At 45.6% G+C, this 57671-nt stretch carries 51 protein-coding genes (1 of these 51 running past the window's edge); 18 read left to right on the forward strand and 33 right to left on the reverse strand.

What is annotated here, in order from left to right; translation table 11 throughout:
- Positions 1 to 56: 56 nt before the first annotated feature.
- Entirely contained in the window at positions 57 to 710 is a 654-nt protein-coding gene (locus tag BCT11_RS18485) for a CatB-related O-acetyltransferase (RefSeq protein ID WP_102388933.1), read from the reverse strand.
- A gap of 92 nt (positions 711 to 802) precedes the next feature.
- Here BCT11_RS18485 and BCT11_RS18490 point away from each other — a divergent pair, with 92 nt between their 5' ends.
- On the forward strand, positions 803 to 1705 hold the full coding sequence (locus tag BCT11_RS18490) for a LysR family transcriptional regulator (protein ID WP_102388934.1): 903 nt from the start codon (positions 803 to 805) through the stop codon (positions 1703 to 1705).
- Here BCT11_RS18490 and BCT11_RS18495 read toward each other — a convergent pair.
- From BCT11_RS18495 to murQ, 4 genes are all read right to left on the reverse strand, one after another.
- On the reverse strand, positions 1702 to 1950 hold the full coding sequence (locus tag BCT11_RS18495) for a hypothetical protein (protein ID WP_020197822.1): 249 nt from the start codon (positions 1948 to 1950) through the stop codon (positions 1702 to 1704). The genes BCT11_RS18490 and BCT11_RS18495 overlap by 4 nt on opposite strands.
- Positions 1951 to 2174: 224 nt before the next feature.
- Entirely contained in the window at positions 2175 to 3233 is a 1059-nt protein-coding gene (locus BCT11_RS18500; protein ID WP_039973893.1) for a porin, read from the reverse strand.
- A gap of 152 nt (positions 3234 to 3385) precedes the next feature.
- Positions 3386 to 4840 carry a PTS N-acetylmuramic acid transporter subunit IIBC gene (gene murP, locus BCT11_RS18505; RefSeq protein ID WP_042605086.1) on the reverse strand — a complete coding sequence of 485 codons (1455 nt, stop codon included), beginning with the start codon at positions 4838 to 4840 and terminating at the stop codon, positions 3386 to 3388.
- Between the two features lie 28 nt (positions 4841 to 4868).
- Complete coding sequence (gene murQ, locus BCT11_RS18510; RefSeq protein WP_102388935.1) at positions 4869 to 5771, reverse strand: N-acetylmuramic acid 6-phosphate etherase; 903 nt, start codon at positions 5769 to 5771, stop codon at positions 4869 to 4871.
- Positions 5772 to 6014: 243 nt separating this feature from the next.
- Here murQ and BCT11_RS18515 point away from each other — a divergent pair, with 243 nt between their 5' ends.
- Entirely contained in the window at positions 6015 to 6866 is an 852-nt protein-coding gene (locus tag BCT11_RS18515) for an SIS domain-containing protein (protein ID WP_102388936.1), read from the forward strand.
- A 24-nt stretch (positions 6867 to 6890) separates the two neighbouring features.
- Here BCT11_RS18515 and mpaA read toward each other — a convergent pair whose 3' ends face one another.
- Positions 6891 to 7601 carry a murein tripeptide amidase MpaA gene (gene mpaA, locus BCT11_RS18520; RefSeq protein ID WP_102388937.1) on the reverse strand — a complete coding sequence of 237 codons (711 nt, stop codon included), beginning with the start codon at positions 7599 to 7601 and terminating at the stop codon, positions 6891 to 6893.
- Between the two features lie 187 nt (positions 7602 to 7788).
- On the opposite strand from mpaA, the gene BCT11_RS18525 reads away from it, so the two are divergent.
- A complete protein-coding gene (locus BCT11_RS18525; RefSeq protein WP_102388938.1) occupies positions 7789 to 9414 on the forward strand; it encodes an ABC transporter substrate-binding protein in 1626 nt (541 codons plus the stop codon).
- Positions 9415 to 9477: 63 nt separating this feature from the next.
- On the opposite strand, the gene BCT11_RS18530 is transcribed toward BCT11_RS18525, so the two are convergent.
- Positions 9478 to 10062, reverse strand: a complete 585-nt coding sequence (locus BCT11_RS18530; RefSeq protein WP_102388939.1) for a flavodoxin family protein — start codon at positions 10060 to 10062, stop codon at positions 9478 to 9480.
- A 316-nt stretch (positions 10063 to 10378) separates the two neighbouring features.
- Between BCT11_RS18530 and BCT11_RS18535 the strand changes: the two genes are divergently transcribed.
- Both BCT11_RS18535 and BCT11_RS18540 read left to right on the forward strand, forming a co-directional pair.
- A complete protein-coding gene (locus tag BCT11_RS18535; protein ID WP_102388940.1) occupies positions 10379 to 10708 on the forward strand; it encodes a hypothetical protein in 330 nt (109 codons plus the stop codon).
- A complete protein-coding gene (locus BCT11_RS18540; protein ID WP_102388941.1) occupies positions 10695 to 11324 on the forward strand; it encodes a hypothetical protein in 630 nt (209 codons plus the stop codon). The genes BCT11_RS18535 and BCT11_RS18540 overlap by 14 nt, the downstream gene beginning before the upstream one ends.
- Positions 11325 to 11545: 221 nt before the next feature.
- Here the strand turns inward: BCT11_RS18540 and BCT11_RS18545 are convergent, their stop codons facing one another.
- The gene (locus tag BCT11_RS18545; protein ID WP_038871578.1) at positions 11546 to 12133 is read right to left on the reverse strand and encodes a mechanosensitive ion channel family protein; all 588 of its coding nucleotides are present in this window, start codon (positions 12131 to 12133) and stop codon (positions 11546 to 11548) included.
- Between the two features lie 208 nt (positions 12134 to 12341).
- Here BCT11_RS18545 and BCT11_RS28530 point away from each other — a divergent pair, with 208 nt between their 5' ends.
- The gene (locus tag BCT11_RS28530; protein ID WP_009706678.1) at positions 12342 to 12476 is read left to right on the forward strand and encodes a hypothetical protein; all 135 of its coding nucleotides are present in this window, start codon (positions 12342 to 12344) and stop codon (positions 12474 to 12476) included.
- A gap of 57 nt (positions 12477 to 12533) precedes the next feature.
- On the opposite strand, the gene BCT11_RS18550 is transcribed toward BCT11_RS28530, so the two are convergent.
- The 6 genes from BCT11_RS18550 to BCT11_RS18575 form a co-directional block, all read right to left on the reverse strand.
- Positions 12534 to 14648, reverse strand: a complete 2115-nt coding sequence (locus tag BCT11_RS18550) for a type I secretion system permease/ATPase (protein WP_102388942.1) — start codon at positions 14646 to 14648, stop codon at positions 12534 to 12536.
- Positions 14649 to 14666: 18 nt separating this feature from the next.
- Complete coding sequence (locus BCT11_RS18555) at positions 14667 to 16580, reverse strand: LapD/MoxY N-terminal periplasmic domain-containing protein (RefSeq protein WP_038871616.1); 1914 nt, start codon at positions 16578 to 16580, stop codon at positions 14667 to 14669.
- 5 nt (positions 16581 to 16585) lie between these two features.
- A complete protein-coding gene (locus BCT11_RS18560) occupies positions 16586 to 17269 on the reverse strand; it encodes a transglutaminase-like cysteine peptidase (RefSeq protein WP_038871574.1) in 684 nt (227 codons plus the stop codon).
- Positions 17270 to 17382: 113 nt separating this feature from the next.
- Positions 17383 to 18774 (reverse strand): HlyD family type I secretion periplasmic adaptor subunit, encoded by a 1392-nt coding sequence (locus BCT11_RS18565; RefSeq protein ID WP_038871570.1) that lies wholly within the window; start codon positions 18772 to 18774, stop codon positions 17383 to 17385.
- A 113-nt stretch (positions 18775 to 18887) separates the two neighbouring features.
- Positions 18888 to 20114 carry a response regulator gene (locus BCT11_RS18570; RefSeq protein WP_102388943.1) on the reverse strand — a complete coding sequence of 409 codons (1227 nt, stop codon included), beginning with the start codon at positions 20112 to 20114 and terminating at the stop codon, positions 18888 to 18890.
- Positions 20107 to 21990, reverse strand: a complete 1884-nt coding sequence (locus tag BCT11_RS18575; RefSeq protein WP_181136661.1) for an ATP-binding protein — start codon at positions 21988 to 21990, stop codon at positions 20107 to 20109. Before BCT11_RS18575 ends, BCT11_RS18570 begins: the two co-directional genes overlap by 8 nt.
- A gap of 127 nt (positions 21991 to 22117) precedes the next feature.
- Between BCT11_RS18575 and pdxH the strand changes: the two genes are divergently transcribed.
- Entirely contained in the window at positions 22118 to 22753 is a 636-nt protein-coding gene (pdxH, locus tag BCT11_RS18580; RefSeq protein WP_038871564.1) for a pyridoxamine 5'-phosphate oxidase, read from the forward strand.
- 63 nt (positions 22754 to 22816) lie between these two features.
- Here pdxH and BCT11_RS18585 read toward each other — a convergent pair whose 3' ends face one another.
- Positions 22817 to 23536 (reverse strand): helix-turn-helix transcriptional regulator, encoded by a 720-nt coding sequence (locus BCT11_RS18585; RefSeq protein ID WP_080774286.1) that lies wholly within the window; start codon positions 23534 to 23536, stop codon positions 22817 to 22819.
- Between the two features lie 779 nt (positions 23537 to 24315).
- Here BCT11_RS18585 and BCT11_RS18590 point away from each other — a divergent pair.
- From BCT11_RS18590 to BCT11_RS18610, 5 genes are all read left to right on the forward strand, one after another.
- A complete protein-coding gene (locus BCT11_RS18590) occupies positions 24316 to 25125 on the forward strand; it encodes an AraC family transcriptional regulator (protein ID WP_038879960.1) in 810 nt (269 codons plus the stop codon).
- 415 nt (positions 25126 to 25540) lie between these two features.
- On the forward strand, positions 25541 to 28672 hold the full coding sequence (gene putA / locus BCT11_RS18595) for a bifunctional proline dehydrogenase/L-glutamate gamma-semialdehyde dehydrogenase PutA (RefSeq protein ID WP_102388944.1): 3132 nt from the start codon (positions 25541 to 25543) through the stop codon (positions 28670 to 28672).
- Positions 28673 to 28683: 11 nt separating this feature from the next.
- Positions 28684 to 29391 carry a 1-pyrroline-5-carboxylate dehydrogenase gene (locus BCT11_RS18600; protein ID WP_038871556.1) on the forward strand — a complete coding sequence of 236 codons (708 nt, stop codon included), beginning with the start codon at positions 28684 to 28686 and terminating at the stop codon, positions 29389 to 29391.
- A gap of 137 nt (positions 29392 to 29528) precedes the next feature.
- Positions 29529 to 31022 carry a sodium/proline symporter PutP gene (putP, locus tag BCT11_RS18605; protein ID WP_038871553.1) on the forward strand — a complete coding sequence of 498 codons (1494 nt, stop codon included), beginning with the start codon at positions 29529 to 29531 and terminating at the stop codon, positions 31020 to 31022.
- A 180-nt stretch (positions 31023 to 31202) separates the two neighbouring features.
- Positions 31203 to 31712, forward strand: coding sequence for a MerR family transcriptional regulator (locus tag BCT11_RS18610; protein WP_102388945.1), 510 nt, complete (start codon positions 31203 to 31205; stop codon positions 31710 to 31712).
- 124 nt (positions 31713 to 31836) lie between these two features.
- Here BCT11_RS18610 and BCT11_RS18615 read toward each other — a convergent pair whose 3' ends face one another.
- The gene (locus BCT11_RS18615) at positions 31837 to 32367 is read right to left on the reverse strand and encodes a GNAT family N-acetyltransferase (protein ID WP_198593968.1); all 531 of its coding nucleotides are present in this window, start codon (positions 32365 to 32367) and stop codon (positions 31837 to 31839) included.
- Positions 32368 to 32515: 148 nt separating this feature from the next.
- On the opposite strand from BCT11_RS18615, the gene BCT11_RS18620 reads away from it, so the two are divergent.
- Positions 32516 to 32755, forward strand: coding sequence for an RNA recognition motif containing protein (locus BCT11_RS18620; protein WP_038871547.1), 240 nt, complete (start codon positions 32516 to 32518; stop codon positions 32753 to 32755).
- Positions 32756 to 32796: 41 nt separating this feature from the next.
- Here BCT11_RS18620 and BCT11_RS18625 read toward each other — a convergent pair whose 3' ends face one another.
- Entirely contained in the window at positions 32797 to 33321 is a 525-nt protein-coding gene (locus BCT11_RS18625) for a GNAT family N-acetyltransferase (protein WP_102388947.1), read from the reverse strand.
- Between the two features lie 7 nt (positions 33322 to 33328).
- Complete coding sequence (locus BCT11_RS18630) at positions 33329 to 33934, reverse strand: histidine phosphatase family protein (RefSeq protein ID WP_102388948.1); 606 nt, start codon at positions 33932 to 33934, stop codon at positions 33329 to 33331.
- Positions 33935 to 34381: 447 nt separating this feature from the next.
- On the opposite strand from BCT11_RS18630, the gene BCT11_RS18635 reads away from it, so the two are divergent.
- Entirely contained in the window at positions 34382 to 34630 is a 249-nt protein-coding gene (locus BCT11_RS18635) for a hypothetical protein (protein ID WP_038871541.1), read from the forward strand.
- 7 nt (positions 34631 to 34637) lie between these two features.
- Here BCT11_RS18635 and BCT11_RS18640 read toward each other — a convergent pair whose 3' ends face one another.
- On the reverse strand, positions 34638 to 34805 hold the full coding sequence (locus BCT11_RS18640; RefSeq protein WP_005428989.1) for a hypothetical protein: 168 nt from the start codon (positions 34803 to 34805) through the stop codon (positions 34638 to 34640).
- A 322-nt stretch (positions 34806 to 35127) separates the two neighbouring features.
- Here BCT11_RS18640 and BCT11_RS18645 point away from each other — a divergent pair, with 322 nt between their 5' ends.
- Positions 35128 to 35604 (forward strand): Lrp/AsnC ligand binding domain-containing protein, encoded by a 477-nt coding sequence (locus BCT11_RS18645; RefSeq protein WP_038871538.1) that lies wholly within the window; start codon positions 35128 to 35130, stop codon positions 35602 to 35604.
- 68 nt (positions 35605 to 35672) lie between these two features.
- On the opposite strand, the gene BCT11_RS18650 is transcribed toward BCT11_RS18645, so the two are convergent.
- Positions 35673 to 36380 carry a DUF445 family protein gene (locus tag BCT11_RS18650; protein WP_102388949.1) on the reverse strand — a complete coding sequence of 236 codons (708 nt, stop codon included), beginning with the start codon at positions 36378 to 36380 and terminating at the stop codon, positions 35673 to 35675.
- Positions 36381 to 37017: 637 nt separating this feature from the next.
- Positions 37018 to 38856: an ABC transporter ATP-binding protein gene (locus BCT11_RS18655; RefSeq protein WP_042605099.1), complete on the reverse strand. Its 1839-nt coding sequence runs from the start codon at positions 38854 to 38856 to the stop codon at positions 37018 to 37020.
- A 405-nt stretch (positions 38857 to 39261) separates the two neighbouring features.
- Here BCT11_RS18655 and BCT11_RS18660 point away from each other — a divergent pair, with 405 nt between their 5' ends.
- The gene (locus tag BCT11_RS18660; protein ID WP_102388950.1) at positions 39262 to 40263 is read left to right on the forward strand and encodes an arginine deiminase-related protein; all 1002 of its coding nucleotides are present in this window, start codon (positions 39262 to 39264) and stop codon (positions 40261 to 40263) included.
- A 763-nt stretch (positions 40264 to 41026) separates the two neighbouring features.
- On the opposite strand, the gene BCT11_RS18665 is transcribed toward BCT11_RS18660, so the two are convergent.
- The 4 genes from BCT11_RS18665 to BCT11_RS18680 form a co-directional block, all read right to left on the reverse strand.
- Positions 41027 to 42304, reverse strand: coding sequence for a RidA family protein (locus BCT11_RS18665; RefSeq protein WP_042605102.1), 1278 nt, complete (start codon positions 42302 to 42304; stop codon positions 41027 to 41029).
- A gap of 142 nt (positions 42305 to 42446) precedes the next feature.
- Positions 42447 to 43493, reverse strand: coding sequence for an ornithine carbamoyltransferase (gene argF / locus BCT11_RS18670; RefSeq protein WP_009706650.1), 1047 nt, complete (start codon positions 43491 to 43493; stop codon positions 42447 to 42449).
- Between the two features lie 75 nt (positions 43494 to 43568).
- The gene (aguA, locus tag BCT11_RS18675) at positions 43569 to 44660 is read right to left on the reverse strand and encodes an agmatine deiminase (protein ID WP_102388951.1); all 1092 of its coding nucleotides are present in this window, start codon (positions 44658 to 44660) and stop codon (positions 43569 to 43571) included.
- A 14-nt stretch (positions 44661 to 44674) separates the two neighbouring features.
- Complete coding sequence (locus BCT11_RS18680) at positions 44675 to 46078, reverse strand: APC family permease (protein WP_038871529.1); 1404 nt, start codon at positions 46076 to 46078, stop codon at positions 44675 to 44677.
- Positions 46079 to 46484: 406 nt separating this feature from the next.
- Here BCT11_RS18680 and arcC point away from each other — a divergent pair, with 406 nt between their 5' ends.
- Together arcC and BCT11_RS18690 are read left to right on the forward strand one after the other, a co-directional pair.
- Positions 46485 to 47393, forward strand: a complete 909-nt coding sequence (gene arcC, locus BCT11_RS18685; RefSeq protein WP_038871527.1) for a carbamate kinase — start codon at positions 46485 to 46487, stop codon at positions 47391 to 47393.
- Positions 47394 to 47519: 126 nt separating this feature from the next.
- Positions 47520 to 48137 (forward strand): TetR/AcrR family transcriptional regulator, encoded by a 618-nt coding sequence (locus tag BCT11_RS18690; protein ID WP_038871524.1) that lies wholly within the window; start codon positions 47520 to 47522, stop codon positions 48135 to 48137.
- Between the two features lie 50 nt (positions 48138 to 48187).
- Here the strand turns inward: BCT11_RS18690 and BCT11_RS18695 are convergent, their stop codons facing one another.
- The 8 genes from BCT11_RS18695 to BCT11_RS18730 all read right to left on the reverse strand — a co-directional run.
- Positions 48188 to 48583, reverse strand: coding sequence for a hypothetical protein (locus tag BCT11_RS18695; protein WP_005429015.1), 396 nt, complete (start codon positions 48581 to 48583; stop codon positions 48188 to 48190).
- 67 nt (positions 48584 to 48650) lie between these two features.
- Positions 48651 to 50702 carry a glycoside hydrolase family 3 N-terminal domain-containing protein gene (locus BCT11_RS18700; RefSeq protein ID WP_042605105.1) on the reverse strand — a complete coding sequence of 684 codons (2052 nt, stop codon included), beginning with the start codon at positions 50700 to 50702 and terminating at the stop codon, positions 48651 to 48653.
- A 319-nt stretch (positions 50703 to 51021) separates the two neighbouring features.
- Complete coding sequence (locus tag BCT11_RS18705; protein WP_042605106.1) at positions 51022 to 51546, reverse strand: YgjV family protein; 525 nt, start codon at positions 51544 to 51546, stop codon at positions 51022 to 51024.
- A 332-nt stretch (positions 51547 to 51878) separates the two neighbouring features.
- Entirely contained in the window at positions 51879 to 52508 is a 630-nt protein-coding gene (locus tag BCT11_RS18710; RefSeq protein WP_042605107.1) for a bifunctional 4-hydroxy-2-oxoglutarate aldolase/2-dehydro-3-deoxy-phosphogluconate aldolase, read from the reverse strand.
- Positions 52509 to 52517: 9 nt separating this feature from the next.
- On the reverse strand, positions 52518 to 53495 hold the full coding sequence (locus BCT11_RS18715) for a sugar kinase (RefSeq protein ID WP_102388952.1): 978 nt from the start codon (positions 53493 to 53495) through the stop codon (positions 52518 to 52520).
- A gap of 3 nt (positions 53496 to 53498) precedes the next feature.
- On the reverse strand, positions 53499 to 54911 hold the full coding sequence (gene uxaC / locus BCT11_RS18720) for a glucuronate isomerase (RefSeq protein ID WP_102388953.1): 1413 nt from the start codon (positions 54909 to 54911) through the stop codon (positions 53499 to 53501).
- A 12-nt stretch (positions 54912 to 54923) separates the two neighbouring features.
- Complete coding sequence (locus BCT11_RS18725; RefSeq protein WP_102388954.1) at positions 54924 to 56387, reverse strand: fructuronate reductase; 1464 nt, start codon at positions 56385 to 56387, stop codon at positions 54924 to 54926.
- 90 nt (positions 56388 to 56477) lie between these two features.
- Positions 56478 to 57671, reverse strand: the 3' portion of a protein-coding gene (locus tag BCT11_RS18730) for a TRAP transporter large permease (RefSeq protein ID WP_038871505.1). It continues 108 nt past the right edge of the window; the window shows 1194 of its 1302 coding nt (coding positions 109-1302); its start codon lies off the right edge, out of view — the gene reads right to left on this strand; the stop codon is at positions 56478 to 56480.

The following is a 57671-nucleotide window of genomic DNA, read 5'->3' on the forward strand; positions in this document are numbered from 1 at the left end:
AACTTTACGGGGTCACTTCAGTCTTGAGAGGTACACGGGCTTTTGTTTTTTGAACGTCACGCAATGTGTTCTTGGTAGTAAGCTCCAAGGGCACGTACATCACTGCTGCACATGATCTTTATTGCTTGTTTAATATGGTTAATGGGCCAATCCCACCATTTGATTTCTGACAACATAGCGACACATTCGTCGTCAAAGCGTTGGCGAACAATATGATTGTGACCAACAACAATCGAGTAGGGCGGGACATCTTTAGTGACGACTGATCGCGCACCAATCACGGCACCATCTCCAATCTTCACGCCCGGCATGATCATCGCTTCGCTACCAATCCACACGTCATTACCTACTACGGTATCACCTGCGCGTTCAAAGCCGCTTTGTACATCTTCTCCAAACACTTCAGGAGAAAATGGAAAGGTAGAAACCCAATCTACCCGATGGCCTTGATTGCCAGCCATCATAAAGGTCGCGCCAGAAGCGATTGAACAGAACTTGCCAATGATCAGTTTGTCCACTTCACCATAAGCGCCATCTTGCCACTCTTGTTGAGTAACGCTGTCGCCCATCAAATAACGAACCGATTGATCTTCAAATGTTTTACCGTGATAAAACCCCGAGTAATAACTGTAATCCCCCACCTCGATATTCGGGTTAGTGACATGGTCTTTGATCACTTGCCCTTTTAACCAAGTAACGAATGCGTTCATTCGTGATTCTCCGTTCCAATTTTAAGTTGTAAGTAGTGTAGAGCCTTTCTATTATTTCCAGTAGATTGTTTTTAGAGATTCATAATTACCATATGGAAATAAAGTGGTTAAGCTACGTGCCGATGTACATTGCTCTATGTGAAGAGAAGAGTATTGCTGGTGCGGCGAAAAAACTGCGTTGTTCAAACGCGCACGCGAGCCGTCAATTAAGGCAGTTGGAAGAGATTCTGTCAGTACAGTTGATTCAACGTACAACAAGGCAGTTTAATCTTACTTACGATGGGTTGCGTTTCTATCAACAAGTAAAGGGCTTGATGGAAGGGGCGGAGCAGATTAATGAACAAGTGATGGGAAGTGACCGAGTCGCTGGGCATTTGCGCATCGCGGCGTCGGCATCATTTGGCGCGGCGTTATTGAGCCGAGCATTGATCGAGTTTCGCCAACTATATCCGGAAGTGACGTTCGAAGTGATCTTTTCAGAAACGCCTTTGGATCTTATTGAGTCTGGCTTTGATGTGGCGTTTTTCTTCACGAACAATCCACCCGAGGGTTATATCGGTCACCATTTGCGCTCTTTACACTGTAAACCGTTCGCACATAAAGCGTACTTGTCCAACAAACCAAAAATAGCAATGCCGGAAGATCTTCATCTGCTTGACCATATTGTGTATCGCAATGAAGTGCTAAACCTCGATACGTGGCACTTTCATCATATCGAAACCAAGCAAAAAGTTTCGGTGGCTTTGCAAAGTGTACTCAGTTTTAATTTGGTTCAATCCATGCTTGAAGCCACTCTTGCGGGATGCGGCGTTGCAATGTTGGATGAATTCGCATTGGAGAAACTCAACGGTGAAGAGCGATCGCAACTCGTGCCGTTACTCCCTGAATGGCAAACCGAAGCGATCTTGCCGCTCTATATTCTTTATCCTAAACGTGAGCATTTACCAAAGCGAACGCAGGCGTTTATTGAGCATTTCAAACAGCAATCATTTTAAACTGATAGGTTGTCTTGAGCGTGTAGGTCTTTAATCTCTGCTGTGCCTTGAAAGTGTTGATTACAAGTGCGGCAGTAGAATTGAGGAGTTAACTCGTGATAGTGGTTACCGGTAAAACAGCGTGATACCAACACCATCAAACGGGCTGTTTTGCCGTTGATGTTTTCTGGTTGAGTATTGATGCGTTTCATCACGCGTTTGTGTTCAGTAGGTTTGTTGCAGTGTGAGCAGAATTTTACAGGCATAAGGCTCTCATATTGATTAAGCGTTTATTAATTGACGAGAGAGTACTTTGCTTAATGATGAAAAAGTAAACATGCATGTAATGATAATTGACAGCAATGCCTACTGGGGAATTCATAAAATGGCTAGTCATTGAAAAGAAGGAAGATTTCACTCCTCGACATTTTAAAGGCAGGAAAAATATCGAGGAGGAAATCTTAGCTAACTAAAACGAGTGTATGGACATTTACAGCTCGTAACGTAGCCCGAAGTGGTAGTAGCTTTCATCTGCATGTGCACCACCAAACGAGACTTCTTGTGCGTTGTCGTAACCACGCGAGCCATTACGGTCAACGTAACTGGTGTAGATAGAAGAGCGAGGGGTCAGTTTGTATTGCACTTCAACGGTTGTGTCTTTCAGTTCAAGCTCGTCACCATCGCTGTTTTCCAGAGAGCGGTAACCTGCACGTAGCGCCCATTTGTCATTTACACTGTAAACTGCGGTCAGCTCCATGACTTTATCGGTACTGGTTTCAGAGAAGTAACCTTCTAGCTCATCTTCTGAGTAAAGCGCACCTAACATCAAATCACCCAAGTAGTAACGCGTACCTGCACCCCAGAAGGTGTAATCGGTATCGTTGTTTTCACGCGCATCGCCTTTACTTTTTTGCATTGCGACTACTGGGGCTAATGTACCCAAATCGCCCATTTCAAGGGTGTAACGTAATGCGGCGTTGTAGCCGTAATCGAGTTCAGACGTGTTGTTACCTAGGATGTAAGCCACAGATGCATCAAAGTTGCCAATACGGTTCTGGTATTGCAGCGTACCGTCTTGACGGAAAACTTGTGTCGCGGTTTTATCCACTTTATTTGCTTGGCGCGCCATAGAAACGTCTGATGACGCGAACACATCACCAATGTCGGTGAACATGATCAATCCTGATGCAACACGGCCACCTGTGATTCGACCGTAATCTTGCGCATCAATACCGGCCCAAACGTAACGCGCTGTCAGAGAAGGCTTGTCGTTCACTTGGTTGGCGTATTCTGCTGCGCCTACTTGGTATTGCGCTTGGCCAATCACAGAAGCATGTTCGTTGATGGTTTGTGAGCCATTTAAACCAATACGACCATCAAACTCGCCGTTTGTGTCGCCATGCTCGTCATTCTTATTGGTGACGTTAAAGCCAAGACGTGAGTAAAGGTTTAAAACTGAACCGTCTTCTGCTTGATAAAGTTGAGCGGCCATCGCTGCGTTCGATGCCATTAAAGTAGGGAGAAGTAGAGTTAAAATGTGCTTTTTCATGTGAACGACCTTTTCGTTTCTATTGTTTTTAAGCACGACAAAGCCCCTTCCGAATAACGGAATAAAATCAATGTCGTGAGAAGTAGAGAGAGGGTGCGCCCTTGAAAGCTCAAGGACGCGAGCTAGTCCATTCCTATAGGGGTTAGAATGATTTAGCTTAAATCAACGTCTTTGCAGCCAAAGAAATAGGTAGCTAGGAAGCCGACAATGTAAGAGATAAGCAGTCCAACGATGAACACCATCATGCCAGCAAAGATGCCACTGTCTGATGTCATCAGAGGAATCGCAACGATACCTGATGGACCGAATACGGTATTAAGGCCAACAGGTAAACCAAGGTAAGAGACTAAGCCGATAAAGAAACCACCTGCAGCACCACCAATACAAGCGGTTACGAACGGTTTAACACGCGGTAGCGTCACGCCGTAAATCAGTGGCTCACCGATGCCAAGTAGACCTGGAATGATGGCACCTTTTACTTGTGTGCGTAGCAGCGCGTCTTTTTTAGCTTTGAAGTACAGCGCCATAGATGCACCCACTTGACCGCCACCCGCCATTGCTAGGATAGGAAACAGCGAGTTAAAGCCTTGTGCTTCCATCAGGGCAAAGTACACTGGCACAAAGCCTTGGTGGATACCAAATACCACGGAAATCAAGAATAAACCTGCCAGAATCGCTGCGCCTAATGGGTTGTCATTCAAGTTTAGGAACAACCAAGACATGCCCTTGAATAGCTCACCGCCGATTGGCATGATGATCAAGAAGGTGACCGCGCCCATGATCAAAAGAGTAACAACAGAAGTTAAGATCATGTCCAGATCGTCAGGCATATACTGACGCACTTTTTTCTCGACCTGAGCACCAACGATCGCTGCCATCAACACGCCAATAATGTTGCCCCGAGGATCAATCGCAAAGCCGAAGAACTCGTTCATTCCGGCGTAAATACCTGAGGTTGCATCTGGGTTGTAACCCAAAACAAATAGGGAGGCGAGTATGGCACCATTGACGCCGGAGCCACCAAACGCTTGCTGTGCGTTATAGCCAATCAAAATACTTAAGAAAGCGAACAAACCTTTGCCGAACACTTTCATGTAGGCGATCAGGTCAACCATAAACTGGCTTGGCGTTTGGTCGAGCACGAAGATTTGTTCCAATAACGTGGCAAAGCCGAGCAGCAAACCCGCAGCAATAAAGCCGGGAATCAGTGGTGTAAATATGGTGGCAAACTTACTCAGAAAACGCTGAACCGCACTGGTTTGCTTACTCTTCATCTGTTTTTTCTGCTCTGCAGCGACAGCAGAAAGATCCTGTTGTGGTGCGTCAGGCTCTTCGCTGTCACCAGAGATTAAGCTGTCGATCAACTTATTCATCATATCGGCGGCTTGCTGAGCTTTACCGGGACCAAGAATGATCTGGAATTGCTCGTCGCTTTCTACCACACCCATTACGCCGGGAATTTGTTTAATGACGGATTGGTCCGCCAAGCTGTTATTCGCGAGAGATAAACGCAAACGCGTCATACAGTTACCGCATTTACTTACGTTGTTACTGCCACCCACTGCGGCGAGCAATTGCGATACTGTGTTAGAGGTAATTTTGGCCATAGGGACTATCCTTCAGGACTAGGGCTATTTAGTTATTATTTAGTGCTGCACGAATAAAACCGTTGTGCTCGGCGAGGCGAGACTTGGCTTGCTCTGCATCCAAATCAGCTAGAATCATTAAAATTGCGGTCTTACAGTGACGTTCACACGCTTCAAGGGCTTTTTCTACTTCTTCTTTTGGTGCACCGGTTGCTTCAACTACGATGTTGGTTTGACGCTGAATCAGCTTGGCGTTGGTGGCTTCTACATCCACCATTAAATTGCCAAACACTTTACCGCTGCGAATCATTGCGCCAGAAGTCAGCATGTTCAGCACCAATTTTTGTGCTGTGCCCGCTTTCATGCGTGAAGAGCCGGTGACGACTTCTGCGCCCACTACCGGAAGAATCGCGATGTCTGCGGCTTCTGCCATTGCGCATGCTGGGTTACAAGCGATTGATGCCGTTGTAGCACCGACAGATTTTGCGTACTCTAAACCACCTAAAACATAAGGCGTACGGCCGCTGGCGGCGATGCCAACCACAACATCATGTTGAGTCAGATTCAGCGTCTTTAAATCGTCTTGGCCCATTTGAGCGTTGTCTTCTGCGTTTTCTACCGCTTTCAAAATCGCTTGATGACCACCAGCAATTAAACCGATAACCATATCTGGGTGTGTGCCATAGGTTGGAGGACATTCACTCGCATCAAGAATACCAAGGCGGCCAGATGTACCTGCGCCCATGTAAATCAGACGGCCACCATTGGCGAACGCTGCAGTAATGACATCGACGGTTTGCGCGATTTGTGGCAATACTGCTTGTACTGCTATAGCGACTTTCTGATCTTCTTGGTTGATGACTTGCAGCATCTCGATGGTAGAAAGCGTATCGATCTCTGCGCTCGCTGGATTGCGGCTTTCTGTCACCAATCGGCTTAAATCAATTTTCATGTTCTGTGTACTCTTGTAAATGTTCAATCTGAGGGCGATTCTATGGAATAAAATATTCAATTTAGGTGATAAAAATCACACTTGAGGTTATTCTTTGTTCAGTGAAAGTTTGGAATAATGGCTGGAAATACTGACGCAATATCTTACGTAGATATAAGGGTTGTTAAGTTAATCAGTCAGTTAAAGAAAAGTGCGATTATTTCTGTTTTGGAATAATTTATTTAAAGTTTTTGGAATTTTGTCGTGTCCGTTATCAATAAAATCGTCGCAAGACGTACTCAGCTCTCTCACAGTGGTCGTCTGGTTGGCGATTGGATTGTCGAAAATGCAGAAAAAGCCGCGCAATTGACCAGTCAAGAGCTTGCTGAACAAGTGCAAGTGAGCCAGTCGAGCATTGTTAAATTCACCCAGAGGATTGGCTATAAAGGCTATAGCGAGTTCAAACTGGCGTTGAACGAAGATATTGGCCGCAAACAAGCGATGCAATCTACGCCACTCCACAGTGATATTTTGGCGGATGACCCGATTGCGGTTATTTCGCAAAAACTGGTTAAAGCGAAAGCCGACGCTATGTTTCAGACGACCAATGCACTCTCTTATGAGGCATGTCATCAAGCGGTGAAGTGGTTAAGTGAAGCGCGCCGTGTGCAAGTGGTGGGCATTGGCGGCTCTGCGCTAACGGCAAAAGATTTGAGTTTTAAGCTGCTTAAGCTTGGGATTACCGCGCTATCAGAACAAGACAGTCACGTACAAATTGCAGTTGCGCGTACGCTTTCTTCAGAGGATGTGCAGATCGCGATTTCTTTTTCAGGAGAACGAAAAGAGATTCTAGTGGCTGCGGAAGCAGCGAAAGAGCAGGGAGCAAAGGTGATTGCTTTGTCAGCTCCGGGGAGAAGCCGCTTGAGAGACATTGCCGATATCACGTTTGATACCATCGCCAATGAAACAGAGCATCGCAGCTCTTCCATTGCTTCGCGCACAGCACAAAACGTGATTACGGATCTGTTGTTTATTATTTTGGTACAACAAAGAGACGAAAGCGCACGTCAGTTGATCAGTGACATCAGCACCGATATCAAGCAGATCCTTACTTGATAGCCTCTAAAAAGATCCGGATGTTTAAATAGCAAGATCGTGTTGCAGCAGCGCAATAAACGCATCTAAGTGTTCTTCAATCGTCAGATCCGCCGAGATCGGGGGCAATTCGACAGTAATGCATGGCAATTGACGTTCATTACACCACGTTCCGAAAGACCCTGGCGTTTCGTAATCAACATCGTCAACGATGGGTAGATTGAATTGCTTGCCGAGCCATTTGGCCAAATCAGAATGAGCAGGGTCGTCGACAAACGCTAATGGTTCATGAAACGAGACCACAAATTTTGGTCTGCGCAGTTCAATCAAACTAATTAGTGCTTCAACTTCTGGCTCTAACTGTTCTTTGCTGCCTGTTTTTACTTTCACGTCTCGAACAGGTGTATGCGAGCTCCAGCGATAGACTGTGCCGTGCTCTGTCCAATTCTGCGTAGGAAACGCACGGTTTAGATCGACTTGATTGGCGTTGGCTCGCGTCCCCAGTTGGTTTGCGTCTGGGTTCATCGATAAAATTACATCGTGCTTCAGACACTCCGTTGGCAAGCTTCTTAACGCGCACGACAATCCGGCGATTGAGGCTGTCTCATCACCGTGTGTTCCAGCGAGAATAAGGCCTCGCGAGTCATTTTCTACTTGTGCTGGGAAGTACAACAACGGCGCACCTAGTACCGATCTTCCATATGATGTTGGCGTAATTAAAAATGCCGCTCTTTCCGTTCTTGGAATTAGACTCACCGTAATCTCCTGATTGTTCGAGTAGTATCTATTCATCACTCAAGCTATATATAACTCATGTTACAGCCGTTGAACTTAGCATCTTGAGATTACTCGGATATAAACTGAACACTTAAAGTTCGTCAATGCTTGTATGATGATTTGTGGTACTTGCTTCAAAAGACGTGTTAGGAGAACAAAAATCGATATGGAATTTAAAAAACACTCAACAGCCTTACTAATATCCTCTCTATTGACCCCATTTATATCCGCTTCTGCTTTAGCTGACTCTTTACCTGATGGTGTGCAACTCGCGCCGGAACAACATCTAGTGCGAGCAAACGACGCCGAAGCGGCAACGCTAGACCCTGCAAAAGCCGAAGGCTTACCAGAGATGCACGTGATTCGTGATTTGTTTGAGGGATTAGTCATTCAAGACCGAGATGGCAATATCGTTCCTGGTGTTGCGGAATCTTGGCAAACCGAAGACAACCAAACCTTTGTGTTCCAGCTGCGTAAAGACGCCAAATGGTCGAACGGCGATCCTGTAACAGCGAATGATTTTGTCTATTCACTGCGTCGTGCGGTGGATCCGAAAACTGCTTCTCCCAATGTTTGGTATCTCAAACTCACTAAGATCAAAAACATCGCCGACGTAGCAGAAGGCAAAAAGCCACTGGATGATCTTGGTATCACCGCCGTCGATAAACATACTCTGCGCTTCGAACTTGATAGTAAGGTGCCGTACTTTGTCGCAATGACAGGCCACACTTCGATGATGCCGGTACACAAAGCAACGGTTGAGAACAGCGAAAAGCCGTGGAGTGACCCACAGCAGTTTGTTGGCAACGGTGCATTTGTTCTGGATAAATGGGTGGTGAATGAACGCATTGAACTGAAAAAGAACCCAAACTACTGGGATAGTGCGGATACTCATCTCACAGAGGCGACATACATTCCGTTTGAGAACCAAAATGCATCGATCAATCGTTATGCGGTGGGCGAAGTGGACATCACCTCGGATGTACCAACCCACATGGCGCAAAAGCTGAAGAAGGATTACGAGCAAGCGTATACCGCGGTTCCGCTACTTTGTACTTACTACTACGCGTTTAATACTACGCGCCCTCCGTTCGATGATGAACGAGTTCGTAAAGCTGTGTCTTATTCGATGATGCGTGATGTGATCACGAATGGTGTCACACAAGTGGGTAATCTGCCTGCTTATACGTTTGCACACCAGTACACGGCTGGCTTTGATGCGACTCAGCCAGAATACAGCACATGGACGCAAAAACAGCGTGATGAAAAGGCGCGTGAATTGCTGAAAGAAGCGGGATACGGTGATGGTAAGTCTCTGGATTTCAAATTGCTGTACAACACCAGTGAATCGAACAAAGCGATTGCAGTGGCGATTGCTTCTATGTTGAAGAACAACTTGGGCGCGAAAGTCGAATTAGAAAACCAAGAGTGGAAGTCTTATCTCGTTGCTCGCAAGCAAGGCGATTTCGATGTGATGCGTGCCTCGTGGTGCGGAGATTACAACGAAGCTTCGACCTTCTTGAGTCTGTTACGTTCTGGTTCGTCAGGTAACTTTGCTCGTTACAGCAGTGAAGCCTACGACAATGCGATGAACGGTGCATTGGCGGCAACCGATGAGAAAGCGCGTCAAGGTTTCTATGACCAAGCCGAGCAATTGTTGGCGGCAGATATGCCAATCGCACCGATTTACTACTACATGCAAGCGCGTTTGGTTCGCCCTACGGTTGGCGGTTTTGCCAAGAACAACGTAGAGGGTCGTATCTACTCGAAAGACCTCTACATCAAGAAGTAGTGCTCAAAACAAGCGATAAATACGAAGCCCCGAAGATGTATCTTGCGGGGCTTATTTTTATTGCTAGCGAGTGGAGAGCTTATTCACGAGCATCGCCACTCGTTTGCCAAGATACTCTGCTGTTGCAACATCTGAGGCATGCAACTGACCATCTTCACCGCCTTGAGCAACAATGCCACCTTGTACGCCATATCGGTTCAGATTTTGCTCGCCAGAATTGCTGATCTTATCCAATCCGACCCACATCATGCCATGCTGACTAGCGAGCGTTTGTAGATACTGCAACGTCATTGACTGATCGCCATTCATTGCCCCACCACTAGTAAAGCCAGCCGCGATTTTGCCCGCCCATTTTTGGTAATACCAAGTTTCACTGCTTGCATCTGCAAATGCTTTAAACTGCGCTGCTACGCCGCCCATATAGGTCGGTGAGCCAAAGATAATCGCATCGCACTCAGCAAGTTCATCCATTAGGCTAGGGTTCACAAAACGTCCCTCAATAATCTCACTGCCTTCAATACGGTGAGAGAGAATTTCAAATCCACCTTGTTGCTCAATGCCTTGTTGTTCAACGCCAGCGGCAATCGCGCGAGCTAGCTGGCCTGTAACGTCGGTTTTAGAGAAATAAATAATCGCAATTTTGGACACAATGGTTCCTTTTTCATTGTTGATTTTGAATCGTGCGAATAAGGCTAAAACCTAAAGCGTAGTTGAGGTCAAGAGATGGTTTGAAATGAGTGAACTAAATGTTTGCTGATTGATTTAAGGAACAGTTTCAGTCCTTACTGGAGGAAAATTCCAAAACGATGCAGTAAGCGCTGCATTTTCTGGGATATTGAATGATGGCATTAAAGGATTTAGTGGTGATGGTTTAGGGAATCAAAAGGATATTCGTGGTTTGCCAAGAACAGCAAGTTCACAAGTAATTGGCCCTGAAGGTTATTAGCAAGAAAGAGGTGGTGCAATGTATGAGGCAGGACAACTTACGCAATATAGTGGAGTGAGGCAATGTAATTCGGGCTACATGGTTGTTTGTACTTTGGTTGGTTATCATAATCCTGACAAAATTGGTTCTGAAGCAGTTATTGATATTCCTGATTTAAGTGAATCGGCTGAAGTGTTAAGCTTCACATATGAAGTTACGAATAATAATAGAACTAGAGTGATCACAAAATTCGTAGTTGAAAGTAACAGAATCTCTGAGGCTATAAATAATATATCTAAGCTAGATGATGTAATTAATTACTGTAAATCAGAATGCAATAACAGGGAGTTTAATTTTGAACATAAATAGAAAGTTTTTTTGGATTCTTATTATTCTATTTAGTAGGTTTTCATATAGTAATGATCTTTATCTGGATATTTTTAGTGAAGTCCTCAACACTACAAGCTATGATGTATACGATAACCTTGAAAAAATAAAGTATAAAGATGAGTGTAGTTATCACTATATTAAAGGAATGTTTTATTATCGAGGTATCGTTTTTGAACAAAAACTCGATAAGGCCTTGTTAAACTTGGAAGTTGCTGGGGATTGCGGTAATAAATACGCCATAAGACAGCTTGTGGCACATTTCTCAGAGGAGAAGTTTTTTTCTGAAGATAGTTTGACGCATTGGTATAAGAAAGGAGATGAATATAACGATCCAATAACTTCAGCAAATTATGCTTACTTTCTATACTATAATAAAGAAAATTATGATCACGGTGAAGTTATTAGGTTATTGGAAAAAATTCTGGAGTACAAAAATGCTGCCCCAACTTTTCCTCTATATATAATGAGCCAGGTGTACTTAAAAGAAAATAATGAATGTAAGGCTATGAAATATTTGGAAAAGTCTATAGAGAATGGTGGAGTCGGGTATATAGATGAGTATATCTCCTTGAAAAAGAAGAACACATGTAAGTGATGTTTTTCATTGTCTAAATCAGTTGATTTACGTTCATTACTTTTTCAATGTTGAGTTATAGGAATTTTATTGCTGAAGTACTGGTATTCACGCATATGATAATAATTTTTTTGAAGGTTGGCCTGTTTTAAGACGAATCAAAATTAAACAGGCATCCTAAAGACAGATAACCTTTCATCACAAACAAAAAGCCGATGTAGATACATCGGCTTTTTAGTGGATTATTTCTTTCTGCGGGTATAAATGCGGGAGGTGGTTTTTGGCTCCTCTGGCTTGGCTTTTTCTTTTGCCAGTTTTAAGACCGCTTTTTGAAGCATCAAGTTGTTCGGGTAAGTGATTAGGTTGCCGTTGTCGTGCTTGATCAACACATGGAACATACGAATTTCCTGAATCTCACCACTGATGTCTTCGTCTTTATCTACCACTTTAATTCGGTCACCGACACGGTATGGGAAGACAAAGAAAATCAGAAAGCTTGCTGTAATGTTACTAAGAATCGACCATTGCGCGATGAAAGCCACACCTAATACTGCGAAAATCGATGATAGGAACAGCGACACATCGCCATAGCCAATACCAGTAACGATCGCGAAAATCGACACAAACACGAACAAAAAAGCGACGTTGAAGCAACGCTGTATAAAGCTCAGGCGTGCTTTTTTAACCCCTTTGGATTCTGCTAAATTCAGAATGGCACGGTTAGCGATTTTCTTCAGTACACGATAAGCAATCAGAATGATGACGCCCATCAACACTTTATAGCCAATAGAGCCAGCCGTGAAATACTGGCTGATTTGCTCTAGATGCATCCAATGATTCATTTCTTCAACTCGAGAATATTAAGAAGGCGCGTGTTATAGCCGATTTTGTCTCTCAAGTAATTATAAATTTCGTTTCCGCATGAGATTTGTTTTGAACAAATTTTGAGCTATATCTCAGTTCCGAATTGAGAAGAGACGAACTCTGATATCTGGTGTGTTGGCTGCTGCTAATCTAGAAACGGAGCTTACGATCGTTATGGAAAATGGTAGGGATGCGATGGAAGAAGATGAAAGGGCAATCATGGGATTAGTGGTTATTGTTGGCTTTGTGCTGCTTTGGATATTTCTCGAAGAGTTTGGATACTTTGGATTACTGACTATCAATAAATAAGCCCCGAGAAACACTGGGTTCAACGGGGCTTTGATTTTCATTTTGTGCGGTTTAGCATTAGCTGACGGCGCGAACTTTACCTTGCTTCAAGTCGTTCAGTACTTGTGCTTTCGGACCATCAGCAATCACGCTGCCTTTTTCCATCACTATTACGCGATCAACAATATCGAGCATTGAAGTTTTGTGAGTAATCAAAATCAGCGTTTCGCTCGGTTTTAGCTGTGCTAACTGATGTTTGATGTGCATTTCTGAACGGTTATCCATTGCACTGGTTGGTTCATCCATTAAGAGCACTGGAGGACGCCCCAAGAACGCTCGCGCAATTGTCACAGCTTGACGTTGACCACCAGATAACATGCCGCCACCTTCGCCCACTTGACGCTCTAGACCCGCTGGATCTGATTGAGTAAAGGCGGTGACACCCGCACGGTTTGCGGCGTCTAATACGTCGCGGTCATCGGTGAGCGGACGACCTAGGGTAATATTGTCGCGAATAGAACCGAAGAACAGATTCGAATCTTGCGGTACACAGCCAATATTGCGTCGTACGTCCACATGGTGAAGCTGTTCGATGTCTGTGTCATCAATACGCACGTGACCCTCTGTCGGTTTGTACAGGCCCATTATCAGGCGTTCTAACGTGGTTTTACCTGAACCAATACGACCGATGATTGCGACTTTTTCACCTGGATCAATCGTTAGGCTTAAATCACGAATCGATGCCACTGGCGCATCTGGGTAATGGAAGGTCACTCGGTCAATCTCAATCTTACCTTGAACGATAGGACGATGAATGTAGCGTTTACCTTCTTCTTGCTCGTCTGGCAATTCCATCACTTGATTAATGATGGTCATTGAGGACTTAGCTTGGTTGTAGCGTGTAGACAACAATGAAAGCTGAACCATTGGACCAATTGCACGACCACTTAGCATGGTTGCTGCAATCAAGCCACCCATCGTCAAATCGCCGTTTGAGATGAGATAAACACCCAGAATGATCATGCCGACGTTACTACTTTGTTGAACAAAGCCCGCTGCGTTTTGAATGCTGTCGGTAATACGACGGCTCTTGATGTTCCAGTTTGCCATGTGTGCAACGGCTTCTTCCCAACGGTATTGGAATTGGCTTTGTGCACTCAGCATTTTCACGGTTTCTAGGCCGGAAAGGCTTTCAATCAGGTTGGCGTATTTCTGCGAAGCAAGGCGAGAACCTTCTTCAATTGAGCGGCGCAGTGGACCTTGAATCAACGCCGAGTGAATCATCAGAATCACCACACCAATCATTGGCACGTAAACCAGATCGCCCGCCATCAGCCAGATGATGACTAGGAACAAAATCGCGAAAGGTAAGTCGATCAGAGCACTCACGGTTGCAGAGGTGAAGAATTCACGAATCGATTCGAACTCTTGTAAGTGGCGAGCAAACGCACCCACTGAAGGTGGTTTGGACTCCATTCGGATGCCCATCACTTTGCTGAAAAGCTTTGAAGAAATCAGGATGTCGGATTTCTTACCCGCAACATCAATAAAGTAGTTACGCAGTGATTTGAGCAAGAAATCAAATAAGAACACTACGAAGATACCGCTTGCTAGTACCCACAGGGTTTCAAACGCGAGGTTAGGGACTACTTTGTCGTACACCAAGCGAGTGAACATTGGTGCAGCAATGGCGAAGATATTGATGAGGATAGAAGCGATAAGTACATCGCGGTAGATGCGTTTAGACTGCCATAAGGTTGACCAGAACCAGTGGCCTTCTTTGGTTTTGAGCACTTCGGGAGAGCGCTCATCATATCGAAATTGTTTTTTAACTAAAAAGTAGCGACCAGTGTACTGCGCAAGTAGTTCTTCTAGAGGGATGGAGATGGGCACCAAACCGCTTTCTAGGGTGGTGATCTCTGCTTCTTGTGTCTCCAAATTAATACTATTGAGAACGCAAGAGTCGCCACCTTTAAGAAGTAAGATAGCCGGCAGAATTAGGCTTGAGATTTTGTCTAATTCTGCACGGTTTTCCTTGGCAACCAATCCGGCCCTTTCCGCCGCTCTCGGTAGCAGAAACGGTGTGAGCTTACCCTCAGAGAGTGGAAGCCCATTAATTAGCGCTTCCGGAGAGTTGGCTAAACCGTAATAACGGCTAACGTAAATCAGCGAGTTCAGTAAAGGGTCTTTCATCCTTGGTATACCTTTTCTTTATTCCTTGTCGACGATGAAACCTTGGAAGACCTCGACGAAGTGCTCGGTGAGGAAGTCCAACTGAATCTGCGTTTCTACACGTGATGCAATCGTCGTGATGCCCAAGTTGTGAGCGGTTCGCGAGATCGAAGTCAGCGTGAATTTCTGTTTTTCGTCATGCAAGTTGTGCGTGAACAGGTAATCCAGTTTTACGTAATTCGGGCGGAACTCCTGAATGTACTCAAGTGACTGGAAGTTACGACCATAGTTATCAACACCGAATTCTGCACCTGACTGACGAATGGCATTACACAGTAGTGCTGTATGGTGTGGATGGTCGATGAAACACGCTTCTGGAACCTCAAAGTGCAGCATTGGCGCAACTTTCGAGTGCTTCTCTAGCATGCTGGTGGTCCAGCGAATGAACGAAGGTTGCGACAGACTGCTTTGTGCAATGTTGATGGCAACAGGTTCGTTCAACTCACCGCTTTCTAGCATTTTAATCATCGACTCAATGACGTATTGGTCGAAGATGTTGGTGGCATCAAGCTGCTCTAAAGCAAACAGGTATTGGTTGGCACGGAAGGTCTCGCCATCTTTTTCGATACTAGAGAACACCTCGTTGTGGAATACCTTGCCCCATGTGTTTTTCGCAGATTGAAAACGGAATTTAATCCAATCACCGTGAATCGCTTCTTCAACCAGCGCTTTCCATTGCTGCTTACCCATTAGGTTAGAAGAGTTTTCACCACCCACGAAGCCGTAAGCTCTGTCTGGTTGTGCTTTTGCTTTCGATAGTGCGTTATCCACCATAGAAAGCACTTCTGAGCGTGTTTTCTGATCTTTACTGTGTGCCACGCCGAGCGAAGCTTTTGGTTTAGCAAGACCGGTTGGGTCTGTGTTCAGACCATTCACACAGTTGACGATGCTATCCGCTAGGATGCGCAGTTCGCTTTCATCCATGTGTGGGAATAACAGACCGAATTCGTCGCTTGATAGACGAGCAATGGTTGCTCCTGGTACATCGATGGTGTTTTTAAGACGTTGAGACAACTCTTTCACGTGGGCATCAGCGCGTTGGTAGTCTTTCGTTTCGTAGATGTCACCAATGTACTCTGCATGGAGTAGCGCGATACCCCCTTGCGTTTGTTCTGCCAACCATTGGTCAACTTGGTTGATGTAGAACGAGCGGTTACCCAGTTTGGAGATCGGATCTAGGTAAGCTTGTGCACGTAGACGCTGCGCTTCTTTCGCTTGTTCTTTGAATGACAGTTCAATCTGAGCCGACATCATATTGATACCGTCTACGACTGCAATGAGGTCTTTGGTCTTTGGACGAGCAAGCGGGTCACCAAATTGGTTGTTGGCGATTTCGTGCATTTTCTTAACGATGGCTGCTAAAGGTTTGAGTGAGCGACGTAGGATGTAAGAAATCGCGACTAAACCCGCTAGGAAGATAACGCCAAATGCCGATAGCAGGCGAATAAAGCCTTGCCACAACTGTTCGTAAGCAGCACCTGGGTGGCTGATGATTTCTACTTCAGCCAGTTGCATCCAACCACTGGTTACGACGCGTTTATCGTGAATCGCTTTAAATAGATTCAGGTCGATAAACCACTGTGGGACATGGCTTGGCTTTACTGGGTACGAGCGCACGATCTGGTAATCCGAATCTAACGCGGTGAGACGTACGACAGAATAAGTACTGCCGTCAAACAACGCATTAATCACGGACTCGACTGCCACCTTATCTTTATCTTTTAGATACGGTGCCAATGCTAAACCAACGGTGTTAATGGTGTTGTTGACCTCTGAACGTTGCTGCTGCTCTAAGCTGTCTCGAGTAGTGTTGAATTGGATTACGAATACTGATGCCATCAAAAGTAAAAAGACCGTAACCATTCCCACTACAAGCTTCTTATATAGGGTCATGTTTTTCACTCGTCATAGTTAATTTTAGGTTTCTTTAACTGCAACTTACGTTCGCGCGAGCGTAAGTCATTCCAAAGACTCAAACGTGAGGCTTTTCCTGCTAACTCTCCAGTGCCAGCAGAAGACTTCATTAGCCATAGGTTTGAACCATTAAAACTGTAAATTGGTAGCAAGTCGCTACGTTTGGAGGCTCGAACAATGTCTGGGTTGATATTGTCGAGAATGAGCGGCTCAGAGCTTGGGGTCGGGTAGTAAGCCAATACCATGTGGAATTGATCCAGTTCGATGGCTTTAACATAGATCAAGCGCATCTTAGAATCGGGTATGCCTAGCTCCAGCAGTGAGAAGTACTTAGCAATGGTGAAATCTTCACAATCGCCCGCATTACTGCCCAAAAATTCGAGCGGTGTTGCCCAGTAGTCTTTCTTTCCCCAAAGTTTGATGTCGTCAACGAAGTAAAGTTGGTTGAAAAAGTCGTTAACACCTGCAAGCTTCTCATGAGTCTCCAGTGTTTTAAAAAAGTCGATGTTTTCCCGCCATGTTTTCACGCGCATTCCTGCTCGCTCACCATAAACTGAAGTGACCGTATCGACCCATCGCTGTTCCTTGCTGTTGAGCGCCCCAATTTGGAACGAAAAACAACTGATGCTGATTAATAATGTAACTTTACGCTTCAATTTGGGTGGCATATTCGACTCACATCACAAGTGTACCTTTGAAATGCGTTCGTGGGTGAGAAAAGTGCTTTTTATTTAACCACTTGTCGTCACTTAAGAACACATTATTTGTACCTTGCAGATACTTACTCCTTCAGTGCGTTGGTTTTGGCGCTCAAAATCGGTTTAAGCAAGTATTCCAAAACGGTTCGTTTCCCTGTGATGATATCGACCGATGCTGTCATTCCGGGAATGATTGGTAAGTCAGCATCCTGTCCAAAATTGGTTTTATCGGTACGGACTCGAACAATGTAGAAGCTGTTGCCTTCTTCATCTTGTGTGGTGTCCGCACTGATGTGTTCTAGTTCACCTTCTAGACCGCCATATTTGGTGAAATCATACGCGGTAAACTTCACGATGGCGTGAAGGTCTGGACGCAAGAAAGCGATGTCTTTTGGGGCTATCTTTGCTTCGACCAATAAAGTGTCTTCGGTTGGAACGATTTCAACAATGTCCATACCTGGCTGAATAACACCACCAACGGTGTTCACGTTGAGAGTTTTGATGGTGCCGGTTACTGGAGAAACCACCACGGTGCGGTTTACTCGGTCTTCTAGGCCTACCGCGGATTCTACGAGTGCGGACAGTTGGTCTTGAGTGCTATTGAGCTTTTCTTGTTGTTCAGAGCGGAATTTCAATGCCACATCAATACGGTTAAGCATGGATTCTCGTATCGCAGAACGAAGCACTGGAATTTTCAGTTCGCTAGAGGTCATCTCCCGGCGAGTATCGTTTACTTGGCGTTGAAGTTTGAGTAGCTCAATACGAGGTACGACACCTTCGTCTGCCAGTGGCTTCGTGATGTCTAGCTCTTTCTTCGCGAATCGGTAGCTTTGGCGCAAGTTGTTAACTCGAGCCCTAATTTCAACCAAATCTTGTTGTTTCTGCTTAACTTGCTGATCGATAACTGACAGCTGGTTGCGTAAGTTGTCGAGATCTTCGCGGTACTCTGCTTTTTGGCGTTGGGTGAGGCGAGGTTGGTTCTCTTCAAGTGTCGGTGGGAACGTCAATTTACCGTAATCGAGTAAGACACTTTGTTCCCAGTCTTTGTCTTCAAAATCACGGTTCACTTCTACACTGCTGATGGAGGCTGAAAGCTGCAACACCGAGGCCGTTAAGTTCGCTACTTGTTGTTCACGTTCTCGAAAGTCTGAGCGAAATCGCGTGTCATCAATCAGCAACAGCTGCTGGCCTTTCTCTACTTGTTCGCCTTCTTTTACTAAGATCTCTTTGACCAAGCCGCCTTCAAGGTTTTGTACCACTTGGATTTGAGAAGAAGGAATGACTTTGCCTTGACCAACCGTCACCTTGTCGATTTGCGCCCAAGATGCCCAGCCAATAGCAGCAACAAAAAACAACACCATAACCCACAACATAAGGCGGGCACTACTCGGCGTGTTCAGGAGCAAAGCAGCGGTTTTATCGTCAACAAAATCCAACTCGTCGTTGCTTAGCTTGTTGTAGTTGTCTCGGCTCATCACATTCCTTGTTTTATAAAGACGGTTTATCTTTTTGATCTTATTATTATTAACCGACCATGTCAGCATGCTCGGTTAATAAAAATGTGTGAAAGGGGTAGATGGCCCCTCTTTTACAGTGCCTTGAACTTTGTTTTATCCAACTGATGTCGTTTTAGTTTGTCATACAAGGTTTTTCGCGACACCTGTAATTCTAGTTGAACCTCTTTGAGTCTGCCTCTATGTCGTTGTAGTGCATCGAACAATAAGCAATATTCAAAGTGTTCTGTGCGTTGAGTCATACTTTGGATTTCAATGCTCTTTTCACTGTTCCAGTCTTCCATGCGAAACGCATCTGGTTTGAGGGCGCGCAATTCCGCAAACTGCCTCAATTGTTTGATGTTTTCTGGCCAAGCCAGTTCTGTTATTCGTTTTACTTCTGCCAAACTGATTTGTGGTGGTTGCAACTGATAACGACTGGCAGCATGGCGAACAAAATGTTTATACAGCGGGCCTATGTCTTCTTTGCGCTCGTCCAAGCTCGGCATGCGAATCAACTTAGCCAATGTCTCGACTCCTTGCACTACTTTGTTTGCGGCCCCAAACACGCGTTGTAAGCTTGGGTGCTTAAACAGGCATTGCCATTGTGGTAATGAGATGTGTTCGGCACTGTGAAGATACAAACTGCAATGTGGCCTCCCTTGTGACAAATGATAAATCGCTTTGTCGAACGCATCCGAGCTTAATTCATACAAATCTTCACCAGACGCGACGATCATTTCACTGTCTGACGTGGCATGAATATCGTGGGCAAATTGCGCAGCGAGTCTTCGTCCTGTGCCATCTTCGCCAAAAAAGATCAGTGGCTGGTGGAGTGAGGCGCTGATTAAGGTTCGGCGAATATCGACCATAACTTGGCTATGACCAATCATTTTTGGTCCCACGTGCGTTTGCATATCGAGCTCTTTTTTCAACCAGACGTTTTCTTGCAATAGAGTCAGTTTGTCACTGGCGTTATTCAGTGATTTTAACAGTTGCTCTGTCGAGAATGGCTTTTCGAGAAAGTCATATGCGCCACTTTTCATCGCCTCTACCGCTGTTTTTACATCACCGTGGCCAGTGAGAACAATAAACTGAAAGTGATTGTTTTTGCTCAGCAGCGTGCGCATAAACTCTAAGCCGTTCATCACTGGCATATGGATATCGGTAATGATCAAGGCTGGTGTGTGCGGGTCGATAACGCGTAGTGCTTCGACTGCATTGGGAAAACAGGTTATTTCGATATCTTCAATTAAAAGCGCTTGTGATACAGCATCACGAATATGCGGTTCATCATCGACAAAGAAAACGGGATTATGCATAGGTGTTTTCCCCTAAGGAAGGTGTTGTAGCGAGTGGAACCGTGATAACAAAAGTCATGCCGTTTACTTTTTGTGTTTGAGCGTCTAGATGTTGGTAAGCGCTCAAAGCACCTTGGTAGCTCTCTAAAATACGTTTTGAAATGGTTAACCCTAAGCCCAATCCCTCGGGCTTGGTAGTGAAGAATGGGTCGAAGACTTTTGCTAAGGCACTCTCGGACATGCCCGGGCCGTTGTCGGAAACTAAAATATCGCAGTGAGTTTCTTCGCATTGCACGGCAATCGAAATTTGTGGATCAATGCAGTAGCTATCCATGGCTTGCGCCGCATTATGAAAGAGGTTAATCAGCACTTGCTCAAGCTCAACGCTGTGAATCGCTAACCTCACGTTATATTCGATAGTTGGCACTTTTAATGTTACGCCTTGCTTGATCAGCTTGTTACTCAAAATTCGCGTGGCGTTGTGTACAGCATCATGCAGGATGGCGACTTCGCTGTGTTGGTTGCTGTCGGTTTTGCGTGTAAAGACTTTTAAACGAGCAATGACTTCGGCAATCGTGTTGTTGAGTGACAGCATCTTATCCAAATTGCTTGCCACCATAGGGTAACGCTCCTTTGCCATCAAACGTTGTGAGTTTTCGGTGTAGGTTCGCAGCGCGGCAAGCGGCTGGTTAATTTCGTGATTGATGCTGGCGGACAGCTCCCCAAGCAGTGCGAGTTTGGCGGCTTGCGTCAACTCTTGTTGAGTTTGCTTGAGTTCTTGCTGACTCTTCTCATATTGATGCACGGTTTGCTGCAATTTGTGGTTGGCTTGGCTGAGGACCAACGTTCTTTCCGAGACTTTTTCTTCCAAGTTCGCGTTCACATTCGCGAGGCGTGCTTTGTTGACCAGCATTTGGAACCAAGCCAAAGCAATTAAACCAACCAAGGCATACAACAGCAGATAAATGACATCGGCTTGAAGAACGGCGGTGAGAACTTTTTGCTGGCTGATCAGTGCTACAACACGAAAGCCTTTTTCAAACAACTGGGTCGCGTATGCTAGATAGTTTGAAGAGAGTAGAAGTTGATTGTTTTCAAACTGCGTCGCACCACTTTTTCCGGTTAACTCACCACGATATTCTGGTAGGGAGTGGCCGTATTGTTGGGTTTGACTGAGTTCATGTTTTGCTGCTTCGGAAAGTGGAAACAATGCGCGATAACGCCAATCCGGTAGATTACTCATGAAAACGACGTCATGCACGCCTGTGACGAGTAAATCTCCATCGTCTTGAACCAACCTTTGTTCAAGTTGTTCTAAGTTGACTTTAACCGTAATCACTCCCGCGACTTTGTCATCAACCCAAAGCGGAGATGAGAAGAAATAGCCCCGCTTATTAGAGCGAACGCCTAATCCAACGTATTGGGCTTTCTCGCCATTGAGCGCGTTCTGAAAATAAGGGCGAAAGGCAAAGTTAGAGCCCACAAAACTGTCGTCTTGCTGGTAATTACTTGATGCGATTACTAAGCCCGTTTTGTCGTGGACATAGATGGTATCGGCCAAGCTTTGTGTGAGCCATTCCGCCAACAAACGGTTAAGTGCATCAGACGGTTTTCCGATTTTTATAGCGTCGAGCAATCTTGGATCGTGGCTGAGTAGATTGGGGATTTGTTCAAACTTAGCCAACTCATAATCGATCTCCTGAGCAACTTGCGTGGCTTGGGTTTGAAGTTTTTTTTGCCATTGATCATGTTGATGCTGGGTTGCGTACTTATGAGTCGATATTAGCCCGACCATACCGATGGCGAGCAACACCAGCAAAAAATGGCGCAGAGCTTTGGGGTTGAGTAGGTTCACGGTTGGCTCACTCGTTTTTAACGCCATGTTATCAAAAGGCATTTAACGATGCTGTGAGCCGCAGCGACAACGTGACACAACACAAATCGCAATCAGAGTTATCGTTTGCTGTCCTTGAAATTGAGTATCATCGGGCGCACAATCGGAAAAAACGAGTGAAGGAGTGAAGATGGAACTTGCTGATATTCGTCGTGAGTACACAAAAGGTGGCCTGCGTCGTAAAGATTTAAAAGCAGATCCTGTCGATCAGTTTAATTTGTGGTTGGCGCAAGCGGTAGAAGCTGGCTTGACCGACCCTACTGCAATGACCGTTGCCACGGTTGATGAGAATGGCATGCCATTTCAACGTATCGTACTACTGAAAAGTGTCGATAAAGATGGTTTTGTGTTTTACACCAACTTAGGCAGCCGCAAAGCACAGCAGCTTGGGCACAATAGCAATATCAGCCTACATTTCCCTTGGCATCCGCTTGAGCGTCAGGTCCATATTACGGGCGTTGCAGAGAAGCTGTCACCGATGGAGAACATGAAATATTTCACTTCTCGCCCGAAAGAGAGCCAACTTGCTGCGATCGCCAGTAAACAGAGCAGCCGTATTTCCGCTCGAGGCGTGTTGGAAGGCAAATTCTTAGAGCTGAAACAGAAATTCGCCAAAGGGGAAATCCCAATGCCAACCTTCTGGGGTGGCTTCCGTGTGAAACCGCAAAGTATCGAGTTTTGGCAAGGTGGCGAGCACCGCTTGCATGACCGTTTCTTATTTTCTAATCAAGAAGGGACGTGGGATATTGATCGTCTTGCGCCATAATCACGCGAAAACAAAGAATAGAAAAACACCGCCCAATTTGGCGGTGTTTTTGTTTATTAAGAATCAGCGTTCGCCGTTAAGCACCACAGAGAGCTGATGTTTAAGTAGGGTCTTTGGCACAATGGAGCCGTAACCAGCTTCCATAGCTTTGTCGATCAACTCATTCTTGCTGTTGGCTTCAAACTTCGTACGTAGACGAGCAACATGCCCCTCTACTGTTTTAGTGGAAATGCCCATGACCTGAGAGATGAATTGCGGTTTTTTTCCATACAGCAATAGGAATAAGGTTTCTTGTTCGCGGCAGGTTAGCTTTTCGGGTTCGGGTTTCAGGTTAGAGAAGCGGAAGATTGATTTTTTGCTCGGGTTTCCACCAATGGCTCGGCAAACCCAATAGCCTACTTCGATGACCGCGGTATCAGTCAGTTCACGCCCATAAAAGATGGTGCCAATGATGTTGCCATCGTCATCTCGCCACGGCGTTTTAGTAAAGATATGCGCTCGCCAATGACCATCAGGATAGGGGTGGATATCGAGGATCTTCAGTGACTCGCCAGTCTCAATAACATGCTTATCTTGCTCTTGAAACTCTTTTGCACACTCAATGGTTGGGCTCGCCATTTCAAAGTCTGTCTTTCCAATACAGGCTTCAGGTGAATCGTAGCCTATCAATTCTGCGTATTCCTGATTCACATATCGGAATACTGACGCTTTATCTTTGCATCCCCAACAACCCGGTAGCTGTCGGAGGAGCGACTGTTCTATGGTATTGACTGGAATATTCACAAGAGGGCTCACTACTGCTACGTATCGCCTGCTTTATTGCAGGTCAGTGTTCTCACTTCGATTATCCTGAAATTTCTCTTACGAAATCGTTCCTTGATCATGCTTTCAGGAATTGCGCCAGACAAACTGGAAAAGAGAGAAGATAGATCAAGTTAGCTCAGCGTGATGATTAAGCTCAGGATACGGTGAGGTGGCCCATATAATATCAGCTTATGCCATTGTTTTCATTGGCGTAGAGCAAAAAAAAGGCCAGCCTGAAGACGGGCTGGCAACACAAGATATAATCTTGTCGACGTGTAGAAGAGGTTCTAAATTACATAGCGAGGGTCTGCTAAGTAAGTTAGAGGTATCAAGTAGATACCGGTGAACTCAGGGTCGTATGCATCCTAGAGCTCGAGGTCTAATGTATTGAATTGAGCGTATATTGGTAAGGGGGGAATTCCCTCTATGTTGCTGTTTTCTGGTTAATTCATGCGCTTTTGATCGTAATTTTGACCTCTTGACTTACATTGGTGTGCACTTCAACCGCAAAGATCTTTTGAGTCGAGCTGTCTCAACTTTAGTAATTTTGACTATCTATCCGTTTTTGTTAAAAAAATTGGTTGCACATTGACCGTAAGTTACTCTTACATGATCATCGTTCCGGAACTATGATCATGCAGACTGCCTTGATCGTGTTGGTTTGATCTTGTGCGATTGAGTTGGGGAAGATTTGCAACCCCACCGAGAAGGTATATGATGCCAAGGTGTAAGCCGACCGTGAAAGACGACAGTTTTAAATGAGTGATTCAAATAACCCGAAAGCCCCGCTGTATAAAGAGATCGCGCTGCCTAAACCAGCAGAGTTGATCACGCTTCCGTCTTATATGGATTGCCATGATCATGCTTACACGCAGATCGTGATCGGTTTGAAAGGCCAAGCGGAATTTGAAGTTCGTGGACAGGGTAATTTAGTTGGCCCGGGACAAGGTTGCATCGTAACGGCGTCTTCTGATCATGCTTTCGGCGGCGTGATTCATCAATCAGACATTTTGGTACTCAACATGCCAAAGCCTGCCAACGATGATCCCGAGATGCTACAGAAAATCAACAATCTAGAGCGCTCTCATCTTTACTTCCAACTGGATGGTCAAATCCAAAAGCTGATTCAGATGTTGGTACAGGAGATGCGTAATCATCCTGATGATTTGCTGCTTAGTCGCGCTTGTAACGATACTGTGATTGCGTTGATGCAACGCCATATCTCCTCATTTGAAACATCAAAAAAAGATTCACGATTCGATTTGGATGCGATAGATCGTTACATCGAGCAGCATTTGAGCCATAAAATCAGTGTTGCGCAGTTGGCAGGTAGTGTGTTCTTGGGCGAAAGCCAGTTCCATAGCTTATTTAAAGAGCAAATGGGTATAACGCCGCATCAGTATGTGCTAGGTAAACGTATTGATATGGCGCGTGATTTGATTGAGCAAGGCCACCTTACGTTCGGCCAGATAGCCGAATTTACAGGTTTTTCTAGCCAAAGTACTTTCACGCATACTTTTACTCGTTTACAAGGTTTGTCACCTTCGCAGTATAAGAAACAGAGTTAATAAAATATCTTTCTTTTTGTTCGTCTTGTTGCTTATTGATAGAACGCCGCGCATTGGTCGCGGCTTTTTTACGTCTGTATTTTGCACAGGAAAGTCGAACTTTTTCGCGTAATTCCCCTTTAAATTTTCAGTGTTTTTGCCCATTCCTCACAAAATCACAATCTAAATCCTTCTTATTCAAATAAAAATTGCCCAAAACCTGTCTACTTTTGTTGTAAATGACATGCAAAAATTAATTTTTAAAACACAATATATTATCTAATTGCGTGTGACTATGTAGATGTTTTGTTATAAAAGCGAGTTTTTAGCAAAAAGCTCGGAGTTTTTGACAAGTATTCTTCTCGGGCTCAAAATACACTGCCAGCCATTGATGATCCTCGAAGCGGTTTTCGAGGAGAGAGATTGAGGAAAACGCATGTTTACTGCAACAAACGTGTTAACACCGGAATTTATCGAGCAACCGCTTGATAAGTTGTGGTCACTGATCTCGCCATTGTACATGGTGGACGAGTCTCAATGGCTAGAGCAATTATTGCCACTAGCAACGCCGACAGCGGAAGAAAAGTCGGCAATCACGACCCAAACAACTCAGCTTATCGAAGCCATTCGTGCCGATAAGAAGTCAATTCAGATGATTGATGCGCTGTTGTTGGAATACAGCCTAGATACTCAAGAAGGCATCTTGTTGATGTGTCTTGCAGAAGCGTTGATGCGTATTCCGGATTCAGCGACGGCCGATGCACTGATTAAAGACAAGTTAAGTGTTGCGGATTGGAAATCTCACCTTAAGAGTTCAGATTCTGTCTTCGTTAACGCTTCAACTTGGGGGTTGATGCTGACAGGTAAAGTGATTGGCATTGGTGACCAAGAAACCCAGAGCCCAAGTCAGGCTGTAAACCGTCTGGTGAACAAATTCTCTGAACCTGTGATTCGTAAAGCCATGTATCAGGCAATGAAGATCATGGGTCACCAGTTTGTACGTGGTCGTACGATTGAAGAAGCACAAAAGAACGGTCGGCCAATGCGCGACAAAGGTTTCACTTACTCATTCGATATGTTGGGTGAAGCGGCGCTAACCACGGCAGACGCAAGTAAGTACTTCAAAGACTACCTAATGGCGATTGAAGCCGTAGGTCGAGAAACGTATGGCAGTGACACGAGTCCTGCGCCTTCTGTTTCTATCAAGCTTTCAGCACTTCACCCACGTTACGAAGTAGCGAATGAAGAACGCGTGATGACTGAGCTTTACGATACGCTGACGCAACTGCTTAAGCGCGCTATCGAAGTGGATGTTGCCATCACGATTGATGCAGAAGAAGCAGACCGCCTTGAGCTGTCACTGAAGCTGTTCGAAAAACTGTACCGTAGCGATCTACTCAAAGGCTGGGGCAAGTTTGGTCTTGTGGTTCAAGCCTACTCGAAACGTGCGCTGCCAGTATTGGCATGGTTGAACGGTTTAGCGAAAGAGCAGGGCGATATTATCCCACTGCGTCTCGTGAAAGGCGCGTACTGGGACAGCGAAATTAAGTGGTCGCAACAAGCGGGTTACGAGAATTACCCTGTTTACACGCGCAAAGAAGCGACGGATGTTGCTTACCTCGCGTGTGCACGCTTCCTACTAAGTGAAGGCGTGCGCGGTAATATCTTCCCGCAGTTTGCTAGTCACAACGCGCACACTGTTACTGCGATTGCTGTGATGGCAGAGCACAAAGATTACGAATTCCAGCGTCTGCATGGTATGGGCGATTCGCTTTATAACCATGTGATGGACACTTATGGTCAGCCAGTACGTATTTACGCGCCAGTCGGTAGCCATGCGGACCTACTGCCTTACTTGGTTCGTCGCTTACTAGAAAACGGCGCGAACAGTTCGTTTGTGCACCGTTTAGTGGACGCGCGTTGTCCAATTTCAGAGCTGACGCATCACCCTGTTGATGTGCTGACCTCTTTTGATACTTTGCACAACGGTCAAATTCCAATGCCAACTGGCATCTTCCCAGAGCGTAAAAACTCGTACGGTGTGAACGTTGATATCGACAGCGAAGCGAAGCCGTTTGAAGCGCAGGTTGAAAGCTTCCTAACCCAGAAGTGGATTGCGGGTCCGATCATCAGTGGCGTGAAACATGTCGAAAGCATGATCAAGGAAAACTCCGCAGAGATCATTACTGCCCCTTACGATCGTCGTATTGAAGTGGGTCAGGTGGCTTTCGCAAGCCTTGATCATGTTTCCGCTGCAATCGAAGCGGCTGATGCTGCATTCCCAGAGTGGAAAGGCACCGCAATTGAACTAAAAGCGGCGTGCCTAGATAAGCTTGCGGATCTGATGGAAGAAAACTTGGCTGAGCTGGTGGCGATTTGTCACCAAGAAGCGGGTAAGACGATTCACGATAGTATTGATGAAGTGCGTGAAGCGGTCGACTTCTGTCGTTACTACGCGAAACAAGCGCAAAACCTTCAACCGTTCGAACTAGAAGGCTTTGATGGCGTAAAACGTATTTCGAGCCGCGAAGGGCTAGGCGTATTCGTTTGTATCAGCCCATGGAACTTCCCATTAGCGATTTTCCTTGGTCAAATCACAGCGGCATTGGTTGCAGGTAACACAGTTGTGGCTAAGCCAGCTGAGCAAACTAGCTTAATTGCGGCGCGTGCGATTGAATTAATGCTAGAAGCCGGCTTCCCAGCGGGCGTGATTCAGCTATTACCGGGTCGTGGTGGTGAAATCGGTCATGCACTAACGTCTCATGATGCGATTGCAGGTGTAGCATTTACTGGTTCGACGGCAACGGCGCAGCGCATCAACGTGACGCTTGCCGAGCGCAGCGCGAAGCCAGTCCCGTTTATCGCTGAAACTGGCGGTCAAAACGCCATGATTGTGGATAGTACGGCACTACCAGAACAAGTTGTGCGTGACGTGATTCGTTCCGCTTTCGCTTCTGCAGGCCAACGTTGTTCTGCTCTGCGTGTTCTGTTCGTTCAAGAAGACGTTGCGGACCGCATCATCAACCTTATCCAAGGTGCAATGAATGAGCTGCATGTTGGTATTCCTTACCTACACAAAACGGATGTAGGGCCGGTTATCGACAGCAATGCAAAAAATAAACTCCTTGCTCACCTAGAGCACATGACAAGCACACAAACCAAAGTTGCTCAATTGCAATTGGATGAAACGTGCCAGCACGGTGATTTTGTGTCGCCAAGTGCGTTCGAAATCTCGGGCATTGATGTTCTGAAAGAAGAGCAATTCGGCCCTATCTTGCACATTGTTCGCTTTAAAGCGTCTGAGTTGCCAAATGTGGTTGAGCAAATCAATCAAACCGGTTTTGGCCTCACAATGGGCATCCACAGCCGTAATGAAACCACTTACCGTTGGATTGAAAAACACGCTCGCGTGGGTAACTGCTACATCAACCGCGATCAGGTTGGTGCAGTCGTTGGCGTTCAGCCATTTGGTGGTCAAGGTTTGTCTGGTACAGGTCCGAAGGCGGGTGGTCCTCACTACCTATACCGCTTCACTAAACAACATCTTGTTCAAGCAGAGAAGGCGTAAGGAGTCGCATTATGGTTCATCAGATCACGTATTTTAAAGATGCATTCTCTGCTTGGGAGCAGTGGAATCTGACCGATTTTGATTACAAATGTGAGCATTTGCTGGCATTTAAATCTGCGATAGAAGAGCAGCATAGCGTGGCTGGCAAAGTGGTGTCTTACCACTTGCAACAAGCGTCAGCTCTGTTAGCAGAAACTCATCAGTTAGTTGGCCCTACGGGCGAAACTAACGAGCTGTACGCGGCGGGGCGTGGTGTGGCTTTGGTCGTTTGTGAAAACAACCTAGCGAATACTGAGAACGCACTGTACAGCACTTTTGCAATGATCACCTGTGCCCTGATTGCGGGCAACAGCGTGGTGATTTGTAGTGACAATACAGAACTTAATCAGATGGTTAAGCAGGCTGTAACGTCAGCAAACTTCCCATCTAACTTAATCCAAGTGGTTGCGTACGACGCGTCTTCCCCGCTGTTAGACAGCGACGTACGTAGTGTTGGTTATGTTGGGCATTCACAGGTTGAGCATGCGCTTAACCTGCAACTGGCTAAGCGTGACGGTGCCATCGTCGGTTTAGTTTCTGAAACGGATTTAGAGTCACCGACATTGACTCATGATCCTCATCTGTCGTTGCGCTTCATTACTGAGCGTACTCGAACGATAAATATTACAGCAGTGGGCGGTAACGCGACTCTACTCGAGTTGGGAAGCGACTCCCACTAACCTGACTTGTGATACCAATCTGAATCAAAAGAGCCTGAGAGCTTACTCGGGTTGGTATCTCTTACTTTGATGTATTGCTGCGATGGCAAAATATCAAAGCGGGCAAGGAAGGAAATAATTATAACGAGGACTATCAAATGATAGAAAATAGCTTTGCTATCACGACCACTTTTGTGGCGTATTTACTAATTATGGTTGCCATTGGCGTTTACGCGTATAAGAGGACTTCCAATTCATCTGACTACTTCCTAGGTGGTCGTAGCCTTGGTCCATGGCCAGCGGCACTCTCTGCGGGCGCATCAGACATGAGTGGTTGGTTGCTGCTGGGTCTTCCGGGGTATGCGTATGCAGCAGGTATCGAAGCGTTCTGGCTAGCGGGTGGTCTGCTACTGGGTACGTGGGCAAACTGGTTGATCAATGCGAAGCGTCTACGTACGTATAGTATTCAAACCGATTCACTAACGCTGCCTGAGTTCCTGTCGCGTCGCTTCAACGATAAGTCGAAACTGATTCAGACAATCTCTGCGTTCTTCATTCTTTTATTCTTCCTTTTCTACACCAGCTCAGGCTTGGTTGCAGGGGGTAAACTGTTTGAAACCGTATTCGGCTTGGATTACAGCATTGCCGTTATCATCGGTACCGTGTGTGTGGTTTCGTACACGCTATTTGGTGGCTTCCTGGCGGTATCTTGGACGGATTTAGTACAAGGTCTATTGATGGCGGCGGCACTGATGATTGTGCCTGTTGCTGTAATGGACGGCGGTCTAGGTCAACTAGCGACTGACATGCACAACATCAACCCAGAGCTATTAACGCTATGGAACGATGTGAAAGGTGAACCTCTATCGGCTATCGCGATCATTTCGCTAGCGGCTTGGGGCCTAGGCTACTTTGGTCAGCCACATATCCTAGCGCGTTTTAAAGCTTCTCGTTCAAACAAAGACCTAACAACAGCGCGTCGTATCGCTGTGGGTTGGACTGCGCTGTCTATGGCGGGTGCAATGCTTGTGGGTCTTGTTGGTCTAGTGTGGGTAACAGGTCACCCTGGTACCCAACTGGATGATGGAGAGAAAATCTTCATGCTATTGGTGAATACGGTATTCCACCCAGTGATTGCAGGTATCCTACTGGCGGCAATTCTTGCGGCGGTAATGAGTACTGCAGATTCACAGCTTCTAGTATCTTCATCAGCTCTTGCTGAAGACTTCTACAAGCAAGTGATTAAGCCAGATGCAACGTCTGAAGAAGTGGTAATGATTGGTCGTGTAGGCGTTATCGTGATTTCTCTTATCGCGCTATTCCTAGCAATGACGCCAGATAGCTCTGTTCTAGGTCTTGTATCTTACGCTTGGGCAGGCTTTGGTGCTGCGTTTGGTCCGGCAGTTGTACTTAGCCTTTATTGGAGCGGTATGAACCGTAACGGCGCACTAGCAGGTATCCTAATCGGTGGTGTGACTATCGTGGTTTGGAAACAGCTAACAGGCGGTTGGTTCGATGTGTACGAAATCGTACCGGGCATCATCTTCTCTACTATCGCTATCGTGGTTGTGAGCAAAATGACTGGCGGTGCTGCGCAAGACGTACTAGAGCAACACAAAGAGTACCAGAAGAAGTTGGTTGAACTAGACTAATCATTCTCAAGTGAAAACAAAGCCCGCGACTATCGCGGGCTTTTTTGTGTTTGTTCGATAGCAATTTGAATGACCACTAACACCTCAATTAGAGAATTTCTGAGATATAGTAAAAAAACGTGTTGACCCGTCTATCAGTGTAGGGCTGATGCTATGTCTGTACCGACAAAAGGAGCCACTATGCTAACCGTAACCCAACTGGCCAGAGAGTGTAGACTCTCTCGTACTACGATTCTTTACTATGAGCGTGAAGGCTTGCTAGCGCCTGCACATCGTTCAGAAAACGGTTATCGCTGGTATGGAGAAAAAGAGATGCAGCGTTTAAAAACGATCTCGTCTTATCGTTCTTATGGGTTACCGATTTCCAGCATACGCACTTTGTTGGCACAGAAAGGCAAATCTCAAGCGGAGATCTTGAAAGACCATTTCAATGAGCTCGAACGCGAGATTCAAAACCTACGAGCGCAGCAAAAAGCGATCGTGGTGCTATTACAAGAACCACAACTGATAGAGGATAATATTGTGACTAAAGAACGTTGGGTACAAATCATGCAAGCAGCGGGTTTCTCTGAAAACGACATGGTGACATGGCACCAGAAATTTGAAGAGATGGAGCCTGCTGAGCACCAAAAATTCCTTGAATCTTTAGGGATTGAGCAGGACGAAATTGTGCGTATTCGTGCTCTATAATTAGCGCCTAAGCAGCGCATTAAAAACCGGTTAAATAAGAATAAGCCTCTTCGTGAGGCTTATTCTTTTGGCGTTATATTCAATAGAAAAAAGTTTAATAACAGGCAGCTTGATAACAAACCGTTTAGTTGCGGATTTTTGAGTAAACTACAGTGTTGCTCAATTCCCCTGAGGTAGACAGGCGGTCGTGTCTCAACTCGCCTTCAAAATCATAGCCACAACGCTCTGCGACGGCGCGGCTTTTTAGGTTGGTTGAATCTGCCGTAATAGCAATGCGCCTCGCACCAAGATCTTCAAACGCGTAGCGCTCTAGTTTAAGCACCGCTTCGGAGATGTAACCATTGCCCACTGCGGTATCATCTAACCAGTAACCGATCTCAAATGCTGGTACTTCTTGGTCTCTAATCATCAAGCCAACGGCGCCAATTAAGCGATCGCTTTCCTTTTCGATGATGAAGTAACGTAATTCCTCTTCGAAGTTTTCAAAGTTGGCGGTGGCTTTTTCTGTTCCCTCAATCATGGCTTCTAGTGTGAGCACATGTGGCACCCAAGGAAGGTACGTTTCGAGCGTCTTCTGGCTGCGCACAACCGCTTGATGTGCTTCTTCTGCACGTTCCAAACAAGCAGGGACTAACTTAAGACGTTTCGTTTCCATATCGATTCTCCTTTGGGTGAAAAATGAACGAAAAATCATTTAATCAGATGTACTTAGAATGATCTAGTCGTTAGTACAATATTATTCGCTTGGTTTGCTTGGAAGAACCTGAGAGAATCGTACGGTTATTAAACCAACTAGGTTCATTATGAAACTTTTAGTAAGAAACTTGGCTCGTGAAACGACCGAGCAAGATATGCGCACATTATTCTCAGCGCACGGCAAAGTAGAACTTTGTACTCTGGTTCTTGATCAAGAAACGGGTCTATCGAAAGGGTTTGGCTTTGTGATCATGCCAGATGAAGCAGAAGCAATTGCTGCACTAGAAGCGCTAAACCTTTCTAGCGTCGCGAAAAGCAAAATCCGCGTGAAAGTCGCTCAAGACTAAGATAGAGAAAAGCCAGCATCATCGCTGGCTTTTTTGTCCCTTCAAACGAACGTCTTTTGATAGACACAAACTTCACGCTCAGCCCCTTTAGGACCAACCCAAGTGTTTTCGACATAAGGTACATTGAGTTTGTTTATAACCGATTTGGAACGGTGGTTTTCTACTAAGTGCAGTACCTTAATTCCGACTAACTCAAAGTCGACACGTGCGAAGTCGATGAGGGCTTTCGTAGCTTCAAACGCGTAACCCTTCCCCCAGTAAGGGACACCTAGCCAATATCCTAAAGTGCCATAACCATCCTCAATTGTCGGTATGCTCACGGCCCCTAATAACTCTCCTGACTCACGCAAGGTAATCGCGTAGACGACACCTCTGCGCTCGTCGTACGTTGGCTCATGTCCTTCAATCCATGCTTTCGCCATAGACAGCCCATAAGGATGTGGAATGTTCGCGGTCATATCTGCGATGATTTTTTCACCCGCGAGTAAAGCGACGCGTTCACTATCTTCATGCTGAAAAGGTTGCAGAATGAGTCGTTCAGTAAAGAGTTTTGGTTGTGTTGGCATAACGGCATCACCTTACAGATTGAATGACCCAAACATCAAGATCAGGTCGGTAGGTAGTATCGAAGTAGCCTAAATCGTGAAATGCGAATTGAACTCCAGCTTCATTCGCTCTAGGTTGGTTGCCGCAAATCACATTGAACATGGCGCTCATAAAACGGCCGTGGGAGACCACCAAGTAACGGCCACGGCCTCTTCTTATGATGGACTGAAGAGCAAGGCTAGCACGTGCAAAAAGTTCCACACCGCTTTCCCCTTCATTGGCAGAGACAACGCAAGGTTGGTACGGGTTGACGAAATCAGCCATAGGGTATTTGTGGTGAGATTCGCTAAAAGGTAGCCCTTGCAAAGGGCCGTTATCACGCTCCATCAATTCATCATGTGTGGTCATAGGGACATTTAGGTGTGTAGAAAATATCTCTCCAACATGACGTGCACGCTGCATTGAGCTACTTAAAATCGCATCGTACTTTCGCCCTTCTTCGGCAAATTGTTTCGCGCGATTTTCGGCTTGTTGAATCCCTACTTCGGTGAGCGGACTATCAAAGCGCCCTTCGTGAACGCGTAAATCATCCGCTTGTGAACGTCCATGGCGAACAAAAGTAATGTGGATCATCGGTGACTTCCTTGTCAGTTATTTTTATTTGGCAGGCACGCTGAACAATAGCATGGCTTTACCAAATAAAAGTGGGTTCAACTAATTCATATCCTTGTGATTCTCTATTATTTTTGGATGAAATTCACACTGTAAATCGCTGAAATTTGAACCGGTGATGATGGGGGGGGGCTTGATAATTGTCAGCCGTCGCCAATCGCTTTTGAATAAAAACAAACCGCAATAATAACTTATGTGCTATGTCGCGTAGAATTACATACATAAGCGTTATTTTTCATAGTTGAGGAATGAAAGTTGAGGTCTGACCAAGGTCTCATAATTTGACCACTGAAAAGGGATTTTTTGGAGGTGGGACACAAAAAAACAATGGGGCTTTTTTATTGTGGAATTATTTTGAACAAAATATGTCAATTGTCAGTAGCACAGGAAAAAGCAGGGAGAGATGTAATGCCAGATATTTATTGCTCAGCTTGTAGAAGATCAACGCAGCATAAAGTGATCATGAAGCGTTGTGAACCAGAGCAAATTGCGACACTGAGCGGCAAAGTGGTGAGCTTTACGCAGCTGATGGCCAAATTTGTAACAGGTGAACACTATTACGAAATGGAGCCTCAATATTATTGTCGTTGCTGTAACCATCGCGCTATTGGTGAATTAGTTCAGCATCCAGCGCGACAGACATCAGCGATAATGTAACCGGCGTTTAGGCTGCGAGTTCTTTCTCGGTAGCAAATGGTAATCCGTCGATCATAACTGGCCAGCCGTAAGAGGCATATTCAGACGCCAGAGACTTTGCGACTTCGTGTGAAACGGTCGTGTACGTCCATTCGCCAACACCAAATGGTTTGTACGCGAGTTGTAGGGTTAACATTGCTTTCTCCTCATTATTTTTGCCTATTATTACCTTACTATTTGGCTCATTTCTTTTCTTTAAAGCTCGTATTTTTCTCTCCAAAGTTCATCATTCCATTTTTTCGTTAACAAAATTATCTTATTAATAAAGTTACCTATATTGGTCTGTATATCTATAAATTTGGCATATGAATGTTTTCATTTTTTGAACGTTTGACACTTTTTTGTACATGGCAATCGTTAAATGTATGCAGGTTTCACACGTTCTCTCTTTCACTATTTGCAAACTGAATAGTAACTATTAATCTGAAGGCTCCTAAGTTGTTAAAAGGATGTGGTTAATGAGTTATCAACTAGACAGAATTGATTTACAGATTTTAAGGATTCTGCATTCTCGAGGCCGAATTCCGATCGTTGAATTGGCAAAACAAGTCAATTTAACCACGTCTCCATGCTCTGAGAGAGTCAAAAGACTCGAAAAAGAAGGCTACATTAATGGCTATCACGCCGAACTTAATGCGGAAAAGTTAGGTTTAGATGTACAAGTTTTTATCCATATTCGTCTCGATCAAACCAGCTTTTCGATTTTTGAAAAATTCGCTAAAGCCGTAGAGCTGATGCCAGAGATTGAAGAGTGCTATTCATTGTCTGGTGATTTTGACACCATGATTAAGGTAAGAGTAAGGAACATGAAAGCTTATCAAGAGTTCATGTCGAGTAAGCTTGGGACGTTGCCTGGTGTGATTCAGACTCGTAGCGAAGTGGTGATCGAAGAGCATAAAACGGGGTTTGGCGTTAATCCAGAGCTGTTAAGCTAACTAAGGTTAAATGCTAGATACAAAAAAGGAGCCTACTGGCTCCTTTTTTGTATCAGGTAGATAAATGCTTATGCGCTAACGTAGGTGGTTAAAATACCAATTAAACCACCAAAAACACCGCCCCAGACGACTAGCCAACCCAAGTGCTCTTTTATCATCTTCTGCACAATTTCTTTAACAAGAGCGGGCGTCAATTCACTTAGCCGCTGATCAATAATGCTTTCAATGTTTTGTTTGATTTCATCCATCATCGCTGGCGATTCTAATTGATCTTTTAACGCTGCTTTGATGGTGTCGCTTTGGCTCAGTTCTACAATTGATTCCTGCATCTTTTCAACAAACGGTTGTCTCATTGGTTGCAGGGCTTCTGTGCCCCCAAACATTGCAAGCATACCTCCAAACTGTGAGCCTTCGATGACTTCGACAAGTGAATCAAACGCTGAGTTTAAGTCCACTTTTTCGATGACAGGTTGAAGGTTGATGTTTACGCCTCCTGCCATTTCTTTATTAAGGAAACGGTCGATGTTTGCTTCAGTAAAGAACTGCTCCATCATCAAGTTTTTGATGGCCAGCTTAAACTCCTCGAACCGTGCAGGAATAACGCCAGAACCATAAAGCCCTGGAACTTTCTCAAACAGCATGTGGATGGCTAGCCAGTTGGTAATTGCGCCAGAAAACGCAAACAAACCTGCATACCAAAGGTAATCGTTTTGAATTTGGTATCCTGCACCCATCAGAGCGATAGCAAGGATATTAGTCAGCAAACTTTTGTTCATAGTGAGCGATTATGTATGAATTGAAGAAGGAATAAGTGGACATGATTCTATACCTAAGTCACACCGAGATGCTAGGTTGTGAGAATAATCGATTGGGTAAGGCGTGGTGATAAAGAAGCATAATGTTGATAAAGGCCAAAAAAACAAAACCCGACAATCATTGTCGGGCCACTGCTTTTTCTTAGAAAATCTAAGCGTCTTTTTTGGTCTTTTAGAAGCGGAAGATCTTACAGCAAAGTTGGCATTTCCAGCGCTCTGAGTAGCCGAATAGTTTATCTGCCCAACTTTGTTTTACTTGTACGATCTGCATTGAACCACATTTGCACATAAGCTAATTACCTTATTATTAGATTAATAACTAAGCCATCGATTGAGTATAGCTGTTTCTCAAAAAGTGAAATAACAAATGAAGCCAGCTCAATACTCTGCGTTGTGTCCACTGCTTTCGAATACGCAACGAGGCGCTATATTAACAGAAAAAATGTGATATGCACCCATATTATTGTTTCATATGTGAGATTTTAAGTGATCTCGATCACCTTTTGTTTGGGGTTATCAAAATTACCTTAGTAGACAGAAGGTAAAAAAAACGGCGCTTGAAGCGCCGTTTCTGTTGGTCTCTTTTTTTGAAAGAGATTTAGCTATTGGATTCTTCTCCAAGAAAACCACCGGTCTGGTGTGCCCAAAGCTGAGCATAAATGCCGTTGTTGGCAATCAGCTCTTTATGAGTCCCTTGTTCAACCACGTTACCTTTATCGAGCACTATCAGGCGATCCATTTGCGCAATGGTCGACAAACGGTGTGCAATAGCAATAACCGTTTTACCCTGCATGAGCTCGTTCAAGCTTTCTTGAATTGCCGCTTCAACTTCTGAATCCAGTGCTGAAGTCGCTTCATCAAGTACCAGCAAAGGTGCGTCTTTTAGCAGTACTCGCGAAATGGCGATACGTTGGCGTTGACCACCAGACAGTTTCACACCACGTTCACCTACTTGTGCGTCGTATCCAACGTTGCCAAACGGGTCAGTTAGGGTTTCGATAAACTCATGCGCGTGCGCTTGCTTGGTGGCTTTGATCAGGTCTTCTTCGCTTGCATCTGGGTTGCCATACAAGATGTTGTCACGAATCGAACGGTGCAGCAGTGACGTATCTTGTGTCACCATGCCGATATTTGAACGTAGCGAGTCTTGTGTGACACTTGATATCTCTTGTCCGTCAATCTTGATACTGCCTTCTTCAACATCATGAAAACGCAGCAACAGGTTCACTAAGGTGGATTTACCAGCCCCTGAACGCCCGACCAGGCCGACTTTCTCTCCTGGTTTGATATTGAGGTCGAGGTTGCTTATCACTCCCTTGTTTTCACCGTAGTGGAAGCTGACGTTGTCAAAGTGGATACCACCTTGAGAAACTTGCAGATCTTTTGCATCAGCTTTGTCTTTAATATCGATAGGTTTAGACAGTGTCTTCATCCCATCGACAACCGTGCCCATGTTTTCAAATAGAGCACCGACCTCCCACATTATCCACATTGACATGCCGTTCACGCGCAGTGCTAAACTGACCGCAATCGCGATGGCACCGACACTGATCGCGCTGTCTAGCCACAAGTAAATTGACAGAGCCGCTACCGAGAAAACCAGCAGGTAATTTGAAATCTCAACCGCGATATCAAAACCAGTCACCAAACGCATTTGACGGTACACGGTATTTAAGAAACCTTTCATACCCTCTTCGGCGTAGTCGGTTTCACGCTTACTGTGCGAGAACAGCTTTACCGTCTGAATATTCGTGTAACTATCGACAATACGACCTGTCATAGTAGATCGAGCGTCCGCTTGTTCAGACGCAACGTCTTTCAGTTTCGGAACAAAATGCACTTGAATGGCAATATAAGCCAATAACCAAATGATCATTGGAATCATTAAACGCCAATCTGCTGCGGCTAACATCACGATCATGCTGGTGAAGTAGACAGACACATAAACAAAGACGTCCATCGTTTTCATGACGGTCTCACGCACGGCCAGTGAGGTTTGCATTACTTTGGTGGCAACACGTCCCGCAAAATCATCCTGATAGAAGTTCAGGCTTTGATTGAGTAAATAGCGGTGTGCCAACCAACGCACCGACATAGGGTAGTTACCAAGCAAGGTTTGGTGAATCAACAAAGAATACGCAACCACCAAAATGGGCATGACAATCAGTAACAACGCGCCGTAAAACATTAGCTCTGCTTTGTTGTCTTGCAAAAACGTTTCAGGGTTGCTGGTGGAAAGCCAATCGACCAACTGACCCATGGCACCAAATAAAGACACTTCCACGATCGCCACAATGGTCGACATGATCGACATGATGATCAGCGGTTTTTCAAAGCCGCGAGTGTAGTGGCGTAAAAACGCGAAAATCCCAGTAGGGGGCTGGTCAGGCTGTGATTTGGGGAACGGCTCGGTAAAGCCTTCAAATCGTTTAAACATAACTCTTCCTAAAGTTAATGGTTCCCATCTCAGTCATTGAATTCATCAATTCTTCCTGCCTTGGACTAAGCAGTTAATACTGAGTATGGGGTAAGACATATTGTGGTCTGCTAGCCAGAAAAGCAGACAAAGTTACGAATGTGAGAGAGGCGAAAAAATAGTCTAACCGATTGTCTTTTAAATGTAACTAGTTGGTTATTGCTTAATAGTCGGTGCATTATTCTTGAGAATGTGATTCACACTTCATAAAACAGTAAACCTTCAAAGTGACAATAAAAAATCGGGCTTTAGTGGTTTTTTACAGTAAATATTACTTTTGACTAATAGAATTATTATTAAAAACAGTAAAACTGAAGTTAACAATAATTTTACAATTTCATCATTCTAGTCAAAAGGAATGTTTGGATGCTATTACACGAATCAGTGCCTCAGAATGCACATGGAAAAGAAGAAAGCACGCAAAGTGCTCTGCGTCATACCGCAAATTGCGTTGTGATGGTGCCGCCGAAAGAGTTTCGTTTTAACGAAGAAACCGCGCAAGACAACGAGTTTCAACACCAAGTTTCTCTGACTCAAGAAGAAGTCTCACGTAACACCATGGCTGAATTTTCTGCGATGGTTGAAACCTTGCGTAAAGAAGGCGTGCAAGTCGTCGAGTTTGATTACCCTCAATCAGACATTGCCACGCCAGATGCGGTGTTCCCGAATAACTGGTTTAGCACCACTCCAGAAGGCACTTTGTATACCTTCCCGATGGCGTGTGAAAACCGTCAGCATGAAGTTCGCCCAGATGCGCTGGTCGCAGCATTAGCACAAGCGGGTCGCGAAGTGCATCAACAAGACTCGCTGACTGAATATTTAGATGAAGAAGCCTACCTAGAAAGCACGGGCGTGATGGTGTTCGATCACTTTAATAAGACCATCTATGCCGCGCTCTCACAGCGTTGTGATCGTCTGGTGTTAGAAGACTACGCCAAACGTATTGGTTACGATCGCGTGATTTCTTTCCAAACCCGTTTGCCTTCTGGTGCACCGATTTACCACACTAACGTGATGATGGCAGTGGGGGAGCAGTTCTGCGTTATTTGTGACGAAGTAATCCCTGAGTTTGAGCGTCGCTTTGTGCTTAAGTCATTGGCGAAAGACAAGCAGGTTATTTCTATTTCGCTTGAGCAGATGAACCAGTTCTGCGGCAACATCCTTCAACTGGAAACGGTACGCGGCGATAAGGTGATTGCTATGTCTCAATCGGCTTACGATGCGTTCTCTCCAGCACAAAGAAATCAACTCGCGACTCACGGTAAATTGCTCCCATTCGACGTTTCTACCATCGAATCGATTGGTGGTGGTTCTGTACGCTGCATGTTAGGTGAAGTGTTCCTACCAAGCCGCAAAGCTGTGCTGTAAACCATTTCTGAATTTCCCCCAAAAAGCACCATGTTGAAAGATGTGGTGCTTTTTTATTGATGTCACGGGTGAAGAGCTGAGCATAAATATGCCACTCAACATTGAGTGGCATATTTATGCTTCGTCACTGTTAGGTTTGTTTAATCTAAAGCGACCAATTCTTTCTCATGGGTGTTTTCGCCCACTTCATGACAGCAATGGTTGTGGTGATCCTCGTAGCCATCATACGCGCATTCGCCAATATTGTTTCTAGGACAGATAAGATAGTGACTTCTATCGAGCAACTCTGTTTGACATATTGGACAGTACTTTTCCATAGCAACCTCCCACAACTAACGATTGAAAATTTCGTCCGTAGACACGAGTTCAAAGGTAATTTTAGACCCTAGATTATGACCGTGATGTGAAGGTTTTATGTGAGGGGAGGTGTGCGCTAACTGTCTTGACAAAGCTCTGACAGAGGGCGGAGTGAGGGTTCTTCTCGCATTTTCATTAGAAGTCTGATTTTAAAAGAAAAGGGGAGATTTAAAGCATCGCTTTATACTTGATGCTTTGCTGTATCACGCCATAATTTTACAACTGATTTTAGAATCCATATCACAAAGATAATGATCTTCATTTTACACAAAGTCGTTAGTGTTTTTTTGCTGTTTATCGATGAGCTTTGAACTGTTGGGGCGCGGCAATATGTCAGGAAAACAAGGCACAGATAAACGCAAGGTCAGCGGTGGGGCTGACCTTGTTCCCGATAAGTCTATGATGTTCAGTAACTCAGCTCTTCCTTTGGAAATGTGCCTTCACCATTGGAAACGATAGCGTCTATTTGGATAGAAGCGTCCATAAAGATTTCTGATACACCGATGACAGTGCGCGATGGAAGTTCTTTATCAAAGTAGCTTGCTAAAATATCCTCCACGACTTGCAAGTCGTTGATATCTTTTAGCTGAATATTCAGCTTCACGATGTCGTCCATTACATGGTGTACGCTTTTGATGATGGCTTTGATGTTGTCTAAGCATTGCATGGTTTGCTCGCCTACGTCATTAGCAATGACTTCGCCACTCGACGGATGGATTGGCAGTTGTGCAGAAACGTTATTGTAATGCGAGAAAGCGACAGTTTGAGTTGAGAACTTGCTGACTGGTGCCGCTTCTGTGTTGTGGGCGCGAATCACAATCCCATGTCGATCTTCAACGGCTTGTGGTGGCGTTCCGTCCCCATGAGAAACCGTCGCGTCTATTTGTACCAAGGCGTCCATTGGCAACCCCTCAGCTTTGATGACAGTACGAGCGGGCACGTAGGCAACGCTTCTTGCGATCGCCGAGTCTGGGAAAAATGTGCTGTAGACTTGATTGACAGCAAAGGCATCGTCGAGACATCTCAGATGGATATTGAGTTTAACAATGTCATCAAAAGGGACATCAATACTGTTCAGTATGCTCTTGATGTTTTTCAAACATTGTCGAGTTTGAGCTTTGATCCCGCCTTCAGCAATATTGCCTGTTTCTGGTTCGATCGGCAGTTGAGCTGAAATGTGGTTGTAATGTGAGAACGCAACACTTTGGCTCGACAGAAAACTGGTTGGGGCTTTCGCTGTGTTTCTTACCAGCTTGATCAGCTCGCAAGGTTCTTGAGGGGGTGTTCCTTCACCGTTCGAAATGAGCGCGTCGATTTGAACCAAAGCGCCTTCCAAAGGCAGTGCAGCAACGGCAATTACGGTTCGAGTTGGAAGGTGGCTGATGAAGTATTGTTTATAAACTTCATCGACAGCATCTAGGTCGGTCATAGATTTAAGATAAATCGTGATTTTAACGACGTCATTTAAGCTGTGCTCGATGCTATCCACGATAGACCTAATATTGCTTAAGCATTGCTTAGTTTGCTCTTTGATGCCCCCTTCCACTAACTTTTGGCTTTTTGGGTCAATCGGCAGTTGCGCTGAGATATTGTTGTAATGGGAGAAAGCTACCGATTGAGTTGAGCCGTCGTTGATTGGTGCATTTTCTGTATTTCTAGATACTTTGATGATTTCGCCGTGCATTTCGAATGTTCTCCAATTCTGGCTGCTGTAGGAACGCTGTGGGTACGCTGATACAGGCAATAGATAGCCAGACCTGCCGCTCAAAACAGAGGCAAGTCTGGCTATGTGTGCCGAATAAAACGTTAGTTAGTGAATGAGATCGTTATAGGGTGCTGAGGAAGGTTAGGATTTTGTCTTCGTGACGTTTGATGGTTTCTTCGCTTGGCGTGATGGCATCTTTATGAGTGAAGTAAACCAATATGGCCATTTGCGCTGTTAAGCGGTTCTCTGCTTCGTCGAATGCCACAGAGTATTCACTTTCTAGCGCACCGCGAGTGACTTCTTCTTTATCGTTTGCAGGTAAGCAGTGTAGAAGCATGGCACCTGGCTTCGCTTTTGCCATTAGTTCTTCCGTGATCACGTAGTCAGGCATGAAGGCAGCCAAGCGCTCTTCTTTCTCATCCATTTGAGTAACCCAGTAGAAGCTGTCGCCGTAGACCACATCACAATCGCTGATTCGCTCTACATCATCGGTGATCTCGATATGACCGCCAGACTCTTTGCAGAACGATTCTGCAAGCTCAACCCATTCTGGTTCCATGTGGTATTTAACCGGACCAATTTGCTTAAAGCCCATGCCGTATTTCGCACAAGTTAGCATCAATGAACGACATACATCGGTAGCGTCACCCATGAATGCCAAAGTCAGTTCATTAAGCTGGCGACCATCAGTGATGTGCTCACGAATAGTAAATAAGTCAGCCAGCATTTGTGTTGGATGGAAACGGGTATCTAGACCATTAATAACCGGTACGGTAGACATGTTTAACAGACCATCTAGCGTTTCAGGGCTGTTGGTGCGAGCCATGATCACATCACACATGCGTGACAAAACACGTGAGGTGTCATCAATCGATTCTTTGCCACCAAGGTGGATGTCTTTTGGCGATAGGAACAAAGCGTGGCCACCAAGTAACGTTGCGGCAACTTCAAATGAAACGCGTGTGCGAGTCGAGCCAGCTTCGAAAATCATCCCTACTGACTTTCCTTTGAACAGCTGTGGCACAGCATTATCTTTACGCGCTTGTTTTAGGTAGCTCATCAATTCCATCATGTTGTCCATTTCTCGGACTGAGAAATCTTTCATAGACACCATATGCTCAATGTTGGCTTTGTGTAGGTCAGTTGCACTTGAAGAAGGTAATTTCATAATCATATTCCTATTTTCATTTGAGGCTTACCTAAGCTCGCCCCTTTTATTTTGAGTCGTTGGATTCGTATGGATTTAAACTTGAGGTACTTGTTGAGTAATGCAGTGGATGTTGCCGCCACCGAGCAAAATCTCACGAGCAGGCACACCGTTTACTTCATAGCCTGGGTAGAGATCCTCTAAGAGCGCAATCACCTCTGCGTCGTATCGCTTATCGAGTAGAGGTAGAACAATCTGGTTGTTCGTGATGAGATAGTTCGCGTATGAGGCGGCTAGACGCTCACCGGCTTCACGCTCCATCCCTTCTGCAATATCGATCCCAGCCGCTTCTTCTTTGGCCATGTACAAAGGACCTGGCATTGGCAGCTTATGGACTTTGATTTTGCGGTCTTTCGCGTCTCTTTGATTTGTCAGGCAGTCGTAGGCTTCTCGGCTGATTTCGTATTGCGGATCATTTGGGTCGTCGCACCAAGTCAGTACCACTTCTCCGGGCTTAACGATGTGGAGAATGTTATCGACGTGACCATTGGTTTCGTCGTTGTATAAGCCACGAGGCAACCAAACTATTTTCTCCACATTAAGGTGCTCACGGAGAATTTTGCTCAGCTCTTCCTTGCTTAGATCTGGGTTACGGCTCTCGTCCAGTAGGCACTCTTCTGTGGTGTATAAAGTGCCGTCGCCATCGATGTGTATGGAGCCTCCTTCAAGTACAATTGGCGCTCTATAACGAGAATCAGCGGTAATTTCACACATTTTCTGTGCGACTTGGTCATCGCGTTTCCAAGGCCAGTAAAGGCCATCGACAAAGCCGCCCCAAGCATTGAATTCCCAGTCGACACCGCGACGTTCCCCCTCATCATTCACGACATAGCTCGCACCGATGTCGCGCATCCAAGAGTCATCGGTTGATACTTCAAGCACGCGGATATCGTCAGGTAACCGAGATACGGCATTGTCGTACTGATCCGCACTTACCAGCATGGTTACGGAGGTGGTTTGGTTGATTTGCTTTGCCACTTCAGCGAACACTTTTTGTGCCGGTTTTGCTCCGTTTCGCCAGTTGTCAGTGCGTTCTGGCCAAGCCATCCAGATTTCGCTATGAGGCTCTTGCTCGGCAGGCATTCTGAAGCCGTCTTGTTTTGGTGTGGTTTGTAATAGCTTTTTCATATCAATCTCCTGAATTACGCTTCAGCTTGTTGTTCCGTTTGTTGGTTTTTGCGTTTCAATGCGCCCAGTAAAATCCATTCACCAATCAAGATTGTCGCGATAACTCCGATGAGCACTGGCGCTGTGTAATTCCAGTCTGCGACGGTGAGGTCAAGTGCTTCTGGGAAGATGAAGAGCACCACGGCTTGAAGGATTACCAAGAAACACACAATTGAGATGACGTATTGCGTACCCATGCCACCCGGAACTTTGAATGGGCGCTCACGGTCGCCATCCACTAGGCGCAGTTTTAGGTATGCAGGGAACATGAACAGATAAGGCAATAAAAAAATGCAGCTTGAAAAGGCGAAGATGGACCAAAACAAGTCGTCATTACCTTGAGCAAATAGGGCGTATGACAAGATCACCACGGTAGAAACCGTGCCAGTGATATTGTTCGCACCCACTGGAGAGCCTTTGTCCGACATTTTTGCTACAGCGGCTGGTAGTTCACCTTCTTGAGCGGCTTCGGCAGCAGCGCGACTTGCACCCATTGTCCAACTCACCATGTTGCCGATGAGCGTTAATAGTGCACAGACACCAAAGAAATACACCATGGCATTGCCCAATGGACCATCACCAAATAAGGTTTTAAATGTGTCGATTAACCCAGCGACCAGACCGATGCTTTCAACAGGTAACGCCATCAGAATGCCAATCGTGCCGAAGATATAGAGGAACGCAGTGATACCAATAGAAAGGAATACGGCTTTTGGCATATCACGCACGTCCTTCATCTCTTTCGTCATGGTTGCAACCAATTCGAAACCCATTAGGTTGAAGACAATAGCAGGAAGAAACGCAACCGCTGAGTCGAGAGTTGGCACCATGGCAGACAAAGAAAATTCGTTTGCGACGCCATGTTTCATTGCGTAAACAAAGCCCCCTACACCTAACGTGCCGATCACTAAGATTTTTAGGATGGCGCCTACATTCGTGACCCAAACGCCAATGTCTGCCGATACGTTGCAAATCCATACAGTGAACCAAGTCAGCGCAATACAAATCGCTATTTGGCCCCACAACGATAGATCTGGCATGAATAGCTCGGCAAACATGCCTGCAAACATGATGTATACCGCTGGCATCCATAGACCGACGTTAATCCAGTAAAACCAGGTTGTGCGTACGGCCCATTTGAAATTGAAGGCTTCTTTTACCCAGTCATAGATACCACCGTCGCCTGGGTAAGTTGTGCTTAACTCAGAAGTGATGAACCCATAGGGGATAACAAAAAAGATCAGCATTACAACCCACCAACCGATCGAGCTGACCCCTATACTTGCGGATGCGGTGAGTGTGTCGACCACCAGTACTGCACATAACGTAAATAGCGCAATACTCATGACCCCCATTTTTCCTTGAGTTTCGTTACTCATTGTTTCGCTCCTTAACTACTGAATATGGCAATTATTAAAAGTGAAATTTATGTAACGAACTTTGATGTGAACTTAATATCGGTATTGAGGAAACGAATTGCTGGGAAAATTAAAAGAACCTAGACATTTTATGAGGAAAAAAACACTAATCGCAAAATAGTTGTTCTTGATCAATTTATTAATTTCAGAATTTTCTTACTCATTAAAAATCTAAAAACACATTCGAGATCACATATCGGTTTTTAAACTATTAATAATGAAAATTACGTGACGTCAACTTCATTTTCTATGCCAATTATTGAATAGGAATTGAACTGTGATTTTTATCTCCAACCATAAAATTCCAATTAAATACAGTTAGGCCAGTCTAATCTGACATCATTTATTTATATTTGGAGATTTCGATATGTCAAAACCGATTATTGTTGTTGCTGTTGGAGGGAATGCTTTATTGCAACGTGGTGAGATCATGAGCTGCGAGAATCAACAAAAAAGCATTGCGCAGACGGCGAGTTCACTGGCTGAATTGAGTAAAAACTACCGTTTAGTCATTGTGCATGGTAATGGTCCTCAAGTCGGCTTACTTTCCCTACAAAACAACGCTTATAAAGATTGCCCTCCCTATCCATTTGATGTGCTTGGCGCAGAAACACAAGGCATGATTGGGTATTTGATTCAGCAAGGTCTCAATGCTGCAATTGAAGATCGTTACACGACGACGATACTTACGCGAATTGTCGTCGATGAAAACGACCCTGCCGTTGTGGACCCTTCTAAGTTCATTGGTCCTGTTTACACTGAGGATCAAGCAAAACAACTTGCCGAGGAAAATCACTGGGTTGTGAAACCTGATGGTGCGCATTGGCGTCGTGTCGTCCCTTCTCCTAAGCCACAAGAGATCTTAGAAATCAAAGCAATCAAAGACTTACTCGAAAAAGAACACTTGATCATTTGTGGTGGCGGCGGCGGTGCTCCAGTAATCGAAAAAGACGGGGCGTATGTCGGTTTTGAAGCGGTTATTGATAAGGACATGACTGCGGCACTAATTGCAGAACAAATTGGGGCGGAGCATTTGCTGATTCTGACAGATGGCACCCACGTTTGTCTCAACTGGGGAACACCACAAGAGCAAAAGCTAAAGAATGTGACCATTGAGCAAATGAAGCAATATTCTTTCCCAGCAGGATCGATGGGACCGAAAGTCGACGCATGCTGCCAGTTTGTTGAAAAAACAGGACAAAGTGGTCATATCGGTGATTTATCTTTTGCGTTAGAAATCATTGAAGGGAAGTCTGGTACACATATACAACCATAATATGCAAATAAGTTAATTCACAAATCAATAAGGTCGCATGTCAAAGTTACGGTCGTTTTTGGCGGACATTGATAGTGTGACCTTATATATTAGGTTTTAATTAAAATTTGGAAGGACAACATCACGATGCGAAAAGTTAGTACAGAAACAAAATTGTTGAAAATTAACGAAGCAGTTGTCCGTTTGATGGAGAGGCGAGAAGCGACGGATATTTCGATGTACGACGTTGCTAAAGAATGCGGAATGGCAACGTCAACGGTTTATCATCATTATCCAAATATAGAAAACTTATTTCATAACTTATTGGAAAATGTTTTCTCTGATTTTGATTTATTACTCGAGCAGTGTATTGATGAAGAAAAGATTGTCCATTGGAGCGATATTAATCGAATGATAGAAACGGCTTATGTGAATTATTATAATAACAATCCTATTGCCAAAAAATTGATATTGGGTCGACATACGTTTGCAGAGTTAGGTCACGCAGATACAGAGCATGATCTTGAATTAGGGTATCAAGTTGAGATGATTTATCGCCAGTTCTTCGACATTCCTCAGCTACCTCAACCGATTAATATTTTTGCTATATCCCTGCAAGTTGCCGACAAAATCTATTCTCTCTCTTACCGTAAATATGGCTACATCACCCCAGAACTGGCTAAAGAAGCCCTTCGCCTATCTGAGTCCTATCTTCAGCTTTACATCCCGCCAATTTGTCAAAAGGTTGATTTTCATCCGTACTAAAGCAAAGCAGAGATAAACACAAGGTCAGCTGCTGGGCTGACCTTATTGGTTTAACATGCCTCAGCGTGATGTTCTTGTTGAAAGCGAGAATCTTGCTTTGAATGTTTCGGTACAAAACAGAGCTTGTCAGCAGACATCTTCAAACCATTTTGCATCTTGATATGAGTGACGGCCCAAATCACGCAACCATGAGGAAGGTTGAACAGCGAACGGGTTTGAGTGAAAAGGACGCCATCATCATAAGCGGGTGTAACGTTGATAGCTTTACCTTGCCATGCCTGACGAACGCTTTTCACATCAATGTTAGGCACAATCAATGAGAGCATTTCGGGTTCTACATCCTTGACGACCTTTAGGCAAATGCGGCAGCCGTCGTAGTATTGTTCAACCCAAACTTTATGGGGAATGCTTTGGTCAACCCAGTCTAACTGCAGTATGTGTTCCATGGTTTATTCCTCAAGTAGATCCAACAAAGGCAGCGCCGAGACACTGCCTAGTTAGGTGGGTAAAAGGTTATTCGTAACTTAGACCGTGACCGAATTCGTACAAGGTGTCTGCGTCGTCATAACCTGGGTAGTCAGAGTGCTGGTTCAAAATCGCTTGCGCGCTGTTTGCCAGTGCAAATGGAAGCTTGCCTTGAGGAGCGAAGTTGCCAGAAAGGACTTCCATTAAGTTGCTGTCTGATACACCGAAGGTGGCTAAGATTGCACCCGATTTTTTCATGTTACTTGCGTCATCCAGTACGAACGGTTGACGGAAGTTAATTGAAAGCACGGTATTCTGTGCGCCAATTTCATTCATGACGGCTTGGATATCGGTCAGACTTGGCTCAATTTTCCAAGATGCTGCGGTTGCCATTTGACTGAATGCCAGCAGGTCGAGTTCATCTGGGTTTGCACCACCAAAGATAAGCTCAGGATCCGCACCTTCATTGGAGACGCGAACGCGAATAACGGCGTAATCAGTGCCTGCTGGTACTGGTGGGCGAGCTTTGCCATCTTCATAATCACCAGACGTTACATCAAAGCCAAAACGCTCGTCACCAGCGATGGTTTCATCCATACCCATCACATAGAGCGAAACTGCTCTGTCGGCGTTTGGTTTGGCTAGAGGCAATGTCTTGTCTGTGTTTTGCAGCAGGACCACGGATTTCTTCTGAGCGTAGTCTGCACGTTCCTGATGTTCGGCGTTGCCTAAGATTTCTTGGGCTTTATCGACGTCCACATACGTGTTCTCAAACAAACCAAGTTGGAACTGCTCTTTGACTAAGCGAGTCACTGAAAGATCGACACGCTCTTCGTCAATCAGTCCTTTGTTGACCAGATTTACGATGACGTCTTTATCGTTAAAGCCAGAGAGAACGTCGACGCCAGCTTCGATTACCATCGCAACTTGTTCGTCGATGGTTTTATCTTCCACACCCCATGCTCGGTCGCCGATGATACCGGTATCGGAGTTTACGTTGCCGGTATAGCCCAGCTCACCACGCAGCAGATCGGTCACGATACCTTTAGAGAAGGACATGCCTACATCATTTGGCATCCACTTTTGATCTACTGGTATACCGTAGTAAGGCATGATCGAAGAGGCGCCAGCATCAATCGCGGCAATAAACGGGATCAAGTGGTAATCAAAGTTGTCTTTTGGATAGACTTGGTTTTGCCCAAAGTCGTAGTGAGGATCACCGCCGTTTTCTTGAGGACCACCACCGGGGAAGTGTTTGATCGTAAGGGCGATACTGTCTTGGTCAATAGCGCCACCACCTTGTAGGCCGTTGATCAAAGAGCGCATGATATCTGCTGCAAGATCCGCGTCTTCTGTAAAGGTTTCATGTACGCGGTACCAACGAGGCTCTGTCGCCAAATCCATCATGTAGCCATACATACTGCGTAAACCAATCGACGACCATTCTTCATTCATGATGCCCGCAAACTCTTCAATCAGCGCCATATCGCGAGTGGCTGCAAGTCCAGCTTCTTTTGGCCAAGCCGAGAATGCACCCGAAGAGACGTTGATACCCGCTTTTGCAGATGGGTCGATGTGGTTGCGTGCATTGGACTTAAATAGAGCAGGGATACCCATGCGGGTTTTCTCTCGCAGCTCTTGAACACTGTTCATGAAAGTTGCCGCTTCTTTAGGTGAAATCTGGCAGCCTGAGCGTCCGCTGTCGCAGTTTGGCGCGTTTTCTGGTGTTTCCACCACGCTGTTACGGAAGATAAAACGGGTCATTTGAGCATCGGCGATCATGTCCTGACCTTTGCTTGTCACGACACCGCCTTCACCGGAGTTGAGTGTGTCGATAAGCATCATGCCGGCTTTCTCTTCAAGCGTCATTCGGCTAACAAGATCGGCGGCACGCTCTACCGGTGTTAGACGCCAATCCTCGAACGGTTCTAACGTCCCGTTGCCATTGGAGTCTCTAAATTGATAACCATCAACGCTGAGCACGTCGTGCACTCGAGAGAAGACTTCTGGTTGAACATAGTTGCTGTCATCGTCGGATGAATTACACCCTGCGAGAACAAGCGCCACTGCGATAGGAGTGAGTTGGGTAAGACGTTTCATGTCGCTGTCCTAATGTTGGTATAGTTGTTTGTTCAAGACCAATATTAGTAATTAGCGATGTTTTGGTTAACCAAAATTAATTGAACTAAAGATTTGGATCACCATATTTTTTAATTAGGTGATTAAACTCAATATATAATTAAAAATAGGTTGACCAAATTAAATGTGAGCTTGATTTTGTAGTCTGTTTGTTTTTATTTAAGCTCTTTAAAATCAATGTTTTACGTTTATGTTATGTCGCTTCCAAATTCTATGTAACGCTATGGTTGTTATTGTTTACTCCAAAATTATTACCAGGTGAGAAAAAGCGCTAAATACATTAATCCTGATTTAAAGTTTGTGTCTGGTTATTATTTTTACTCGATTGATACAAGCGATATATGGTCAGTAAGTTGGTGATGATAAAAGTACTCTCGACTAATGAACCACCGATAGAACCAAGCCAAATATTGTGGCTGACCCAGCAGAAGGAATTAAACAAAATTAAGCTGCGTAGAGTGATGCCTTGTTTGGAAAAGAGCGCCCAAGTGGCGACGGACGATCCGATTACCGTGAGTAGCTCAAAAAAGTGAGTGATGTTTGGCAGGGTCATCAGCCACATAAGAGCAATGAAGAACCACATCACTTTGCGTGACTGGGTTTTGATTGAGGCAAAACTGCGAATGCCATTAATGATCACGCCAATGGCTGCGACGGTTGCGCCCATTAAAGTAAAGTGAATACCCATGATGAAACAAAACGCCATCATCTGATAGCGAAAGCGCATGTCGTCTTTTTGCCAGAATGCCATTACGCCAACCATAAACGCGATGCCACCAATGCTTTGTGCTAACCAGTTTTCCATTTATTTCCCTAGAGTGTTGTTCTTTGAGTTATTTCCATTAAGTGAGTAAGCAACGGTCATCCTTCAAAGTTGCCAATCTTTTAGAGTTTGATTCAGTCTGTGAGTAGATCCTTAATCACGCTCGTGACTCGCTTTTCAGGATGACGAATAGGGAGATATTTATCATATCGTCATTCCGACGAGCCTAGGCGAGATCAGGAATCTACTTACCGCGATAACCCAATCAATTGAGCCATGCTTTGAATGAATCAGCCCTCCACAAAGGGAGGGCTGGGCACTTTATCTAAGTCGCTAAGGGGTTACCTAAGAGCCTTGAGGCTACTTACGAATCATTACTCATTCACAAGCGCTACTGCTTCGCGAGTTAGGCGAGCAAGCTCTTCCCAGTTGCCCGCTTCAATCAGCTTCTTGTCTACCATCCACGTACCACCACATGCCAATACACGCGGGATAGCTAAGTAATCTTTGATGTTCGCAGGGTTAATGCCACCAGTAGGCATCAGTTCGATGTCGGTGTATGGCGCAAGCAGTGATTTCACCATGTTGATGCCGCCAGAAGCTTCGGCAGGGAAGAACTTCAAGGTGGTCAATCCCATCTCTAGCGCGGCTTCAACTGTGCTTGGGTTGTTCACACCCGGTACGATATCAATCCCGATTTCTTGGCATGCTTTAACGGTATTTGGGTTAAAGCCAGGCGATACGATAAAGGTTGCGCCAGCTTCTTTTGCAGCAATTGCTTGCTCGCGGTTTAGCACCGTACCTGCGCCAATCAGCATGTCTGGCTGGGTTTCACGCAGTAGGCGAATCGCTTTTGCAGCCGCTGCTGAACGGAAGGTGATTTCAGCTGCTGGTAGTCCGTTTTCTGCTAGTACTTTACCCAGTGGGATAATGTCTTCTGCTTTATCAATGGCGATAACAGGGATGACTTTCAGGGCTTTCAATTGTTCTTTAATGCTAGACATGAGTGTTCCTTAAACGACGCCAAGCGCCGGTTGTGTGAATGCTTTGGGAATGATGGCTCCGCGATGTTGAATCACAGCACCTGCCAGTACGTTGCCTCTTTGACATGAGGTCGCTAGATCTGCGCCAGCAAGGTATGCCGATAAAAAGCCACCATTGAATGAGTCGCCCGCCGATGTGGTGTCCACCACTTGAGCGACAGGTTGGGTTGGCACGGCTTGTGGAGCCAGAGCAGTGCTCGAATCCTGATTTGTTGAGTCTTGAACCAAGCAGCCATCTGCGCCGAGCTTGACGATGCATTTGCCTACGCCAAGAGAGGTAAGGCGTTCAATGGTTTGCTTTGGTGTTTCGTCACCCCAGATCAATTGTTCGTCGTCAAAAGTCACTAAGGCAACGTCCGTCAGTTGATACATGGCTTGGTAAACGTTCTTGACGGTTTGATTATCGTCTTGAGGCCACAGTGCTGGGCGGAAGTTACTATCAAACGCGATTTCAACGCCTTGGGCTTTAAGCTCGACCAATAAGTTGAGCAGTGAAATTCGGTCTTCTTCTGGCAAGATGGCCAAAGAGATACCACTGAGAAACACCGCATCCACTTTAGTTAATGCTTGCTTAACCAGCCCAAAGTTAGGATGTTGAAGTAAGTAACGCGCAGCTGATTGGTTACGCCAATATAGGAACGTACGCTCGCCTTGGTCATCAAGCTGAATCAGGTACAAACCCGGCGTACGAGTCTCATCGCGCAGCACTAAGTCTGTTGAGACGCCCTCGTCTTCCCAGCGAGTCAGCATACCCGTGCTGATTGGGTCACTGCCAAGTGCGGTAACGTAAGATATTTTGACTTCATCAGGTTTGCTATTGGCTTCGCAGCCGCGGCTCAAATAAACCGCAGCGTTGAGCGTATCCCCACCAAATGTTTGATGCATTGAGCCGAACGGTTTGCCATTCAGCTCAATCATACATTCACCAATAATGGCGATGTGCTTCATTGGTTACGCCCTCTCTTCAAAGTAGCGTTTTGCGTTACCAAAACAGATGTCTTCGACCATAGGACCAAGCAACGATAAGTCATTCGGAACTTCGCCGTTCTCTGCCCAACGACCGACCATGTCACACAAGATGCGGCGGAAGTATTCGTGGCGAGTGTAAGACAAGAAGCTGCGCGAGTCCGTTAACATGCCGACGAATTGGCTGAGCAAACCAAGCTGAGAAAGCTGTTCCATTTGGCGTTGCATGCCGTCTTTTTGATCGTTGAACCACCAACCTGAGCCAAACTGCACTTTGCCCGCGATGCCGCCACCTTGGAAGTTACCAATCATGGTCGCCATCATTTCGTTATCACGAGGGTTCAAACAGTAAAGAATGGTGCGAGGCAGCTCGTTGGTTTGGTCCATTTCATCCAATAGATGTGCCAGTTCAAAAGCAAATGGGCGATCGCCAATCGAGTCAAAGCCAGCGTCGGCACCTAACAGTTGGAACATGCGTGTGCTGTTGTTGCGCTGTGCGCCAATATGAAGCTGCATGACCCAGCCCAATTGCGCGTAGCGTTTTCCGAGCCAAACTTGAACTGCGGTAGAGAACTGCGCACATTCAAGCTCTGACAATACTTCGCCATTCAAACGACGGGTCAGCAACGCATCTAAATCAGCCTCGCTTGGGATCGGTGCGTAACGGACGATCTCAATGCCGTGGTCTGCCGCACGACAGCCATGTGCATCGAAGTGTGCCAAACGTTTATCAAGCGCACTCAATAAATCATCAAAGCGGCGAATTTCAATGTCTGTTACTTCGCCCAGTTTGTGCATGTAATCCGAAAACACGTCCAATTCAATCTTGAATGCTTTATCCGGACGCCAACTCGGCAGCACTTTAACGTTAAAGGTGTCGTCTTCTGCGATCGCTTTGTGGTGTTCTAGTGAATCGATAGGGTCATCGGTTGTGCCCGCCATTACGACATTCATTTGCTGCATGATGCCGCGAGCCGTGAACTCAGGTGTCGCAAGCAGCTCATTACATTGATGCCAAATTTGGTCAGCGGTGTCTGGGCTAAACAGCGTATTGGTAATGTCGAATGGGCGACGCAGTTCTAAGTGCGTCCAGTGGTAAAGCGGGTTGCCCAAAGTTTGAGGAACCGTCTTCGCCCACGCCATGTATTTGTCGTAATCGCTCGCGTCACCGGTAATTAAACGCTCTTCAATGCCTGCCGAGCGCATGCCACGCCATTTGTAGTGATCGCCTTCAAGCCAGATTTGACCCAAGTTATTGAACTGACGATTTTGCGCCACTTCCGCTGGGTTTAAGTGGCAGTGGTAATCATAAATTGGCTGGTGGAACGCATGCTCATGGTACAAGCGACGTGCAGTTTCGTTTGAGAGTAAAAAGTCTTCACACAAGAAATTCTTCATCGTTAACTCCTATTACAGCGTAGCGACAGTGGCACGAGCACCGTTATCGATTAGCGATTGGTAAGCGCTGCTCACCGCATCAATCACTTGTGGGTTTTGACCAAGCTCTACTGGGAAGATAGCTTCAACCGCGAGCAATGCAGGCACAACAGAAACGTTCAAGCCGTGTTGGTCGCAAATCTGACGTAGTGTCTCTGCCATTGGATCGCGAACATCAATGTCGTTGCCTTGCTCGTCCACGCCGGATACGTAGCGCATCCAACCTGCAATCGCTGTTGCCAACCATGAGAAGTTAGAACTTTGAACAAGATGGAATCGTAAGCTGCCACCCATGCGTTGTGGGATCTTCTGGCTGCCATCCATCGCGATTTGCCATGTTTTGTGTTTCAAGCTTGGGTTAGTGAAGCGTTCAATAAGCAGCTTGGCGTAGCCTTCTAAATCGGTGCCTTCTGGCATGGTCAGCGAAGGAGCTTGCGCTTGCATCATCATGTCGAATGCCGCTTTACGGTAGCCTTCATCTGTCATGGTGTCAGAGATGTGCGCGTAACCGCCAAGGTAGCCTAGGTAGGCTAGGAACGAGTGGCTACCATTTAGCATGCGCAGTTTCATTTCTTCGTAAGGCACAACGTCAGCAACAAATTCTGCGCCAGCCACGTTCCAATCAGGACGACCAGCCACGAAGTTATCCTCGATAACCCATTGGCGGAAAGGTTCACAAGCGATGCCACATGGGTCTTCACAGCCAAGTAGCTCAGCGATTTCGGTCAGCGTCTCTTCGGTTGCTGCTGGCACAATGCGGTCAACCATGGTGCAAGGGAAGGTAACGTTGGTTTCAATCCAGTCACACAATTCAGGGTCGAGCAGTTGAGCGAACTCAAGTACCGCAGCTTTTGCTACGTGACCGTTCTCTTGCACGTTATCGCAAGACATCACGGTAAATGGCGTTAGGCCGCGTTCACGGCGCAACTTCAGTGCTTGCACGATGTAACCCAATGCCGATTTTGGCTCCGTTGGGTTGGCAAGATCAGCAATGACTAGCGGATTGTTTTTATCAAGCGTGCCCGTCGCTGGGTCGGCGCAGTAGCCTTTCTCGGTAATCGTCATTGAAACGATCGCCACTTGTGGCTCGGCCATTTTTTCTAGAACCGCTTGAATGCTGTCGAGGCTTGGGTGGAGTGATTCGGTGACTGAGCCAATCACTTTTACCTCGGTCGATTCTGCGCCTTTCTCTGCCACTGCGTAGAGGTGGTCTTGGGCGCGCAGCGATTGAATTAAGTCTTCACCACCAAATAGGTTGATTTCGCAAATGCCCCAGTCAGAGCCCGTTTTGCTCAGCATCTCGTTGGTGAATAGAGCTTGGTGTGCGCGGTGGAAAGCACCGAAACCAAGGTGAACAATACGGCTTTTAAGCGTTGAGCGGTCGTAGTCCGGAAGCAGAACGTTTTCATTCAGAGTTGAATTCGAAATAGTCTTCATTGTTGTATCCCTTTTCCCGCAGGTGATCCTGCGGGATGGTTTATCTTAATAATGGGTAGCCAAGAGCTTATTTAGTAAACAAGCACCTATTTAGTAACCAAGAACAAGCCTAGGTAGGAAGAGGCTCAAGTCAGGAATAAAGGTTACGGCCATCAGGGCTGCAACCAAGGCTACGTAGAATGGAAGTAGAGGCTTAATTACTTTGTCGATGGCAACGTTCGCCACAGAACAACCGATGAACAACGCACTGCCTACTGGTGGGGTACAGATACCGATAGCCAAGTTGAAGGTCATCATGATGCCGAAGTGTACAGGGTCAATACCCATATCCAGTGCGATTGGCAGGAAGATAGGCGTAAAGATCAGTACCGCTGGTGTCATGTCCATGAAGATACCGACAATCAGCAGAATGACGTTGATGATCAGTAGAATCATCATTGGGTTGTCAGAGATAGCCAGTAGGGCATCTGCAATCATGTAAGGAATGTCGGCGTTCGCCATCGCCCAAGACATGCCCATTGATGCGCCAACCAGTAGCAATACGATAGAAGTGGTCACCGCAGACTCTAGGATGATCTTTGGAATGTCACGCCATTTCACTTCGCGGTAAATCAACACCGCTAGCACAAAGGTATAAACCACCGCGATAGCTGATGCTTCTGTTGCCGTAAAGATACCGCCAATGATGCCACCCATGATGATCACAATCAGTGCCAAAGATGGGGCTGCTTTTAAGAAGGTATTCCAAACCATTGCCAGAGAAGGGCGTGCTGCCACTGGGTAGCCACGGCGTTTTGCAATGATACCTGCTACCACCATGATGCTTAGACCCATCAAGATGCCAGGAATATAACCCGCTAGGAACAATGCCGCGATAGATGTACCACCAGATACCAATGAGAACACGATCAGTGTGTTACTTGGCGGAATCAACAAACCAGACGGGCAAGAAGTGATGTTCACTGCCGCAGAGAAGTTCTCATCGTAGCCATCTTTCTTTTGCAGAGGAGACATAGTGCCGCCAACCGCTGCTGCAGACGCTACCGCAGAGCCAGAAATCGAACCAAACATCATGTTCGCCATTACGTTCACGTGTGCAAGTGAACCAGGAAGACGGCCACCGAGCACTTTTGCAAAGTTGATAAGACGCAGTGCGATACCACCTTGGTTCATGATGTTACCCGCCAAGATAAAGAACGGGATTGCCAGTAGAGCAAAGTTATCAAGGCCTGCCGCCATACGCTGCGCCACAACGGCGATCGCAGGCTCTAGCGGTAAGCTCAT

The organism is Vibrio sp. 10N.222.52.B12 (genome assembly GCF_002875385.1).
GTDB classification, from domain to species: Bacteria; Pseudomonadota; Gammaproteobacteria; order Enterobacterales; family Vibrionaceae; genus Vibrio; species Vibrio jasicida.

What these genes read in the sequence shown, in the direction of transcription:
- BCT11_RS18485 (WP_102388933.1), bottom strand. Translation starts at nt 710, where the DNA reads ATGAACGCATTCGTTACTTGGTTAAAAGGGCAAGTGATCAAAGACCAT.
- BCT11_RS18490 (WP_102388934.1), top strand. Translation starts at nt 803, where the DNA reads ATGGAAATAAAGTGGTTAAGCTACGTGCCGATGTACATTGCTCTATGT.
- BCT11_RS18495 (WP_020197822.1), bottom strand. Translation starts at nt 1,950, where the DNA reads ATGCCTGTAAAATTCTGCTCACACTGCAACAAACCTACTGAACACAAA.
- BCT11_RS18500 (WP_039973893.1), bottom strand. Translation starts at nt 3,233, where the DNA reads ATGAAAAAGCACATTTTAACTCTACTTCTCCCTACTTTAATGGCATCG.
- murP (WP_042605086.1), bottom strand. Translation starts at nt 4,840, where the DNA reads ATGGCCAAAATTACCTCTAACACAGTATCGCAATTGCTCGCCGCAGTG.
- murQ (WP_102388935.1), bottom strand. Translation starts at nt 5,771, where the DNA reads ATGAAAATTGATTTAAGCCGATTGGTGACAGAAAGCCGCAATCCAGCG.
- BCT11_RS18525 (WP_102388938.1), top strand. Translation starts at nt 7,789, where the DNA reads ATGGAATTTAAAAAACACTCAACAGCCTTACTAATATCCTCTCTATTG.
- BCT11_RS18535 (WP_102388940.1), top strand. Translation starts at nt 10,379, where the DNA reads ATGTATGAGGCAGGACAACTTACGCAATATAGTGGAGTGAGGCAATGT.
- BCT11_RS18545 (WP_038871578.1), bottom strand. Translation starts at nt 12,133, where the DNA reads ATGCATCTAGAGCAAATCAGCCAGTATTTCACGGCTGGCTCTATTGGC.
- BCT11_RS28530 (WP_009706678.1), top strand. Translation starts at nt 12,342, where the DNA reads ATGGAAAATGGTAGGGATGCGATGGAAGAAGATGAAAGGGCAATCATG.
- BCT11_RS18550 (WP_102388942.1), bottom strand. Translation starts at nt 14,648, where the DNA reads ATGAAAGACCCTTTACTGAACTCGCTGATTTACGTTAGCCGTTATTAC.
- BCT11_RS18555 (WP_038871616.1), bottom strand. Translation starts at nt 16,580, where the DNA reads ATGACCCTATATAAGAAGCTTGTAGTGGGAATGGTTACGGTCTTTTTA.
- BCT11_RS18560 (WP_038871574.1), bottom strand. Translation starts at nt 17,269, where the DNA reads ATGCCACCCAAATTGAAGCGTAAAGTTACATTATTAATCAGCATCAGT.
- BCT11_RS18565 (WP_038871570.1), bottom strand. Translation starts at nt 18,774, where the DNA reads ATGAGCCGAGACAACTACAACAAGCTAAGCAACGACGAGTTGGATTTT.
- BCT11_RS18570 (WP_102388943.1), bottom strand. Translation starts at nt 20,114, where the DNA reads ATGCATAATCCCGTTTTCTTTGTCGATGATGAACCGCATATTCGTGAT.
- BCT11_RS18575 (WP_181136661.1), bottom strand. Translation starts at nt 21,990, where the DNA reads ATGCCTTTTGATAACATGGCGTTAAAAACGAGTGAGCCAACCGTGAAC.
- pdxH (WP_038871564.1), top strand. Translation starts at nt 22,118, where the DNA reads ATGGAACTTGCTGATATTCGTCGTGAGTACACAAAAGGTGGCCTGCGT.
- BCT11_RS18590 (WP_038879960.1), top strand. Translation starts at nt 24,316, where the DNA reads ATGAGTGATTCAAATAACCCGAAAGCCCCGCTGTATAAAGAGATCGCG.
- putA (WP_102388944.1), top strand. Translation starts at nt 25,541, where the DNA reads ATGTTTACTGCAACAAACGTGTTAACACCGGAATTTATCGAGCAACCG.
- BCT11_RS18600 (WP_038871556.1), top strand. Translation starts at nt 28,684, where the DNA reads ATGGTTCATCAGATCACGTATTTTAAAGATGCATTCTCTGCTTGGGAG.
- putP (WP_038871553.1), top strand. Translation starts at nt 29,529, where the DNA reads ATGATAGAAAATAGCTTTGCTATCACGACCACTTTTGTGGCGTATTTA.
- BCT11_RS18610 (WP_102388945.1), top strand. Translation starts at nt 31,203, where the DNA reads ATGCTAACCGTAACCCAACTGGCCAGAGAGTGTAGACTCTCTCGTACT.
- BCT11_RS18615 (WP_198593968.1), bottom strand. Translation starts at nt 32,367, where the DNA reads ATGGAAACGAAACGTCTTAAGTTAGTCCCTGCTTGTTTGGAACGTGCA.
- BCT11_RS18620 (WP_038871547.1), top strand. Translation starts at nt 32,516, where the DNA reads ATGAAACTTTTAGTAAGAAACTTGGCTCGTGAAACGACCGAGCAAGAT.
- BCT11_RS18625 (WP_102388947.1), bottom strand. Translation starts at nt 33,321, where the DNA reads ATGCCAACACAACCAAAACTCTTTACTGAACGACTCATTCTGCAACCT.
- BCT11_RS18630 (WP_102388948.1), bottom strand. Translation starts at nt 33,934, where the DNA reads ATGATCCACATTACTTTTGTTCGCCATGGACGTTCACAAGCGGATGAT.
- BCT11_RS18635 (WP_038871541.1), top strand. Translation starts at nt 34,382, where the DNA reads ATGCCAGATATTTATTGCTCAGCTTGTAGAAGATCAACGCAGCATAAA.
- BCT11_RS18640 (WP_005428989.1), bottom strand. Translation starts at nt 34,805, where the DNA reads ATGTTAACCCTACAACTCGCGTACAAACCATTTGGTGTTGGCGAATGG.
- BCT11_RS18645 (WP_038871538.1), top strand. Translation starts at nt 35,128, where the DNA reads ATGAGTTATCAACTAGACAGAATTGATTTACAGATTTTAAGGATTCTG.
- BCT11_RS18650 (WP_102388949.1), bottom strand. Translation starts at nt 36,380, where the DNA reads ATGAACAAAAGTTTGCTGACTAATATCCTTGCTATCGCTCTGATGGGT.
- BCT11_RS18655 (WP_042605099.1), bottom strand. Translation starts at nt 38,856, where the DNA reads ATGTTTAAACGATTTGAAGGCTTTACCGAGCCGTTCCCCAAATCACAG.
- BCT11_RS18660 (WP_102388950.1), top strand. Translation starts at nt 39,262, where the DNA reads ATGCTATTACACGAATCAGTGCCTCAGAATGCACATGGAAAAGAAGAA.
- BCT11_RS18665 (WP_042605102.1), bottom strand. Translation starts at nt 42,304, where the DNA reads ATGCACGGCGAAATCATCAAAGTATCTAGAAATACAGAAAATGCACCA.
- argF (WP_009706650.1), bottom strand. Translation starts at nt 43,493, where the DNA reads ATGAAATTACCTTCTTCAAGTGCAACTGACCTACACAAAGCCAACATT.
- aguA (WP_102388951.1), bottom strand. Translation starts at nt 44,660, where the DNA reads ATGAAAAAGCTATTACAAACCACACCAAAACAAGACGGCTTCAGAATG.
- BCT11_RS18680 (WP_038871529.1), bottom strand. Translation starts at nt 46,078, where the DNA reads ATGAGTAACGAAACTCAAGGAAAAATGGGGGTCATGAGTATTGCGCTA.
- arcC (WP_038871527.1), top strand. Translation starts at nt 46,485, where the DNA reads ATGTCAAAACCGATTATTGTTGTTGCTGTTGGAGGGAATGCTTTATTG.
- BCT11_RS18690 (WP_038871524.1), top strand. Translation starts at nt 47,520, where the DNA reads ATGCGAAAAGTTAGTACAGAAACAAAATTGTTGAAAATTAACGAAGCA.
- BCT11_RS18695 (WP_005429015.1), bottom strand. Translation starts at nt 48,583, where the DNA reads ATGGAACACATACTGCAGTTAGACTGGGTTGACCAAAGCATTCCCCAT.
- BCT11_RS18700 (WP_042605105.1), bottom strand. Translation starts at nt 50,702, where the DNA reads ATGAAACGTCTTACCCAACTCACTCCTATCGCAGTGGCGCTTGTTCTC.
- BCT11_RS18705 (WP_042605106.1), bottom strand. Translation starts at nt 51,546, where the DNA reads ATGGAAAACTGGTTAGCACAAAGCATTGGTGGCATCGCGTTTATGGTT.
- BCT11_RS18710 (WP_042605107.1), bottom strand. Translation starts at nt 52,508, where the DNA reads ATGTCTAGCATTAAAGAACAATTGAAAGCCCTGAAAGTCATCCCTGTT.
- BCT11_RS18715 (WP_102388952.1), bottom strand. Translation starts at nt 53,495, where the DNA reads ATGAAGCACATCGCCATTATTGGTGAATGTATGATTGAGCTGAATGGC.
- uxaC (WP_102388953.1), bottom strand. Translation starts at nt 54,911, where the DNA reads ATGAAGAATTTCTTGTGTGAAGACTTTTTACTCTCAAACGAAACTGCA.
- BCT11_RS18725 (WP_102388954.1), bottom strand. Translation starts at nt 56,387, where the DNA reads ATGAAGACTATTTCGAATTCAACTCTGAATGAAAACGTTCTGCTTCCG.